This is a genomic window from Streptomyces sp. AM 4-1-1 (assembly GCF_029167625.1).
GTDB lineage: Bacteria > Actinomycetota > Actinomycetes > Streptomycetales > Streptomycetaceae > Streptomyces.
In genome coordinates this window covers 5399565-5457235 of sequence record NZ_CP119145.1, presented here as the reverse complement: position 1 = coordinate 5457235, position 57671 = coordinate 5399565, and the positions used below count along the sequence as shown (strand labels likewise).

Below are 57671 nucleotides of genomic sequence, written 5' to 3'. Positions count from 1 at the left end.
GCCCCGGCCCACCCCGAGGGACGACGGCCGCGCGGTGGCCCGCGCTCCGGACGGGGACCGTGGGTGCGTCGCCAGGGTCCCGCGCGGAGAGGGCCGCCGGGTGGACGGGCCCGTGCCGCGACGAGACCGCCGCGTTCCGCCAGGCGGCACGGCGTCCCGGCTCAGCCGCCGCCGGCGCGGTTCCCGCCGAGCAGCACGGCGATCCGGTCGAGTTGCGTCGGATGCGCCAGGGCCGAGCCCAGGGAGACGACACGTGCGCCGGCTTCGAGAAAGGAGGTGGCGTTCCCCGCGTCGACGCCGCCGGTCGCGACGATGCGCAGCCGCGGGAACGGCGCCCGGACCGCACGTATCCAGGAGGGCCCGAGATGGGACGCGGGAAACACCTTGACCCAGTGGAGGCCCCTCCGTTGTGCCCTCCCCATCTCCGAGGGCGTGGAGACACCCGGAAGGTGGGGGACGCCCAGGGCGAGGCTCTCCTCCAGGACGTCCTCGTCGTACCCGGGGGCGACGGTGAACGCCGCACCGGCCTCCCGGGCGACGCGGACCTGCTCAGGGGTGGTGACGGTGCCGGCCCCCACACGCATGTGCCGGCGTGCGCCGCCGGAGACGGCTGCCTTGAGGGACGGCACGGCGTCAGGGTCCTGGACGGGAACCTCGACCTGGGTGATCCCGAGGTCCCACGCCCGGGTGGCCAACTCGACGGTGCGTTCGGGCGAGTACCCGCGGAGGATCGCCATGAGCGGGACGGCCGCGAACGCGTCGTCGAAGAATCGGGTGAAGTCTTCCGGGGTGTGGGGCACATCGGCCTTCTGATCGGGTCCGGTGGGGTCGGGTCGGCCGGACGGGGCTATCGGGAGACGTCCTCCGCCGCCGAGAAGGAGTCGAGTTCGTGACGGAAGGGCAGGCCCTCGCAGTCCCCCGGGACCGTGACGGCGTAGGCGCCGGTACGTGTCGCGGTGGTGAGGCGTACTCCGGCGTCTCCGCCGGCCAGGCGCTCGACGAGGTAGCCCGCGACGAACGCGTCGCCGGCGCCCACCGGGTCCACCGTCTCCACGGGAACCGCGGCCCGTACGTACTCGCGGTGGTCGATGACGGCGGCGCAGCCGCGTGGGCCGTCCTTGATGATCGCCTCACGCGCACCGAGCGCGGCCAACGAACGGGCGAGCGCCAACGGCTCCCGGGCTCGCGCGGAGGCGTACGCCTCGTCGGTGCCGAGGACGAGCGCGGCCTCCTCGGGTCCGGCGAAGACGATGTCGGCCTGTGTGACGAGCTCCCGAAGCACCGGCGCCGCCTCTTGGCGGCTCCAGAGCTTGCTCCGGTAGTTGACGTCCACGGAGACGGTCACGCCGAGCGCCCGTGCGGTACGCACGGCCCACGACGTTGTCGCCCGCGCTGTCGCGCTCAGGGCCGGCGTGATGCCGGTGACGTGGAGGACGGCCGCCTGACGTACCAGGTCCTCGCCGACATCGTCCTTCGTCAGGCGTGAACCGGCGCTTCCGGCCCGGTGGTAGTCGACCCGGACGCCTGCGTTCGTCCTGCGGGAGCAGACCATGAGCCCGGTGAAGCCGTCGTCGCGCGTGACCCGGCTCCGCACCCCCTCGGTCCGCAGGCGGCGCTCGATGAGGTCTCCCACGCTGTCGCCGCCCAACCGGCCGGCCCACGTCACATGCGCACCGAGACGGGCCGCGGCGACGGCGACGTTGCTCTCGGCTCCTCCGACCGACATCGTGAAGGACCGGGAGACGTCCAGAAGGCCGATCCGGTCGGCGGTGACGCGTCCCATGGCCTCGCCGAAGGTGACGAGCCGCCCTCGCGGCAGCCCCGCCGCCGTCACCGGTCCGCCGGGAAGAAGTCGGGGTGCCGGTGTGCCCACGCGACGTACTCGGCGACCTGGTCCTTGAGATCGGTCGGTTTCCAGGCCAGCTCACGCTGTGCGCGGTCGGATGCGTAGATTCCGTTCTTGCCGAACTCGGTGCCGGGGTCCATGTCGGCGTCGGCCGTCCCGGCCGGCACCTGGAGCATCTCGACGCCGAAGAGATCCGCGAGCTCGGGGACAGCTGTCCGGATGCCGCGGGAGACGTTGTAGGTCCGGGTCCCTTCACCCTCCGTGACGGCGAGCAGGCGCAGGGCCTGGGCGGCCTGGGTCACGCTGAGCCAGTCACCGCCCGCCCGCGGTGTCCGGTCCGTGATCCTGAGGGGCCGGTTCCGCACCGCTGCCGCCGCCAGGTGATAGGGCAGGGACATGACGGCACGACCGGAGCTCGGCCGTTCCATGGGGCCGAACATCTTGGTCAGGCGTGCGACGGGGACGTGGAGGCCGTAGAGCCGGCTGAACCGTCGCGCGATGAGTTCGCCGGCCACCTTGCTGATGCCGTACATCTCGTCGGGCGCGGGCGGGGTCTCCTCGGTGAGCGACTGCTCCGGCGAGCATCCGTAGACGGCGCCGCTGCTGATGAGGAGGACGCGCCGGACCCCGTCGGTGCGCCGCGCGGCGTCGAGGACGTTCGTCGTGCCGCCGACGTTGACGCGGATGAAACGCTCGGGGTCACGACGTTCGGTCGACGCGTCGTGGGTGACCGTGGCACCGTGGATGATCACGTCGGGTGTACGCGCCCTGATCGTGTCCGCCATTGCCCCGGCATCGGTGACGTCGGCCCGGACGAAGCGCACGCGTCCCTCGTCCGCGCCGAGGTAACTCGTGAGGACGTCGTCGGGTGCGTGCAGGTCGACGGCGGTGACAGTGGCGTCGGGCTCGGCGGTGAGCAGTTCCTTGACCAGGACGCTCATGACGAAGCCCCGGGCGCCGGTAACCAGGTAGTGCATGTTCAGTGGACCTTGCTCTCGTCGGGCAGGGGCGCGGGCCGGTCCGCCGGCGCCAGGACTTCGCGCATCTCGCGCACCGCGTCGTTCACAGTCAGGACGCCGGTCAGGCCGATCTCGGCAGCGAGCACCGCGGCCTGCGGGGGCCTGATGTTGGTCTCCTGGAGCACCTCGCGCTGCGAGAAGACCTCTGCCGGTGTGCCGTCGGTCAGGACCCGGCCCTCTCGCATGGCGATGACACGGGTGGCGTACTCGGCGACCAGTGCCATGTCGTGGGAGATGATGACGACCGTCCGGCCGCGGGCGTGGTGGTGCGCGAGCGAGTCGAGGATCTTGCGGGACTCGGCCCGGTCCTGACCGGTCGTGGGTTCGTCGACGACCACGACGTCGCATCCCATGACGAGGGTCGAGGCGATGGCGAGGCGCTGGCGCTCGCCTCGGGAGAGGTGGATGGGGTTGGCTTCCTCCCGTCCCTCCAGCCCGACCAGTTCCAGTGTCTCGGACACGCGCTCGGCGAGCGTCCCGGGCTCGGCCCCGAGGTTGCGCGGGCCGTACTCCAGTTCCTCCCGGCAGGTGTCGTGGAAGATCTGACGGTCCGGATTCTGGAAGACGTACCCGACGGTCGAGGCGAGGTGGTGCAGCCGTGAGCCGCGGGTGTCGATGGTCCGGCCGTCCTTCGTGCGCAGGCGGACCGCGCCGGAGGGGCCGGTCGGCCGGAGCAGACCGTTGAAGTGCTTGGCGAGGGTCGTCTTGCCGGAGCCGTTCTTGCCGATGATCGCGACGAATTCGCCGCGGCCGATCGTCATGCTCACTCCGGCCAGGGCCTTCGTCGCCCCACCGTAGGTGTGCTCGACATCGACGATCTCGATGACTGCGTCCGATCGGCTCATGAGAGGTTCCTGTCGCTGTGCGGGTCGTTCGTCATCGACTGCCAGGTGGCCACCGCCGCCGGGACGGACAGCGGGAGCTGGGCGTCCCAGTACCCCTGCTCCCTCAGCCGCAGAGCCACGTCGAGCACCTGGGGCCGGTCCGGTGCCGCGGGGCCCACGAGCACCTCGCGCGGAGTGCCGACCGCCTCGATACGGCCCTGCCGCATGGCGATGAGACGATCGGCGTGGACGGCGAGCTCCTCGATCTTGTGCTCGACGACGATGACGGTGACGCCCTCGTCCGCGAGTACGCGGATCGCGTCCATGACGCCTTCGGTGCCGGCGGGGTCGAGTTCGGACGTCGGTTCGTCGAGGAGCATGATCCGCGGGCTGAGGCAGAAGATCGAGGCGACGACGACGCGCTGCTTCTCCCCGCCCGAGAGGGCGTGCGTGAACCTGTCGAGAAGGCCGCCGATGTCGAAGAGGGTGGCTGCGCGTCGCAGGCGCCGCTCGATCTCCGGTACCGGGATGCCTCGGTTCTCCATGCCCCAGACGAGCTCTTCCCTCACCACGGTGTTGACGAGCTGGACCTCCGGGTCCTGCATGACGAGGCCAACGGTCTCGGTGATCTCGGAGAGGCTGGTGAAGTCCGACAACGGGCGCCCGAAGATCGCGATGTCGCCCCGCAGGGCGGCGCTGTCCTCGTGCCGGGGGATGACACCGGACAGGCACTGCAGGAGGGTGGATTTTCCGGCACCGGTCGGACCGAGGATGCCCAGGACCTCCCCGGGCGCGACGTCGAAGCCGACTTCGTCGAGCGCGCGCCGGTCGGCGCCCTCGTAACGGACGGTCAGGCCGGACACGGACAGCGCTGGTGCGGTCATGCTCATGCCCCTTCGGTGAATGGTGCGGGCAGATACCACTGCATGCCCAGAAGCGCGGCGGCGAGGAGGATCACGCCGGCGAGGAGGAGGGCGTCGCTCGTCCGGAACGCGACCACCCGGTAGAAGGTTCGCGGGCCCGGCAGGCTGTAGCCGCGCAGCTCCATCGAGAGGGCGATCTCGCTGCTGCGTTTCATCGAGCCGGCGAGCATGGGGAACAGCATCCGGACGATCGCCCGGCCGCGGCGGAGCGGATGGCGCGAACTGCTCTCGGCCGATCCGCGGACCGCCATGGCCGTGAGCAAGGTCTTCGCCTCGTCCTGGAGCAGGGGCAGGAACCGGAACGCGAAGCTCGTCAGATAGGCGAACTTGTAGGGCACCCCGACCTTGTTGAGCGCGAGCGCGATGTCCGACGGGCTGGTGGTCACCGAGAACCCGTAGAAGCAGATCCCCATGGCGAAGAGGCGCATCCCGATGCCCAGCCCGAGCAGGACACCCGCCCTGGAGAAGGAGACCCCGCCGAGCGACGCGATCGCCGGCCCGCCCTGGACCAGGGATTGCAGGAGAGTGAGAAGCAGGACGAGCGGGATGATGAGGAGGAGGGCCTTGGCGTACGAGGCCGGTGTGATCCGTGCGAGTACGGCGAGGCCGAGCACCACGACGGCGGTCAGCGCGACGAGGACGTCGATGCGCGTCGTCGTCAGCGCGACGACGAGGACGACGATGATGGCGGCGATCTTCGCACGCGCGTCGGCTCGATGCAGAAACGTTTTTCCTGGCTGGTAGAGCATCGTTCCACTCATCGCGGAAGCCCCTTGGTTCGCGTGGACCGGTCAGATCGCATCGGCGGCCGCCTTGAGGTCGCGTTCCTTCTGGACGAGTCCGGTGTTGACCAGCCGGCGCATGATCCCGTAGGTGATGAAGGAACCCACCAGGTAGCACGGCTGGACGACGAGGACCTGGCCCGTGATGAAGCCCCAGGGCAGGTGGAGGATGACGCGGTTGCCCACGCCGAACATCAACGCGTCGAACAGGCCGCCGATCTGCCCGATGAGGACGAGCTGCCACAGCCTCAGGCCCTTGTCACGGGACTTCATGAGCCATACCAGCAGCGCCACGGGGACCGTGTGCGCCGCGTTGGTGAGGAACAAGAACGGCGCCATCGGCTGCGAGGCCGTGAGGTTGGAGATGATCGGATTGATCCAGGCGGTGATCAACGCCCCGGTCAGACCGTAGAACGCCGCGGAGGGCACCCAGATCGCGCAGACGACGATCGCCGAGACGATCGGGATGCTGCCGCCGGTGAGGGCCAGGTCGAGGCGCTCGGTGATCTGGAGGATCACCGCCATGGTGAGCCCGAGGAACACGCACGTGATGATCGTGCGGGTGTCCCGGGGAAGTATCCGGAATTTCCAGTTGGGGAGCGTCGTCCACCGCTGTGACGACATCGTCGTTGCCGTTGCCATGGATCTTTCCTCTGCTGGTGCGTGCGGGCGCGGACGCCGAGGTGCGCGTCCTGCGGGGTGGTCGGCGTGATCGCCGTGGACGCCGGTCATCTGGTTGCGGCGGGAGCCGGTCCGGTTCGGACCGGCGTGGTGTCGCCGGTGGGTTCGGGCAGGGCGAGGGCGCGGTTGACGAGGACACGTGTGGCGGAGCCTGCGCTGTCCGCCCGGCCGGTCAGGACGTCGTCCTCGGTGAACCGGGCGAGGTAGATGCCCCGGTCGCCGAAGCGGTCGTGGTCGTAGACGACGAAGATCCGGCCGTCGGGCCCGATGGCGGCGTCGGGGTAGGAGACGTCGTCCCGGTCGTCGAGGAGGAGCCGGTGCGGCCACGTCGCACCGTCGTCGTCGCTGACGAAGGCCGTGAGGTTGGTGCGGCCCTTCCACTCCTTGACGTTGCCCTGCCGCTCGATCTCCTCGCGGGACCGCCGATCACCGAACTCCGCGTGATTGATCATGAGCAGGCGGCCCGACGGCAGTCGCCGGACGTGGAAGCGGGAGCAGGGGCCGTCAATGTGGCTGAGCCGGCCGGGCGACCACGTTCTGCCTCCGTCCCGCGAGAAGCTCTCGCCCACGCCGTCGAAGCGTCGGACGAGCATCCACAGCCCGCCGTCGCGCTTCTCGACGATCATGTGCTCGTCGAAGCTGCGGTTCGGTACATCGGCCCCGCCGAGGTAGGAGATCGTCTCCCCCTCGTCGGTGGAGACGTACACGTTGGAGAACCGTTCCGCCTCCAGCGGGTGGTCCTCGGCAGGCGTGTGGCAGGCCCAGATGGCCGCGGGAAACAGCCACGTGCCGTCGGAGAGCACGGTGGGCTTGTTCATCATGATGCCGTTGGCGATCCGACGCGGCTCGGTCCAGACCGGCTCGTCGTCGTCGGGATTGTCGCTCGTGGCGACCCAGACGCCCGTCCTGCCGTCGAAGAAGTCGCGGCTCTGGTTCCACGTCAGCCAGAGCCTGTCGGTGGGGTCCCGCCAGAGGCAGGGGTCGTACACGCGCACCTCGGGGTCGTCGTGTTCGATGACGAACCTGGGGCCGGTCCAGGTGGTGCCGTCATCGTCGCTGCTCGTGACGACGACGAAGTTCCCCCCGGTCTCCGTCTCCATCCCCGAGTACCAGTTGACGTACAGCCGCCCGCCATGGGTGCGCTCGACCGACGGGATGCCCTGCCACTTGCGGTGTTCGTCCTGGTACCGGGCGTCGGTGGGACGCGAATGGATTCGAGCGGGGGACGTGGCGCCTGTCCGGGGCATGCCTGCTCCTGTCGTTGACGGTGCTGCCGTCGGTGCGTGCGACGGTGCACGACAGTGTTGAGCAGTGATTGGCGTCTGTCAATACTGACGAACGCTGCTCACGAGTTGGCGGCTGTCGGGAATCCAGTCCAGCAGCCGCTGGACGAGCACCTCGTTGCCCCCGACGATCGACGTCTCCGCGGCCTCGATCATCGCCTCGAAGTGGGCCCGCATGGCCTCCTCGGCGCCGACGGGGTCCCGCTGCCGGATCCGGTCGAGGACCGCCTGGTGCTCGGCGACGACCTTCTCCTCGTCCCGGCGGGTGGCGAGGACCGTGTCAAGCACCGCCTCGACACGGTCCAAGTGCGGTGCGAGCATCATCTCGGCAGCCACTTTGAGTATCCTATTTGACGACATATCGACAATACCTCGGTGGAACAGAAGCCCCGGCTGTTCGATCATCGGAGCGCTGCCGACGACCCGGACATGCTGGTCGCACAGGTCCTGCAACCGCAGCAACCGATCCTCCTCGGGCGCTCGGGCGGCATCGCCCGCGACCGCGCTCTCGACGGCGAGACGCGCCCTGAGCAGGTCGAGCAGGTCCTTGGTGTCGCGCACCGCGTGCTGCAACGAGCCCGAGGCGCTCTGGGCCAGGACCGCCTCGGCCGCACGGCGCCGCCCCTCCCCCGCCAGCTTCCGCCCCTTGGTGCCCACGGGCGTGGTCCATCCCCGGGCGTCCATCTCCCGCAGCAGGCGCGACACGGAGGACTCGCTGAGCTCCCTGCCCCGTCTCGCCAGCTCACGCTGGGCGTTGCGGGTCCCCAGCGGTCCGCTCGACACCGACATCAGCTGCAGGAGCGCGAGCATGGCTCCTTCGCGGTCGTTCATGGCCGTCCTCTCGCTCATCCCGCCGGTCGGCCCGTCCGCCGACCGGTTCCGCCTCGCCGATGGCGAGGGACAGGCCGCCGAGGTGACGCACTTGACTCGGCACTCTTCAGCGACCAAGGTTTGTCAAAACTGACCGACGCCTGCCGGTCTCAGGATATCGCGCCTGATCCTGTGCCGGCGTACCGCTTTGTGACCAAGACAAGGACGTCCGATGATTCCCGTCTCCTCACCCAGCGACTACCCCCGCGACCTCGCCGGCTACGGCAGACAGCTTCCCCACGCGCAGTGGCCCGGTGGTGCGAAGGTAGCCGTGCAGTTCGTCCTCAATCTTGAGGAGGGCGGCGAGAACAACATCCTGCACGGCGACGCGGCGTCGGAGGCGTTCCTCACGGAGGAGCCGACCACCGCTCTGCGGGGTCGCCGCAACCTCAACGTCGAGTCCCAGTACGAGTACGGCACCCGCGCCGGCTTCTGGCGGCTCCGCAGGCTGTTCGACGAGCGCGGACTGCCGGTGACGGTCTTCGGTATCTCCGAGTCGCTCCGCCGCAACCCCGATCTGATAGCCGCCGCCCAGGAATCCGATTGGGAGATCGCCTCGCACTCCCTTCGGTGGATCAACTACGCGGAACTGGAGCCGGAGGTCGAGCGCGAGCACATCGAGCGGGCCGTACGGCTCCACACCGAGGTGTGCGGCGAGGCGCCGCTCGGTTGGTACACGGGTCGCAACAGCCCCAACACCCGCCGTCTCGTGGTCGAGCACGGGGGTTTCCTCTACGACTCGGACTCCTTCAGCGACGACCTGCCGTACTGGAGCGACGTCGACGGCGTCGCGCAGCTCGTGATCCCCTACACCCTCGACAACAACGACGGCCGGTACGTCAACACCTACGGCTTCCAGTCCGAGTCGTTCTCCGCCTACCTCACACAAGCTCTTGAACTCCTCCTGGAGGAAGGCGCGGAACGCCCGCGCATGATGAGTGTCGGGCTGCATCTGCGCGTCAGCGGACGACCCGGTCGCGCAGCGGATCTGCGCCGGTTCCTGGATCTCGTGGCCGGTCACCCCGATGTCTGGGTCACCCGGCGCGTGGACATCGCCCGTCACTGGCGCACGGTCCACCCCGCCTCGCGGTGGCTGCCGCGATCGGTCGACCCGCTGGCGGAGGACGGTCCGGTGCCGGATCAGCCTCATGCCGTGGCGACGGGTGCCCGCCGGTCCTGAGGCCGGGTTCCCGGTGACGGGGAAGGCCGACGAATTCCTTGACGCGGGGCCCGGGGGCACCGGATCGCACGGCCGGCCTCCTCCACGCCGTTCGAGAGCGCGAACGGACCGGTGCCGAGTGCCGGGTCGCGGCGGAGCCGCCGACCCCCGACCGTGCCGGGCGCCGGAGTCATCCGCCCCCGACCGTCCGGGCCGCTGAGTGGTCCCGACCGCGGGCCGTTGCCGGGGCTTCGCGTCAGCGCGTACTGATGCAGTGCGGATCAGGTACGACGGTCAGGATCGCCGACACCAGCACGACCGCCACCAGCACCGTCCGCTCCCGACGGGCCGGGCGGTGCGCGGTGGCGGGGTCCCCGTCCCGTGTCAGCCGCAGTCTGGCGGTCAGCGCGAGCGCGTTCACCACGGCCGGCAACGCGAACTTGACCAGCAGGGTCCGCCCGTACGTCGAGGTGAACACCGTGTCGAGGGGCAGCCGCCGCAGGGTGCTGAACGTCCCGGTCACCGCGAGCGCCACGTACAGCCACACGGCGAGCCTGGCGTAGCGGCCGAGCAGCGCGCGGGCGGCCCCCGGGGTGTCCGCGCCACAGCCGCATGGCGCGGAGCACGTGGAACAGCCCGTCGGCCCACAGCGAGGCGGCCGTCAGATGGACGACGGTCAGCACGGCCCCGATCTCCGGGGTGTACGCCTCCGGGTGGGCCCGCAGCGCCTCGGCGCCGACGACCAGGGCGAGCGGCACGGCGGACCAGCCGGGGCGTCCGGCCCACGCAGCCCGCGGCGAACACGAAACCGTTGGCCATGAGGAGGAGCAGCCCGCCCTCCCTGGTGCCGTAGGTGCCGGTGAGGGAGAGATCGCTGACCTCGGCGAGCCGTGCGATCCGTCCTGCCGACGCCACCGCTCCGGTGAGCGAGGTCCCCACCATCCGTTCGCGCGGCAGACGCCGCGGCCGGTCCGGGACGGTGCGGGCGAGCCCGGCCACGGCGAGCCGGCCGATGTGGAGGGCGAGGGTCGCGAACAGCGTCGCGCGCAGTACGGTCGCCGGGCCCGCGCCCGGTATCCGGAGTTCGCCCGTGCCGCGCCCGGCGAGGCCGGCGCCGGACCAGGCGACGAGAAGGGTCAGGACCGTCAGGGCGCAGTCCACGAGGCCGGCGCACGCCTTGAGGACCGGGGCGCGGCGGCCCACCGGGGGCGGCGATGGCGCGGGGCTCCTCCGGTCGCCGCGACGGTGGTGGTCACCGCGTCGCGCGGACGGTCGACGAGCCGGGAAGCCCGGACCCCGTCGCCCAGGGATGAGCGGGCCCGTCGCACGGCCTGCGGGCGGCACGGGAGTCGACCGCCCGCCCACGGCGGCGCGGGGCACGGGTCAGCGGAAGACTCCGGTGTGGCCCAGCGAGTAGCGGCCCGGCTGCGGATAGACGGCGAGTCCGTGCGGGCCCTTGCCGACCGGAATCCTGGCGAGCTGTCTGCCGTCGCTCGTGTCGATCGCGTACACCTCGGAGTCGTAACGCCCCGACAGCCAGAGCACCTTGCCGTCGGCCGAGACGCCGCCCATGTCGGGGCTGCCGCCGTTCGGCAGCTGCCATTTCCTCGTCAGCTCGTTCCGGGCGAAGTCGAAGACGGAGACGCTGCCCTCGCCCCGGTTGGAGATGTACATCTCGCGGGAGTCGCGGCTGACGTACAGCCCGTGGCAGCCCTTGCCGGTGGGCATCAGCTTCGGGGTGGTGAACTTCCCGGCGTCCAGCACCCACATCCCGTTGGCCGCCATGTCCGCGATGTAGAAGGTCCTGCCGTCCGGTGAGAGCTTGACGTCCTGCGGCATCGCGCCGCGCACCGGCAGCTTCTGCGTGCCGACGACCTTCATCCGCTCGGTGTCGACCTTGAGGAGTTCCCCGGAGAACTCGCAGGAGACGATGAAGTACCGCCCGTCCGCCGAGAAGTCTGCGTGGTTGACCCCCGCGCAGGTGACCGGGACCGTCTTGACGCGTTTCATGGTCCGCGGGTCGCGGAAGACGAGTTGGCGGTCCATCGACGCCATGACGACGGCGTACTTCCCGTTGGGTGTGAAGTAGAGGTTGTACGGGTCGGAGACCTTGACCGTGCGGCCGGGTTTCCCGGTGGCGGGGTCGATGGCGGTGAGGCTGTCGCCCAGGTCGTTGTTGACCCAGAGCGTCCTCAGGTCCCACGAGGGGACGACGTGCTGGGGTTGCCGGCCGACCGGGATCGTCTCGATGACCTTGTACGTCCTGGGATCGATCACCGTCACCGTGTCGGAGGCGGTGTTGGGTACGTAGACGCGCGGCGGGAACTTCCGGACGACCGGTGACAGCCGGCCCGCGCGGTCGGCGGCGTAGACGTCACGCGGATCGAGCACCGGCGGCATCCCCGGCAGTCCGGGCGGGGCCGCCGGGCCGACCCGGGACGGGGTCGGTGGCGGGGCGGCGGCCGGACTGCCGTGTCCGTCCGACGAGCCGCAGCCGGCGAGAGCGACGAGGAGTACGGCCCCGAGCAGGGCCGGGGTGCGCGTGGCGCACCGGGTGCGCCCGAGGAGGTGGGGCATCAGGTCAACAACTCCGTCGTGGTCACCGCGCGCAGCCCGCGGCGGTCGATTTCGGTGAGGAGGAGCGGCAGGGCCGCGACCGTGTCCGCGTAGCCGAAGTGCAGGCTGACCACCGATCCGTTGCGGATCTCCCCGGCGACCTTGCGGGTGACGGCCGTGGCACCGGGCGAGGTGAAGTCGAGGGAGTCCACGTCGTACGAGAGGACGTGGGGGTATCCGGCGCGCTGGGCGAGCCGCTGGACGAGGGGGGTGGCGTGCTGGGTCCGTGAGGGCCGGAACCAGGTGCCGATGGAGCCGGTGAGGCGGCGCAACCGGTCGGCGCAGCCGGTGATCTCGGCGTACGCCCGCGCCTCGCCCATCGAGGAGATGTCGAGGTGGTGCTGGGTGTGGTTGCCGAGGTCGTGGCCGCCGTCGAGGACCCGGCGGGCCATCTCGGGGTGTTCGTCGAGCCAGTCACCGACGGCGAGGACGGTGACCCTCGCCCCGGCGCGTTCGGCTTCGGCGAGGACGGATCTGGCGATCGAGGGGTCGCCCTGGCCGTGGAAGGTGAGGGCCACCCGGGCGCGGTCGCGGGGGCCGTGGACGATCTGCGCGGGCCGGCCGGGGAAGCGGTGCGGGGCGGCCGCGTGGGCCGGTGCGGCGGGCCGGGCGGGGGTGGGGGTACGCGCGGGGCCGCCGGCCGAGGGGGTGGGCGGCCGGGCGTGGGGGGTGCCGCCGTGTTCCGTACAGCCCGAGGCGAAGGCTGCCGCGAGGGCCGCCCCCGCGGCTGCCCGCAGCGTGTCGCGGCGGGGTACGGGTGACTCGCGACCGTTCATGGCCGTGCACCTTCCCGGGGTCGGGTCCGAGGGGCCGGGGCGAGGAGCGGGCCCCGGTGAACCACCGTAGGGGCGTTAATGACGATCAAATGACGATTAGGCCGTTTCAGGGCCTTTCGCGGGCCGCGACGGCACCCGTCCGCGGGACCGGCTTGCGGGACCTGCCCACCGGATTGACCTACGGGACCGGCTTACGGGACCGGCCCGCGAGACCGGTCGGAAGGACCGGCTTGCGCGATGAACGCACGGAATGAGTCCGTCCGCTCTTGCGGTGATCGGTAAATCCCGGCGTGAAGCCCGCCGCCATGCGTCAATTACCAGGCGAGTGACCCATCACACCTACGATTCATCCTGCCGATGTCACGGTATTGACACTTTCGCGCAGGTATGGGCCTTTGGCACCACAGCCGCCCATCTGCCATAGTCGGAGCCACGACCACCATTGACCCGGGCCAGGTCGTCACGAGCGGCCGTGGACACACCCCCACGCCACGGCCCCCACCGCAGCCCCCGCAGCGCCCCACCACGGCGGACCGGGGGCTTCGGTGCGTCTTACGCACGTACGGCCGCCTATGGCCCACCCCCGGGGCCGGGGCCAAGGGGCCAAGTCGAGGGCCCGGACCGAGGGCCCGGGTCGGCCAGGCTCCCCGACCACAGCCCTCCGCGGGTCCCTTCAGCGGTCGGAGATCCGCATCTCGAACCAGGTGACCTTGCCGCGCGGCAGCAGATCCACGCCCCACCGGTCGGAGAGCTTGTCGACGAGGAAAAGCCCCCGGCCGCTGACGTCCATCTCCTGCACGGGCATCAGACACGGCAGCCCGCGTGAGGGATCGCGCACCTCGACCCTGATCCAGCCTCGGCGGCGCACCATCCGCAGCCCGAAGACCCGGGCGCCGGTGTGCCGGACCGCGTTGCCGACGAGCTCCGAGACGAGCAGTACGGCGTACTCGGCGGTCTGCGCGGAGAGCGCCCACTGGTGCAGTACCACTCCGGCGGTGAGCCTGCGGGCGGTGGCCGCGGACTCCGGCCGCGAGGGCAACCGGATCTCCTCCTCGGCCGGGCTTCCGAACAACTCCAGCGCCTTGAACGCCTGTTCGTCCTCGGCGGCCGGCATCCAGCGCGCCGCCGCCGCACCACCGCGCTGCCGCGGCTGTTCCACACCCTCCAGGCCCGCCATACGCACCATCATGGCCGCACGGTTCGGCCTCCGGGGCCGTTCCTGAGGAATCCGCGCCCCGGAGCGACACTCCCGGGGGCGGTCGTTCGGCATATGCCATGGGCAGAAAAAATCCGTCAACACAAGCTCTGAGCTGGGCAGTTGTGGTCCTGGGGCGACTTTTCCCCTGGTCGGAGAACGCCGAGCCTGGCATCTTTCCCAAGGCCCGGCGAATCCGCCCACACGGATGAATCCCTGTCCGGCTGTACCCAACTCTCGTTCGGTCAGAGGAATTTGGCCTTGCCCGGTCCCTCCTCCACGAAGCTGCGCATCCCGCGCTCGCGGTCCTCGGTGGCGAACAGACCTGCGAACCACGTGCGTTCGATCGCCAGACCGGTGTCGATGTCGGTCTCCAGGCCCGCGTCGACGGACTCCTTCGCCGCCCGCAGTGCGAGTGCCGGGCCCTTGGCCAGCCGGCCGGCCCAGGAGTGCGCCTGCTCGTACACCTCGGCGGCGGGCACCACCCGGTCCACCAGGCCGATCGCCAGGGCCTCCTCGGCCCGCACATGACGGCCGGTGAAGATCAGGTCCTTGGCCTTGGACGGGCCGATCAGACGGGCCAGCCGCTGGGTGCCGCCCGCGCCCGGGATCAGGCCGAGCAAGATCTCCGGCTGCCCGAGCTTGGCGTTGTCGGCGGCGATCCTGAAGTCGGCGCACAGCGCCAGCTCACAGCCACCGCCCAGGGCGTATCCGGTGATGGCCGCGACGACCGGTTTGGGAATCCGGGCCACGGCGGTGAACGATTCCTGGAGCGCCTTGGAGCGCACGATCATCGCTGGATGGTCCATCGCCTCCATCTCCTTGATGTCGGCGCCGGCCGCGAACACCTTCTCGCCGCCGTGGATCACCACGGCACGGATGTCGTCGCGGCGGGACGCCTCTTCGGCGAGTTCGCGCAGCCGGTCCTGGGTCGCGATGTCCAGCGCGTTCATCGGCGGTCGGTCCAGCCGGATCGTGCCGACGCCGCCGCTTGCTTCGAGGGTTACGGTCATGGCAGGCAGGTTAACCGGCGCTAACCCGGGCGGGCCCGGTGCCGTTGGTCACAGCACCGGGCCCGCCCGGGTACGTACCGCGTCCGACCGTCCGCCGTACCGCTGGAGAGGTACGGGCGGGCCGGTGGGGAAGGGACTACCTGGTCCACTCCGACCAGGGCATGTTCCAGCCGTTGAGACCGTTGTCCGGCTGGATCACCTTGTCCTTGGAGTTCTTCACGACCACCACGTCACCGATCAGCGAGTTGTCGAAGAACCAGGCCGCCGGGGTGCTGCCGTCCCCGGCGCCGCGCACGTCCCGCAGCCCCACACAGCCGTGGCTGGTGTTGGCGGAACCGAAGACCCCGGAGCCGCCCCAGTAGTTGCCGTGGATGAAGGTGCCCGACGTGGACAGCCGCATGGCGTGCGGCACGTCCTTGATGTCGTACTCGCCGCCGAAGCCCACGGTGTCACCGTTCATCCGGGTCACCTTCAGCTTCTCGCTGATGACCATCTGACCGTTGTAGGTGGTGGTCGCCGGGGCGCCCGCGGAGATCGCGATGTCCTTGATCTCCTTGCCGTCCCTGACCACCTTCATCCGGTGCGACGCCGCGTCGACCGTGCTCACCTGACTGCGGCCGACGGTGAAGTTCACCGTCCTCGTCTGCTTGCCGTACACACCGGGGCGCCCCTCGACCCCGTCGAGACCGATCCGGACGGTGACCTTGGTGCCCGCGGCCCAGTAGTTCTGCGGGCGGAAGTCGAGGCGGTCGTTGCCGAACCAGTGACCCTCGATCGGCACGGCCGGCACGGCCGTCACCTTGATGGCCTTCTCGACGGCGTCCGGGTCGGTGATGCCCCGGGTGAAGTGGATCGAGACCGGCATGCCGACGCCGACCGTCGAGCCGTCCTCGGGGGTGTACTGCCCGACGAAGGTGTTCTTCGGGACCAGCGTCGTGAAGGTGGTGTCCTTGGCCGACTGACGGCCGTCGGTGTCCTTCGCGATCACGTGGACGGTGTACTTGGTCGCTGCCGCCAGGTGCCGCTCCGGGGCCCAGCTCGCGCCGTCCGCCGCGATGGCGCCCTCGACCTCCTGCCCCTTGGGGTCGGCGACCTTGACCGTGGTCAGCTTGCCCTGCTCCGCCGAGATCTTCAGCGCCCCGCTGGTGGCGACGGAGTCGGCGCCGTCCTTGGGCGTGATGGTGACGACCGCGCGCGACGCGGCGGTGTCCTCGACCTTCGTACCGCCGCCCTTGCCGTCGCCGCCGCTCCCGGAGGCGCCGCCCCCGCACCCCGTCGCCAGCAGCAGTGCGCTCAGCACCAGGGCCGACAGTCCGGCGGCCCTGCGGCCTCGCCGTCCGCCGTGCGCCCCGACCGATGCCCCCGAAATCGGCTGCCCGTTCACTGTGGTGTCTCCCCTCACCCGGCCTGGCATCGCCATGGCCCGGGAGCCCGAAGGCTCCTACCCCCGCGCGCCGCAATGCACGCTCGGCGCAAGATAATCACACCGGGAACGGGGATAAGTTCCTGCGAATGTCACCGTTCTGTCCCAACGTGTCCAGGGACTTCTTCCGGTGGCGCGGGACGCCGGGCCCGCTCCTCCCAGCGGATCGCCGAGCCCGCCCGGCACGCCTGCCGGCTCGGGTTCCGGCCGCCGGGTCCGTTGTCCGGAGCGAGGCGGGAGGTACGCCGCCGGGCGGTAGGGGCGGAGCAGGGGCCCGGGATCAGCCGAGGATGCCCCGGTCGTACCCGGTGGCGACGGCGGACGCGCGGTCCTTGACGCCCAGCTTGGCGAAGATGTGGGTGAGGTGGGTCTTCACCGTGGCCTCGCTGATGAAGAGTTCGGCGGCGATCGCGCGGTTCGAGGTGCCCCTGGCCACCAGCGCCAGCACCTCGCGCTCACGGGCCGACAGCGGTTCGTTGCGGGTGGCACCCGGGGCACGCACCCGGGAGACGAGCCGGGTGGCGACGGCGGGCGAGAGCACCGTGCGGCCGTCGGCGGCGGCGCGGACGGCCGTGAACAGTTCCTCGCGCGGGGCGTCCTTGAGCAGATAGCCGGTCGCGCCCGCCTCGATGGCGGGCAGGGTGTCGGAGTCGGTGTCGTACGTGGTGAGGACGAGGACCTGGGCGCGGGCGCCCCGGCGGGTCAGTTCGGCGATCGCCGCGACCCCGCCGCCGCCCGGCATCCGCAGGTCCATGAGGACGACGTCGGGGTCGAGCCCGCCGACGAGGTCGACCGCGTCGAGGCCGTTGTCCGCCTCGCCCAGTACCTCGAAGCCGGCCGCCGACTCGAACATGCCGCGCAGTCCGTCCCGTACCACGGGATGGTCGTCGACGACGATGAGCGTGATGGTGCGGGGTGTCCGGTCAGCCATGGTGGACCAACGGTACGCGAGCGCAGACGGCCGTGCCGTGGCCGGGTTCGGACTCCACCGTGACGGTCCCCGCGATGCGTTCGGCGCGGGACCGCATCCCGCCGAGGCCGAAGCCGTCGGTGCCCCGGTAGGGCGGCAGGGCGAGCGGGTCGAAGCCGCGGCCGTCGTCCCGTACGTCCAGGGTGACCTCGTCGCCCATGTACGAGAGCGTCACCCCGATCCGGGAAGCTCCGGAGTGGCGGCCCGCGTTGGCCAGTGCCTCCTCCGCGATGCGGAGCAGGGTGGCGCCGACCTCGTCGTGCAGCGGTTCGGCGGTGCCGGTCACGGTGAACCGGACGCGCGTCCCGAACCGTTCGGTCCAGCGGGCGACGGTCTTCTCCAGCGCCTCGGGCAGATCGTCCTCGGCCAGCGCGGCGGGCACCAGGTTGTGGACCGAACGACGCGCCTCGCCGAGACTGTGCCGGGCCAGGGCCAGGGCGCTGGCGAGATGGTCCCGGGCGGTCTCCGGCCGGGATTCGGAGGTGGAGGTGACCACCTGGAGCTGGGCGATGATCCCGGTCAGTCCCTGCGCGATGGTGTCGTGGATCTCGGCGGCGAGCCTGCGCCGTTCGTCCGCGACGCCCGCCTCCCGCGCCTGCACGAGGAGTTGGGCGTGCAGTCCGGCGTTCTCGGCCAGGGCCTGTTCGAGCCGGGCGTTGGTCCGCTCCAGCTCACCGATGGTCTCGACCTGGGTCCGGGCCTTCTCGGCCTCGCGGCGCTCCAGGCGGGCGAAGAGGACGGCGAGCGAGGCGTGCAGCAGATAGAGCGCGCCGAACGCGACCCAGTTCATGGCGGTGGTCGGCGGCAGGCCGCTGCCGCACTGCGCGCCCGCCATGGTGACGGCGGTGCAGAGCATCCCGACGCGGGCGAGGCGGTACGGGAGCAGACGGCCGGCGCCGAAGTAGCCGAGGATCGCGTAGACGGAGAAGAACGGGTTGCACCAGGTGAGCACGAAGGCGAGCGCGTACTGCGCGGCGTAGTAGACCCCGCTGAGGGGCCACGGAGGGGACAGGCCCGACTGGGCCCTTCCCCACCACAGTTGCAGGGCGAGTGCCGCCAGGACCAGCACCCCGACGACGTACACGTCGGTACGGGACATCAGGGCGTCGGCGGTCAGCGCGGCGAGGACGACGGAGACGGCGAGCAGGCCGTAGGGGCCGTAGCGGTGGAACCGGTCCCAGGCCTGTTCGACGGTGGGGCGCTCCGCCACGGCGGGCACGGTCACGGGCGGTCCCGTCCCGCGTGCCCCGGCCGCTGCGCGGTCGCCGGCCGTCCTCGGGGTCTCCCCGGTGGGCACCGTCCGTCCCTCCGGTGCCGTACGCGCTGTTCCCATGGGGCCCAGTGTCTCCTTCCGGCACGCCCCCTCGTCCGTCCCTCCGGTCCTGCCCCCTCCCGGCCCGCTCTCGCCCCCGGCCTCACTCACTCCCAGCGGAACGTGCGGGCCGCAAGCACCGTCAGCAGCGCCGTCCACAGGGCCATCACCCCCAGACACGCCCATCCCGGCCAGTCACCCGACGCCGCCCGGGACAACGCCTGGGAAGCGGCGCCGAACGGGGTGAGCTGGACGATCTGCCGCAGCGGGTCCGGCATCGTCTGGACCGGTGCCCAGACGCCCGCCGTGAACATCGTCACGAGGTAGGCCACGGTGCCGACGGCGGTGGCCCCCTTGGTGGTGCGGGAGAGCGCGCACAGCGTGGCGCCCAGCGCGAGCACGCTCCCGGTCGCGAGCAGCAGGGCCAGCGCGTATCCGAACGGCTGCCCGGGAAGGCGTACGCCGAAGGCCAGACGGCCGACGGCCGTCACCAGCGCCGTCGAGCAGAGGGCCGCCGCGCCGTGGAGGACGATCTGCGCGGTGAGCAGGGCGGCGGGCCGTACCGGAGTGGTCGACATCCGGCGCAGGATGCCGCGCTCGCGGTAGCCGGTGAGGACCGGCGGCATGGCCTGGAGACCGGCCATGATCATGGCGAGGAGCACGGCGACCGGGACGTACAGGTCGATGACGCGGCGTCCGCCGAGTCCGTCGTCGGCGTGCCGGAAGGACGGGACGAGGCCGAGGATCGTCATCAGGACCGTCGGGAAGACCAGAATCCAGAACTGACTGCCGCCCTCGCGGAGGAAGAGCCGGGCCTCGCACCTGAGGACCGCGACGGCCGGGCTCCCGGCGGACGTGGACGTGGACGTGGCGGTGGGGGCGGGGGTGGGGGTCGGGACCGTCGTGCTCGATGCGGGCATCTCAGGCCGCCTGTTCTGTGAGGTCGAGGAAGGCGTCGTCCAGGGAGGCTTCGGACACCCGTAGCTGGTGGGCCGTGACGCGGTGCCGGGCCAGCAGGGAGATCACCGCGTTGACCGTCTCGTCGGTGCCGTTGATGGTGATCCGGCCCTGTTTCCGTTCGGTGGAGACGGCGCCCGGCAGCTCCGCCAGCTCGGTGTCCTCCAGCGGGTGCGAGGGCGTGAAGGAGATGACGGTGGAACTGCCCGCCTTCCCGATCAGGCCGGACGGGGTGTCCATGGCGACGACCCGCCCCTGGTCGATCACGGCGACCCGGTCGCAGAGCCGCCGGGCCTCCTCCATGAAGTGGGTGACCAGGAGGACGGTCACCCCGCCGCGCCTGATCTCCTCGATGAGCTGCCAGGTGTCGCGCCGGGCCCGGGGGTCGAGGCCGGTGGTCAGTTCGTCGAGGACCACGACCCGTGGATTCCCGATCAGTGCGAGGGCGATGGACAGACGCTGTTTCTGTCCACCGGACAGCCGGCCGAACCGGGTCCCGAGGGCGGCCCCCAGCCCCAGCCGTTCGGCCAGCCGCCGCCAGTCGGCGGGGCGCGGATGGAACGCGCTGTACAGCCGGAGCGCCTCGGCCACGGTGAGCTTGGCCTGGAGTTCGCTCGTCTGGAGCTGGGCGCCCAGCAGCCGGGTCACCCGGTCGTGGTCGGCGACGGGGTCCAGACCGGCGACCCGGACGGTGCCGGTGTCGGGGACCCGCAGCCCCATGACGCATTCGACGGTGGTGGTCTTGCCCGCGCCGTTGGGGCCGAGGACGCCGAAGATCTCCCCCTCGTCGACGGCGAAGGAGACCCCGTCGACCGCCGGTCGCCCGGCGTACGCCTTCCGCAGGCCGTTCACTTCGATGATTGGCATGAGCCAAGGATTCCGGCGGGCGGTCCGGCGCGGTATCGGCCGTCACGCTCGCAACGGCATCGGCCGATCGGCTGATGCCGGGGTACGACCCGGACGGGCGGGCGACGGCGTGGCGGGGCGGGGCGGCGGGCACGGCGGTGACGGGCGGGCCGGGGCGGGGCGCGCCGCGAAAACAACATGAGCGATGTCAGTGACGAACCGTAGGCTCACTGCTGATGTCCCAAGAACATGCAGAGCACACGGACCGGTCCGCCGTGCGCTCCTTGCTGCGTCTGTGGCCCTACGTACGGCCGGTGCGCGGCCGGCTCGCCGGTGCGGCACTCGTCGCCGTCGTCGCGTCCTGCGTCGGCCTGGTCATTCCGCTCGTGCTGAAGTGGATCGTGGACGGTCCGGTCGCGGACCGGGACCCCGGCGGTGTCTGGCTCGGCGCGTTGTACCTGCTGCTCCTGGGCATCCTGGAGGCGGTGCTGTTCGGATACCGCCGATGGCTGGTGGCCCGGCCGCTGGCGGGGGTCGAGGCGTCGATGCGGGCCGATCTCTTCCGTCATCTGCAACGGCTGCCGATCGCCTTCCACGACCGCTGGCCCTCGGGGCAGTTGCTCTCGCGCGGGACGACGGATCTGATGCTGCTGCGTCTGTTCCTGGCGTTTCCGCTGACCTTCCTGCTGGTCAACGGGGTGACGATCCTGGTGGGGTTCGTCATTCTGCTGTCCCAGGAGTGGACGTTGGGGCTGGTGCTCCTCGTCCCGATCATTCCGCTGATGATCCTCTGCTCGGTGTTCGAGACGAAGTACGCCCTGGTGGCGCGGCGGGCCCAGGACCAGGTCGGCGATCTGACGACGGTGGTCGAGGAGAGCGTGCTCGGCATCCGTGTGATCAAGGGCTTCGGCCGGCACCGCAGCCAGGCGCTCGCCTTCCGGGAGCTCTCGCGGCGGCTGCGGGGCACGGAGCTGGTCAAGGCCAGGCTGCTCGCCGGCATCTGGGGCTTCATCACGACGATCCCGGAGCTGGCCATCGGCGCGGCCCTGGTGCTCGGCACGGTCCAGGTCGCGGACGGCGGACTCTCGGCGGGCACGCTGGTCGCGTTCCTCTCGACCGCGCTGGCGTTGCGCTGGCCGGTCGAGTCGATCGGCTTCCTGCTGGCGGTCAGTCAGGAGTCGGCGACGGCGACCGAGCGGTTCTTCGAGGTGATGGACGCGCCGGAGGAGCCGGAGACGGCCGTCGCGCGGACCGCTCCGCCGGACCCGGCGGAGCGCGGTGCGATGGTGTTCGAAGGGGTGGTGTTCCGCTATCCCGACGCGGAGCCGGACTCCGTGCCCCTGCTGGCCGGGATCGACCTGCGGATCGAACCGGGCGAGACGCTGGCGCTGGTCGGAGCCACCGGGTCGGGGAAGACGACGCTCACCACGCTGGTGCCCCGACTGCACGAGATCACCGCCGGACGGATCACGCTGGACGGCGAGGACATATCCCGGATGGAGCGGGAGCGGCTGCGCGAGCTGGTGTCGGTGGCGTTCGAGGAACCGACGCTCTTCTCCGCGAGTGTCGGCGAGAACGTGCTGATGGGGGCCCGGTCCGCCGGGGCGGACGAGCTGCGACGGGCACTCGCGGTCGCCCAGGCAGACTTCGTGTACGGCCTGCCGCAGGGCGTCGACACCCAGGTCGGCGAACAGGGCCTCAGCCTTTCGGGCGGTCAGCGCCAGCGTCTCGCGCTCGCCCGCGCGGTCGTCGGACGTCCCCGCTTCCTGGTGCTCGACGATCCGCTCTCCGCCCTCGACGTGCACACCGAGGCCCTGGTGGAGGCCGCGCTGCGGCGGGTGCTGGAGGAGACGACGGCCGTCGTGGTGGCCCACCGCCCGTCCACGGTGATGCTCGCGGACCGGGTCGCGCTGCTGTCGGACGGCCGGATCAGCGCGGTCGGCACCCATCAGGAACTGCTGCGCGCGAACGCCGAGTACGCGTGGCTGATGTCGGGCGCGGAAAGCACCCCCGACGGAGCGTTCCCCCCGGCGGCCCCGGCTCCCCCGGCAGCCCCGGCTCCGCCCGCTCCCCCGGCCCCGTCCGGGTCCGGGACACCCGTCGACGGCGGCGTCCCCGCCGAGGCCGAGGAGGGCCGCACCCGATGACCAGTGCCACGACCGGGACGGGTCACACCTCGGAACCGGAGGACGACGCCCCCGTCGATCCCCGTACCGGCACCGGCTCCGGTACAGCCACCACCGACACCGCCACCGACACCGCCGTCGGACCCTTCGCCGTGGCCCCGGGCACCCGTGCGGACGGGCCCGCCGGGTCGCCGGACCCCGGTGACCGGGGCGACCCGTTCGACCGGGACGCCCTCCCCTCCCCGCCCGGCGCGACCCGCGCACTCCTCGCGTCGCTGCTCGCCCCGCTCCGGGCCAGGGTCGTGCTCGCCGTGCTCTGCCTGCTGCTCCAGCAGGCCGCGATCCAGGCGGGCCCGCTGCTCGTCGCGTACGCCATCGACCGGGGCGTACCGGCGTTCCGGGAGCGGGACTACGGTCCGCTGGTCGCCGTCGGCGTCGGGTACGGGCTGTGTTCGCTCGTCGGAGGCGCCCTCCAGTACGCCTTCGTCAGGGCCTCCGCCCGGATCAACCAGGACGTGCTGCTCGATCTGCGCGGCCGGATCTTCCGCCACTCCCAGGCGCTGAGTGTGGACTTCCACGAGCGCTACACCTCGGGCCGGCTGATCTCGCGTTCGACGACGGACGTGGAGTCGCTGCGGGAACTGCTCAGCGAGGGGCTCCAGGAGCTGATCGTGGTGGTGCTCTCCTTCGTCTCCATCTCGCTGATGCTGCTCTGGCTCGACCCGGGGCTCGGCGGGGTCGCGGTGTTCTCCTTCGTACCGCTGTACCTGCTGGTACGGCTCTACCAGCGCCGCGCCGGAGTGGCCTTCGCGGCCAGGTCCACGGCCATCGCCCGGGTCATCGTGAAGTTCGCGGAGACGATGAACGGCATCCGGCCGGTGCGTGCCTTCCGCCGCGAGAGCGTCAACGACAGGGACTTCCACACGTTCAACGCCCGTCATGAGCGGACGAACGGCGACGCGTCGCTGGAGATGGCGCGGTACGTCGTCGGCTCCCGTTTCGTCGCCAACACCGCTGTCGCCGCGATCGTGCTGTGGGGGGCGTACCGGGTGGCGTCCGGGACCCTGGCGCTCGGGGTGCTCGCCGCGGCCGTGCTCTATCTGCGGCGGCTGTACGACCCGATCGACCGCCTCGGGATGTTCCTCAACTCGTACCAGTCCGCGGCGGCGTCCCTGGAGAAGATCGCGGGCCTGCTGGCCCAGGTCCCCACGGTCCCGGAGACGTCCGCGCCGCGCGAACTGCCCGCCGTCAGGGGCGGACGGCCGGGCCGCGAGGTGGTCTTCGAGGGGGTGCGGTTCGCCTACCGTACGGGCGGTGAGGTGCTGCCCCGCTTCGATCTGACGCTGCCGGCGGGGCAGACGGTGGCCGTCGTCGGCTCGACGGGCGCCGGGAAGTCGACGCTCGCCAAGCTCCTCGCCCGCTTCTACGACCCGACGGACGGACGGGTGCTGCTGGACGGCACCGATCTGCGCGAGCTGGCCCTGACGGAGCTCCGGCGGGGGGTCGTGATGGTGACGCAGGAGGCGTTCCTGTTCTCCGGGACGGTCGCCGAGAACATCGCGATCGGCCGACCGGACGCCACCCGCGAGGAGATCGTGCGGGCCGCCGAGGCGATCGGCGCGCACGACTTCATCAGCGGGCTGCCGGACGGCTACGACACGGACGTACGCAAGCGGGGCGGCCGTATCTCGGCCGGTCAGCGCCAGTTGGTGGCCTTCGCCCGCGCGCTGCTCGCCGACCCGGCGGTGCTGATCCTCGACGAGGCCACCAGCTCCCTCGACATCCCGGGCGAACGGGCGGTGCAGCGGGCCATGGACACGGTGCTGCACGGCCGCACCGCCGTCGTGATCGCACACCGCCTGTCGACGGTCGAGATCGCGGACCGGGTGCTGGTGATGGAGCACGGCCGGATCGTGGAGGACGGCGCGCCGTCCCAACTCATCGGCGGTACGGGGCGGTTCGCCGGGCTCCACCGTGCCTGGCGGGAGAGTCTGGCCTGAGGGACGGGACAGCGGGGTCCGCGTTCCGATCGGCAACGGCCCCGTGAAGTGGGCACCGGATGAGCGCTTCCGGGTTCCTCGAACACGGACCGCGCTCGGTGACGTCTTCTCAGCGAGGTGATCTGCGCGAAGCCGCGTGACCCCTCGTGCCTGGGCAAGCCGTACAGGTCGTCCTCGGTCGCGGGTAGGCCGTGGTGGGACAGGTCTCACCACGGGGTCATGTCCGTAACCATCGGAGGCTTCACGTCGGTCACCCACGTCGCCGCGCCCAGCGAACGTGCCACCGCCGAACTCAGGCAACGCCGGCGCGCCGTGCGGCACGTCACCCTCCGCCCCGACCGGATCGGCGGCGTCGCCCGTGCCGCCCTTGTCCTCAACGCGATCCGGAAATGATCACAGCTGAGAAAATGGCCGGGCACGCCGGTCCGTGATGACGCGGTTGCCCGTCTTGACTACCGGACCTCCGTCGAGACCGGGCGGAGGAAGAAGAGGCACTGGTCCGCGTTGAATTCGCCCACCTCGGCGACGAAGCGGAACTTGTCGCCCTCGCCGACTGCGGCGGGGATCTTCCTCCCGGTCAGGTGCAGGTTCCCGGTGTTGACGTCCTCGTACTTGAAGGCCGGGCCGACCGTCGTGTTCGGTCCCTTGTCGCCCGGGCCCAGGAGGAAGTCGTAGCGGGTCTCGTAGTCACCGTGGGGCGCCATGTCCACGATCGAGCCGTCGAACGCGATCGTCCGGCCCTTGTGCCTGGTCGCGAAGTCCAGGTTGGCGTCGTCGCAGTTGTCCGCCTTCAGCAGCGCCGCGAACTCCGGGTTGTTCCGAAGCGTGATCACCTCGGTGGCAGTCGACTCGGCCGCGGTCGCAGTCGCAGTCGCAGTCGCAGTCGCAGTCGCAGTCGCAGTCGGCGCAGCGGAAGGCGTTCCGCTCGCGGCGGCCGTCGACTTGCCCGGCTCGTCCTCCTTCTCGCCTCCGTCGCCGAGTGCGGAGGCGACGCCGATGACGACGGCCAGGATCACGAGGACGGCCACCGCCGAGCCGATCAGGAGCCACGGCTGCGGCTTCTTCGGCCGACGGAAGTCGAGGGTGGAGCGAAGCATGCCCTGGGCCTGTTCGACGAGCTCCCAGCCGTCCTTCTCCATCTTCGAGATCACCAGGCCGTCGGTGCCGCGAACTGTCTGCACGGTCTTGTACTCGTACTTGATCTCGTCGGCCATGCGGCTCCGCGCCCCCCAAATGGACTGTTCATACCAACTGCCTCGCGAGCATAAGGGGACTGCGCTCGCCGGTCACAGCCGTAGACGTGATCCAACCCCCGGCCCGGCGGCCCCGCGCCTCGCCGGGTCGCCGAACCCGGCTTCGGCGTCCGCGTGGACTCGCCGCTCGATCGGTGTCCCAAAGGGGTATGCACAACACGGTGTTGACGGCCGCACGGCGATTCCGCGTCCGCCGGGCGAGGAGGTCCCGCGGTTCACGAGCATCGCCCGCGGCGCTCGTCCCACCGGCCACGGGCAGCCCGCCGCGTGGTCGTGACCCGTTCAGGAGGAGGACATGTGGTCGGCACGGCACATCGTGACACCGGTATCGGAGAGGGCGTGGCACGGACAGCGCTGATGATCGCCGCGGCGCGTGCGATCGAGACCCACCGCCCCGACGCCCTGGCCCGGGACGGCTACGCGGAGCACTTCGTCCTCGCGGCCCGGGACGCCGCGGGCTGGCCGGTGCGGCCCGAGCAGGTACCGGACGGGGACGCCAACCCGCTGTGGGGACGGCTGGCGCGGTACTTCGGTCTCCGGACGAGGGTCCTGGACGACCATCTGCTGCGGTCCGCGCGCACGGGCATCCGTCAGGTCGTGCTGCTCGGGGCGGGGTTGGACTCGCGGGCGTTCCGGCTCGACTGGCCGCCGGGCTGTGTGGTGTACGAGATCGACACACTGGGGGTCCTGAGGTTCAAACAGAGGGTGCTCGACGGGCTGTGCGCCGTCCCCAAGGCGGTACGCGTACCGATCGGGGCCGATCTGGGCACCGACTGGGCCGGGGCCCTGACCGGAGCCGGTTTCGACCCGGGCGTGCCGACCGCCTGGCTGGCCGAGGGGCTGCTGCTGTACCTCCCCGCCGCGGCCGAACGGCGTCTCGTCGACACGGTGGACGGGCTGAGCGCGGACGGCAGCACGCTGATGTACGAGATCAAGCTCGGTCTGGAGTCGCCGGAATCCCGCGACAGTCCGCTGTACGCCTCGGCGAAGGAGCAGATCGGCGTGGATCTGCTCACCCTGTTCGACGAGGAACCACGGCCCGACTCCGCCGCTGATCTGGTGGGCAGGGGCTGGTCCGCGTCGGTCCGCTCGCCGTTCGACTTCACCCGCCGGCTCGGACGCGGCCCCCTGCCCGAGCCGAGGGACGCGCTGGCGGGCAACCACTGGGTGTTCGCGGACAGGCCCGGACGCTGACGGACGTCATCGGCGGCGCCCCGGGTCCCTCCATGAGGGCCGGGGCGCCGTCTCTGTCGTGCCCGAAGGACCCCGGCGCGGTCTCTGTCGTGACCCGCCGACGGCGTGCGGAGGGGTATGGAACGCGCCACACTCCGACGAGGCCCCACGGCACGTCGGCCGCCGGGCGCCCGGCCCGTCCCCGGACGGGGAGTCGTCCGGCCGGATCACGCCAAGCTCTGCTGTTCCGGGCCGGGGCGAACTCACGCCGGTGCGGACGTGTCGTTCCGTGAAACGTCCGCTTAACGAACACGGCACTTCAGGCAACGGACGAATTCTGGCCAACTTGTTGACGCGGTCCTGACAGACACGTGTCCCGGCTGACACTCTTCACCCCGTTCTGCGCACCGATTGCTCTGCCCGGCCGGTCACCCAGCCGCCGGTACCCCCCTTGCAGAAGGAGTCCGCGTGAGATCCACGCCCAGCCGTCGCGCCACAGCGACCGGCGCTCTGATAGCCACCGCAGCCCTCCTCGCCGTAGGAGTCCAGTCCGGCAGCGCCACCGCCACGCCGGGCGGCGCGACCAGCGCCGTACAGGCCGCCACCGCCACCAACCCCGGCGCCCTGCCCGCCTCACTCAGCCCGGCCCAGCGGGCCGAGCTGATCAAGGAGGCCAACGCCACCAAGGCGACGACCGCCCGGGAGCTCGGCCTCGGCTCCCAGGAGCAGTTGGTCGTCCGCGATGTCGTACAGGACCGCGACGGCACCACCCACACCCGCTACGAGCGCACCTTCGCCGGACTTCCCGTCCTCGGCGGCGACCTGGTCGTCGCCGAGACCAAGGCGGGCAGGACCGAGAGCGTGACCAAGGCGTCCCCGGCGACCACCGCCCAGCTGAAGGCCGTCGACACGACGGCCGACGTGGCACCGGCCACCGCCGAGAAGCAGGCACTGGGCGCGGCCAAGGCCGACGGTTCGAAGAGCACCAAGGCCGACCGGGCACCGCGCAAGGTCGTCTGGATGGCCCAGGGCAAGCCGCAGCTCGCGTACGAGACCGTCGTCGGCGGCCTCCAGGACGACGGCACCCCGAACCAGCTGCACGTCGTCACCGACGCCACCACCGGGGCGAAGCTCTACGAGTGGCAGGCCGTCCAGACCGGTACGGGCAACACCCAGTACAGCGGCCAGGTCACGCTGGGCACCTCGCCCTCGTACACCCTGACCGACGCCGGCCGCGGCGGTCACAAGACGTACAACCTGAACCGCGCCACGTCCGGCAAGGGAACCCTGTTCTCCGGTTCCGACGACGTCTGGGGCGACGGCACCGCGACGAACGCCGAGACCGCGGGCGCCGACGCGCACTACGGCGCCGCGCTCACGTGGGACTACTACAAGAACGTGCACGGCCGCAGCGGCATCCGCGGTGACGGTGTCGGCGCCTACTCGCGGGTCCACTACAGCAGCGGCTACGTCAACGCCTTCTGGGACGACAGCTGCTTCTGCATGACCTACGGCGACGGCAGCGGCAACACCCACCCGCTGACCTCGATCGACGTGGCCGCGCACGAGATGACGCACGGCGTCACCTCCGCCACCGCCGGTCTGGTCTACAGCGGTGAGTCCGGTGGCCTCAACGAGGCGACCTCCGACATCCTCGCCACCGCGGTCGAGTTCTACGCGAACAACGCGCAGGACCCGGGTGACTACCTCATCGGCGAGAAGATCAACATCAACGGCAACGGAACCCCGCTGCGTTACATGGACAAGCCGAGCAAGGACGGCGCGTCCAAGGACTCGTGGTACTCGGGCATCGGCAACGTGGACGTCCACTACTCCTCCGGCCCGGCCAACCACTGGTTCTACCTGCTCTCCGAGGGCAGCGGCTCCAAGGTCGTGGGCGGCGTCTCGTACAACTCGCCGACCTCCGACGGCCTCCCGGTCACCGGCATCGGCCGGGACAAGGCCGCGCTGATCTGGTACAAGGCGCTCACCACGAAGTTCAACTCCACCACCAACTACGCGGCGGCCCGCACCGGGACGCTCGCCGTGGCCGGTGAGCTGTACGGCACGAACAGCGCCGAGTACAAGTCCGTCGCGGACGCCTGGGCCGGAATCGCCGTGGGTGCGCGGCCCGGCGGCGGCGACCCCAACCCGCCCACCGGCACGGTCTTCGAGAACACCACCCCGGTCACCGTTCCGGACCGCGGCGCGGCCGTCACCAGCTCGGTCAGCGTCACCGGCCGCACCGGCAACGCCCCCAGCAACCTCCAGGTCGGCGTGGACATCACCCACTCCTACCGCGGTGACCTGGTCGTCGACCTGGTCGCCCCGAACGGGACGACGTACCGGCTGAAGAACGCGTCGCTGAGCGACTCGGCGGCCAACGTCAAGGCGACCTACACCGTCAACGCCTCCACGGTGGCCGCGAACGGGACGTGGAAGCTGAAGGTGCAGGACCTGTACGCGGGTGACAGCGGCAGGATCAACAGCTTCAAGCTCACCTTCTGACCCCGGCGCCACCGTCGGCACAGCTGATCCGGTGAACCGGTGAACCCGCCCGGGAGGAGCTTCAGCCCTCCCGGGCGGTTGTGCGTCCCGACACCGCCCACGCTCCGCGCACAGATCCGGGCCCTTCGTGTCCCCGGTCCCGTTCGGACCGCACCACGCTCCGCCCGCCCGGGTGCCGGGTGTCAGGTACCAGGTGTTGGGTCAGCGCGTCAGGAACCCCGCCCCGTCCGCCGCCGCCCCGGCCGGCAGCGCGACCAGGCCGAGTTCGGCGGACGACGCCAGCAGCCGGTGGGCGGGCAGCACCCGCACGGTGTAGCCGTACGGCCCCGTGCGGTCGAGGGCGAGCGGCCCCTCGTACAGCCAGCGGCCCTCCAGATCGACCCCGCCGACCGGCTTCAGCGGGAACGTCCGCGCGTCCGTGATCACATCCGCGGAGTCGACCCGCCCGGCGACCGCCTGCACCTCGACCTCCGACGGTTCCAGCTCGCCGAGCGTGACCCTGACCCGCAGCGACAGGGCCGATCCCAGCTCCGCGGAACCGTCCGTCCCGGTCGCCACCACCGCCTCCACATGGTCGAGGGCCACCCCCGGCCACGCGGTGCGGACGCGGGACTTCCAGTCGGCCAGCTCCCGGGCCGCGGCGGGCACCAGCGAGCGGTGGGCGCGCGCCGCGGGGGCGTACAGCCGCTCCACGTACTCACGCACCATGCGTCCGGCGAGCACCTTCGGGCCGAGTGTGACCAGGGTGCGCCGGACCATCTCGATCCAGCGCTCGGGCAGCCCCGTTCCGCCCCGGTCGTAGAAGCCCGGCGCGACCCGGTCCTCGAACAGCTCGTACAGCGCGTCGGCCTCCAGTCCGTCCCGCCGGTCCTCGTCGGTGGCGGAGCCGTCGGCGGTCGGGATCGCCCAGCCGAAGTCCGGGTCGAACCACTCGTCCCACCAGCCGTCGAGCACGGAGAGGTTGAGGCAGCCGTTGAGGGCCGCCTTCATCCCGCTCGTGCCGCACGCCTCCAGCGGACGCAGCGGGTTGTTGAGCCAGACGTCGCACCCCGGGTAGAGCTTCTTCGCCATCGCCATCCCGTAGTCCGGGAGGAAGACGATGCGATGGCGCACGCGTGGATCGTCCGCGAACCGCACCAGCTCCTGGACCAGCCGCTTCCCGCTGTCGTCGGCGGGATGGGCCTTGCCGGCGACGACGATCTGGATCGGCCGCGTCGGATGGAGCAGCAGCTCGGTGAGCCGGTCCCGGTCGCGCAGCATCAGCGTCAGCCGTTTGTACGAGGGGACCCGGCGGGCGAAGCCGACCGTGAGCACATCCGGGTCCAACACCCCGTCGATCCAGCCGAGTTCGGCCGTGCCGGCGCCTCTTCCGCGCCATGACGCGTACAGCCGCTCACGCACCTCGGTCACCAGCTGCCCGCGCAGCTCCCGGCGCAGGTCCCAGATCTCGCGGTCCGGGACGCCGGCGAAGGCGTGCCCGCTCCCGGGCTCCCCGTCCCACCGCCGCCCGTCGCCGGAGCCGCCCTCGGGCACGCCTCCCGGACCGTCCTCGCCGAAGTCCCGTCCGCCGCCTCCCGAACCGTCCCCGTCGTGTTGCGCGCCGCTCCCGCGCGCGCCCAGCCGGAACACCTCCGGGGCGACCCAGGTCGGCGCGTGCACCCCGTTGGTCACGGAGGTGATCGGCACGTCCTCCGGGTCGAAGCCCGGCCACAGTCCGGCGAACATCCTTCGGCTGACCGCGCCGTGCAGCAGCGAGACGCCGTTCGCGCGCTGGGCGAGCCGCAGACCCATCACCGCCATGTTGAAGACGTCGGGGTCGCCGCCCGGGTACGTCTCCGTGCCCAGGTCGAGCACGCGGTCCGCGTCGACGCCCGGCAGTTCGCCGTCGTCGCCGAAGTGTCGGGCGACGAGTCCGCGGTCGAACCGGTCGATGCCCGCGGGCACCGGGGTGTGGGTGGTGAAGACCGTCCCGGCCCGTACCGTCTCCAGCGCGGGGCCGAAGTCGAGTCCGGCGCCGCCGAGTTCGCGGACGCGCTCCAGGCCGAGGAATCCGGCGTGGCCCTCGTTGGTGTGGAACACCTCCGGCGCCGAGTGCCCGGTGAGACGGCAGTAGGTCCGCACCGCGCGCACCCCGCCGATGCCGAGCAGCATCTCCTGGAGCAGCCGGTGCTCGCTGCCGCCGCCGTAGAGCCGGTCGGTGACGTCGCGCTCGCGCGGTTCGTTCTCCTCCACGTCGGAGTCGAGCATCAGCAGCGGTACGCGGCCCACCTGGGCCTGCCACACACAGGCGTGCAGCGTGCGGCCGCCGGGCAGGGTCAGCACGATCCGGGAGGGGGTGCCGTCCGCCTCGCGCAGCGGGGTGAGCGGCAGTTCGTGCGGGTCGAGGACGGGATAGTGCTCCTGCTGCCAGCCGTCCCGCGACAGGCTCTGGCGGAAGTAGCCGTGCCGGTAGAGCAGCCCGACCCCGATGAGCGGTACGCCCAGGTCGCTGGCGGCCTTGAGGTGGTCCCCGGCCAGGATGCCTAGTCCGCCGGAGTACTGGGGCAGGGCCGCCGCCACCCCGAACTCGGGTGAGAAGTAGGCGACGGCCGCGGGGGGTCCGTCGTCCTGGGCGGTCTGCCGCTGGTACCACCGGGGGCCGTCCAGATAGTCCCGGAGGTCCGCGGCCGCCTCCGCCTGCCGGTGCGCGAACGTCCGGTCCTCGGCCAGCTCGGCGAGGCGCGCGGCGGACGCGGTGGCGAGCAGCTGTACGGGGTCGATGTCCGCCGCGCGTGTCCCGTCGGGGCCGAGTGCCCGGAAGAGCTCGCGGGTCGGGGTGTGCCAGGACCAGCGCAGATTGCGCGCGAGGTCGTCGAGGGGTCGGAGGGCTTCGGGCAGGACGGGGTGCACGGTGAATCGACGAATGGCCTTCACGCTTCCACCTTTACAGGGGTCGTACCGATCCGGAGGGACCGCACCGCTGACTGCGCCGTCGCGTCACCCCTGAACGGCATGGGCGCCGCGCGCCCCCCGGTGGCGTTCCGGGCCGCGCCCTTCCCGGGCGCGTCTTCGGCGTCCCGCCGAGCGGCCGTCCCCGGGTGGGACCGGGGCCCCTCGCCCGCACGCGGCTCAGGCGATCCCCGCTCCCCGGCGTTCCCGACCTCCCGTGGGACCGCACCCGGCTCGCGAAGGGCTCGTATCGGACCCGTACGCGCCCCATCGCACTCCGGTGCGCATCCGGTTCACACCCCGGCGGGACTCCCTCGTAGCGCCATTCGAGTGCCATTCGAGTGAACGCGCCCAGGGGCGGCCCCGCCCACGCCCCGTCAGTCACCCGTGGAGCGGCTACAAAGGACAGACCCTCACGGCCGTGGCGGTCGCGTCCGGCCGGTACCGCCCGTGTCTCGTCCTGTGCCGTCCGCGCCCCAGCCCCCAGGTGATTCCATGATCGGTCGCATTCCCGTCCTCGACGTCCGGCCCCTGGTCGACTGCGGCAGAAGACCGGCGAAGGCCGTCGCGGGTGAGACCTTCCAGGTGACCGCCACCGTGTTCCGCGAGGGTCATGACGCGGTCGCCGCCAACGCGGTGCTACGGGATTCCAGTGGGCGCCGGGGCCCCTGGACCCCGATGCGGGAGCTGGCCCCCGGCTCGGACCGCTGGGGCGCGGACGTCACCCCCGGCTCCGAGGGGCGCTGGACGTACACGGTCGAGGCGTGGAGCGATCCGGTGACGACCTGGCGGCGGTGCGCCGGGGTGAAGATCCCGGCGGGCATCGACACCGCCCTGGTGCTGGCCGAGGGCGCCGAGCTGTACGAACGGGCCGCGGCGGGCGTACCCAAGCGGGACGGGCGCGAGGCGGTGCTGGCCGCCGCCGACGCGTTGCGCGACGACTCCCGCCCGGCCACCGCCCGTCTCGCGGCGGCGCTCGCCGCCGGGGTGGACGAGGCGCTGGCCCGCCATCCGCTGCGCGAACTGGTCACCCGGTCCCGGCCGCTGCCCCTCGTCGTCGAGCGGCCACGGGCGCTGTTCGGTTCCTGGTACGAGCTGTTCCCGCGCTCCGAGGGCGCCAGGACGGAACCCGCCGCGGACACGGGGACGGCCTCGGCGGCCGACGCCTCCGCGCGCCCCGCCCGCCTGGTCAGCGGCACCTTCCGGACCGCGGCCGAACGGCTGCCCGCCGTCGCCGCCATGGGGTTCGACGTCGTCTATCTGCCGCCGATCCACCCCATCGGCACCACCCACCGCAAGGGCCCCAACAACTCGCTCTCGGCCGGCGCCCATGACGTCGGGGTGCCGTGGGCGATCGGTTCGGCCGACGGCGGCCACGACGCCGTCCACCCGGACCTCGGCACCCTCGACGACTTCGATCACTTCGTGGCCACCGCCCGCACCCTGCGGATGGAGGTGGCACTGGACTTCGCGCTCCAGTGCTCCCCCGACCACCCGTGGGTGACGGAGCACCCGGAGTGGTTCCACCACCGCCCCGACGGTTCGGTCGCGTACGCCGAGAACCCGCCGAAGAAGTACGAGGACATCTACCCGATCGCCTTCGACAAGGACCTGCGCGGTCTGGTCGCCGAGACCGTCCGCGTGCTGCGGTTCTGGATGGGGCGCGGCGTCCGGATCTTCCGCGTCGACAATCCGCACACCAAGCCGGTCGTCTTCTGGGAGAAGGTGATCGCGGAGATCAACGGCGCCGATCCGGACGTGATCTTCCTGGCCGAGGCGTTCACCCGGCCGGCGATGATGCACACGCTGGCGAAGATCGGCTTCCAGCAGTCGTACACGTACTTCACCTGGCGCAACACCAAGCCGGAACTGACCGGGTACATCACCGAGCTGACCGGCGACAGCGCCTCGTACATGCGGCCCAACTTCTTCGTGAACACCCCTGACATCCTGCCGGGCTACCTCCAGGACGGCGGCCGGCCCGCGTTCGAGGCGCGGGCGGTGCTCGCCGCGACGCTCTCCCCCACCTGGGGCGTGTACGCGGGATACGAACTCTGCGAGAACACCCCGGCACAGGCCGGGAGCGAGGAGTACATCGACTCGGAGAAGTACCAACTGCGGCCCAGGGACTGGGAGTCGGCGGAACGCGAGGGCCGCTCCCTGGTCCCTCTGATCACCTCGCTCAACCGGATCAGACGCCGCCATCCGGCGCTGCGGCAGTTGCGCGGCACGCACTTCCACACCGTCGACAACGACGCCCTGATCGCCTACAGCAGGCATTGCGGTTCGAACACCGTTCTGGTGGTCGTCAACCTCGACCCGCACCACACCCAGGAGGCCACGGTCTCGTTGGACATGCCGCGGCTCGGCCTCGAAAGGCATGAGACCGCCCCGGTGCGCGACGAGCTCACCGGCGAGACCTATCACTGGGGCAGGACCTTCTATGTGCGCCTGGAACCGGGCGTCACGCCCGCGCACATCGTCGTCCTGCGACCGTCCCCGCCGACCGGAGGGTCACCCACACCATGATCGTCAATGAGCCCGTCCCCGACATGTTCGAGGACACTCCCGCCAAGGACCGCGATCCCGACTGGTTCAAGCGCGCCGTCTTCTACGAGGTCCTCGTCAGGTCCTTCCAGGACTCCAACGGCGACGGCATCGGTGACCTCAAGGGCCTCACCGCCAAGCTGGACTACCTCCAGTGGCTCGGCGTCGACTGCCTCTGGCTGCCGCCGTTCTTCAAGTCACCGCTGCGGGACGGTGGTTACGACGTGTCCGACTACACGGCGGTGCTCCCGGAGTTCGGTGACCTCGCGGACTTCGTGGAGTTCGTCGACGCCGCTCACCAGCGGGGCATGCGCGTGATCATCGACTTCGTCATGAACCACACGAGCGATCAGCACGACTGGTTCCAGCAGTCCCGCAGCGACCCGGACGGGCCGTACGGCGACTACTACGTCTGGGCCGACGACGACAAGCAGTACGAGGACGCCCGGATCATCTTCGTCGACACCGAGACGTCGAACTGGACCTTCGACCCGGTGCGCAAGCAGTACTACTGGCACCGGTTCTTCTCTCACCAGCCGGACCTCAACTACGAGAACCCGGCGGTCCAGGAGGAGATCGTCTCCGCGCTGCGGTTCTGGCTCGACCTGGGCATCGACGGCTTCCGGCTGGACGCCGTGCCGTACCTCTACCAGCGCGAGAAGACCAACTGCGAGAACCTGCCGGAGACGCACTCCTTCCTCAAGCGGGTCCGCAAGGAGATCGACGCGCACTACCCGGACACGGTGCTGCTCGCCGAGGCCAACCAGTGGCCCGAGGACGTCGTCGACTACTTCGGTGACTTCCCCGCCGGGGGCGACGAGTGCCACATGGCGTTCCACTTCCCCGTGATGCCGCGGATCTTCATGGCCGTGCGCCGGGAGAGCCGTTACCCGGTCTCAGAGATCCTGGCGAAGACCCCGGCGATCCCGTCCGGCTGCCAGTGGGGTGTCTTCCTGCGCAACCACGACGAGCTGACGCTCGAAATGGTCACGGACGAAGAGCGCGACTACATGTACGCGGAGTACGCCAAGGACCCCCGGATGCGCGCCAACATCGGCATCCGCCGACGCCTCGCGCCGCTGCTGGACAACGACCGCAACCAGATCGAGCTGTTCACCGCGCTGCTGCTGTCCCTGCCCGGCTCCCCGATCCTCTACTACGGGGACGAGATCGGGATGGGTGACAACATCTGGCTGGGCGACCGGGACTCCGTGCGGACCCCGATGCAGTGGACGCCCGACCGGAACGCCGGATTCTCCTCCAGCGACCCCGGGCGGCTCTACCTCCCCACGATCATGGACCCGGTCTACGGCTACCAGGTCACCAACGTCGAGGCGTCGATGGCGTCGCCGTCCTCGCTGCTGCACTGGACGCGGCGGATGATCGAGATCCGCAAGCAGAACCACGCCTTCGGCATCGGCTCGTACAACGAGCTGCCGTCGTCCAACCCGGCCGTGCTCGCCTTCACCCGTGAGGCCCCCGCGACCGGCGACGCCGGCGAGGACGTGGTGCTCTGCGTGCACAACTTCTCCCGGTTCGCGCAGCCCACCGAGCTGGATCTGCGCGCGTTCGAGGGGCGGCACCCGGTGGAGCTGATCGGCGGGGTGCGCTTCCCGGCCATCGGCAGGCTGCCGTATCTGCTGACGCTCGCGGGCCACGGCTTCTACTGGTTCAGGCTCCGCAAGGACGCGCCACCGAGTTGACGGACGGGCCCGGCGCGGGGCGGTGTCCGCCGCCGCGTGCGGGGGTCCGGCGCCACTCCGTCGGTCTCCGGCCGGGCCCCCGGGCCCGGCGGGGTTTCTCCGGGCCCGGGGCCGAGCGCGTACGGACCACAGGTCACCCGGCTGTCCCGCACGGCCGGACAGCCGGACAGCCGGACAGCCGGACAGCCGGACAGCCCGTCAGAGTCACAGCCGGACAGTCACAGCCGGTCGGAGTCACAGCCGGACCTCATAGCCGGACAGTCGTAGCCGGACAGTCATTGCCGCAAATCCGGGACACTCCTCGCATCCTGTGGTGCGCCCGGGGAAAGGACGCGATGCCATGCCGGAGGCTGCATCCGCTCGGGCCCCTGAAGCCCTGCTCCCCTCACTGGCCCCCCTGCTGTACGCGTGGCTGCCCCGGCAACGGTGGTTCGCGGGCAAGGGACAGCCGGTGACCGGGTTCTCGCTGGTCTCGGCGACCGAATTACTGCCGACGGACACCGCCGGCCCGGGACTTCTCCATCTGCTCGTCCGGGTCCATCAGCCCGGACCGTCCGGCCGGCCCCCGGGCGACTGCTACCAACTGCTGCTCGGGGTGCGCGCCGTGCTGCCGCCCCGGCTGGCCCCCGCACTGATCGGCCGGGTGGTCGGCGGACCACTGGCGGGCCGCACGGTGTACGAGGGGCTGCACGACCCCCGCCTGGCGGAACTCCTGCTGGAACGATTTCGCACCCCCGGCACCCTGGGCCCGCTCCGCTTCGACCGGGCCGCGCCGATCCCCGCCGGACTGCCCCCGCGCCCGCTCGGCACCGAGCAGTCCAACTCCTCGCTGATCTTCGGGGACGCGTACATCCTCAAGATCTTCCGCCGGATCTTCCCGGGCACCAACCCCGATCTGGAGCTGCCGCTCGCGCTGACCGGCCAGGGGTGCGGGCGGGTGCCCGCGCCGGTCGCGTGGTTCCAGGCCGCCGCCCCGGAGACGTTCGGCCGGGAACCCCTCACGCTGGGCGTCCTCCAGCCCTTCCTGCACGGCGCGGAGGACGGCTGGCAGCTCGCGCTGCGCTCCCTCGCCTCGGACGGCGACTTCGCGCCCGAGGCCCGTGCGCTGGGGCGGGCCACCGCGGAGGTGCACACCGCGCTGGCGGTGGCCCTGCCGACGCCCGTGCTGCGCCGGTCGCAGACCGAGGACCTGGCGGCGGGGATGACACGACGGCTGGAGGCGGCGGCGCGGGCGGTTCCCGCGCTGGTGCCGTACGTCCCCGGTCTGCGGGCGGCGTTCGACGCGGTCGCCGAGGCCGGGTCGAGCGGCCGGGGCTGGGCCACCCAGCGGGTCCACGGAGACCTCCACCTCGGGCAGGCGCTGCGCGCGGCGGACGGCTTCTGGTCGCTGATCGACTTCGAGGGCGAGCCCGCCATACCGCTTCCGGAGCGCCGCCGCCCCCGGCCGCCGGTCCGTGACATCGCGGGCATGCTGCGGTCGTTCGACTACGCGGCCCGCTCGCACCTGCCGTGGAACGCCGAGTGGGCGGCCCGCTGCCGGGACGCGTACTGCGAGGGGTACGCGGCGGCCACCGGCTCCGACCCGCGCGGCGAACCGGAGCTGCTGCGCGCCCACGAGACCGACAAGGCGGTGTACGAGGTGCTGTACGAGGCCCGGCACCGGCCGGACTGGCTGCCGGTCCCGATGGCGGCCATCCACCGGCTGGCCGCCGCGCCCGCCACGGCGACGGCCACCGCCGACTGACACCTGCGTCCCGCTCGCCGACCCACCACCCGCTCCGCTCACCCCCCACCGGAGGAGGCCGTCCCCTTGACCGCCCGCAAGCCGTCCCGCAAGTCCCCCACGCGCACCGAAGCCCGGCCGTCCACGACACCCGGCACACCGACGACAGCCACCACGGCCACGACACCCACCGCACTCACGACACCCGTCGCGCTCACCACATCCACCGCGCTCACGGCATCCGCGCCGAAGCCGGTCCCGTCCGGGGCCGCCCGCACCACCACCGCCCCGGGCCGTCCCGGGGCCCCCACCGCCAGGACCCGCACCACCGCCCCCTCCGGGAGCGGCGCCAAAGGCAGGAGCACGGGAGAAGACACCGAAGACCCCCGGGTCGGCCCGGGGCGGCTACTCGACGGCCCGGTGCCCGACGGCCCCGCACTCGACGCTCCGGCGCTCGACGCCCCGGACCGGGGCCGGCTGCTCGCCGGGGAGCATCACGCCCCGCACGGTCTGCTCGGCGCGCATCCGGTCGAGGGCGGGGTGCTGCTGCGGGCACTGCGCCCGTGCGCCGAGTCCGTCACCGTGCTCGCCGACGGGGTGCGGGCCCGGCTGCGCGAGGACGGTGACGGCCTCTTCTCCGGGGTGCTGCCGCTGCCCTCCGTACCGGAGTACACGCTGCTGGTGGGTTACGGGTCCGGGGACGTCGAGGTCCACGACCCGTACCGCTTCCTGCCCGCGCTCGGCGAGTTCGACCTGCATCTGATCGGTGAGGGGCGGCACGAGGAGCTGTGGACCGCGCTCGGCGCGTGGCCGATGGTCCACCAGGGGATCACGGGCACCCGGTTCACCGTCTGGGCGCCGAACGCGCGCGGGGTGCGGGTCGTCGGGGACTTCAACTTCTGGGACGGCACCGGCTTCCCGATGCGGTCGCTGGGCTCGACCGGGGTGTGGGAGCTGTTCCTGCCCGCGGTCGGGGAGGGTGCGCTGTACAAGTTCGACATCTGCCGCCCCGATGGTTCGCACACCGTGCGCGCCGATCCGATGGCCCGGCACGCCGAGGTGCCGCCGGCCACCGCGTCGATCGTGACGGCGTCGCACCACCGGTGGCGGGACGAGGAGTGGATGGCGCACCGGGGCGACCGGCCGGTGCACGAGGCACCGCTCTCGGTGTACGAGGTGCATCTGCCGTCCTGGCGCCCCGGCCTCGGCTACCGCGAGCTGGCCGCCCAGCTCCCGGCGTACGTGTCCGAACTAGGCTTCACACACCTGGAGTTGATGCCGGTCGCGGAGCATCCGTTCGGCGGCTCCTGGGGCTATCAGGTCACCGGCTTCTACGCCCCGACGTCACGGATGGGCACTCCGGACGACTTCCGGTATCTCGTGGACGCGCTGCACCGGGCCGGGATCGGGATCATCGTCGACTGGGTGCCCGCGCACTTCCCGCGCGACGACTGGGCGCTCGCCGAGTTCGACGGCCGGCCGCTGTACGAGCACTCCGACCCGAGCCGGGCCGCGCACCCGGACTGGGGCACCCTGGAGTTCGACTACGGCCGCACCGAGGTACGCAACTTCCTGGTGGCCAACGCGACTTACTGGTGCGAGGAGTTCCACGTCGACGGGCTGCGGGTCGACGCCGTGGCCTCGATGCTCTACCTGGACTACTCGCGCGAGGACGGCCAGTGGTCGCCGAACGAGCACGGCGGCCGGGAGAACCTCGACGCGGTGGCCTTCCTCCAGGAGATGAACGCCACGGTGTACCGGCGCAATCCGGGCGTCGTCACGATCGCCGAGGAGTCCACCGCCTGGAACGGTGTCACGCGGGCCACCCACCACGTCGGCCCGGACGGCTTCGGCGGGCTCGGCTTCGGGCTGAAGTGGAACATGGGCTGGATGCACGACTCGCTGACGTACATGTCGAAGGAGCCGGTGCACCGGAAGTACCACCACAACGAGATGACGTTCTCGATGGTGTACGCGTACAGCGAGAACTACGTGCTGCCGATCTCGCACGACGAGGTGGTGCACGGAAAGCAGGCGCTGGTCACGAAGATGCCGGGCGACTGGTGGCAGCGGCGCGCCGACCACCGGGCGTACCTCGGCTTCATGTGGGCCCATCCGGGCAAGCAACTCCTGTTCATGGGGCAGGAGTTCGCCCAGGGTTCGGAGTGGTCGGAGGGGCACGGCCCGGACTGGTGGCTGCTCGACCCGTCGTACGGCGCCGAGGCCGACCACCGGGGGGTACGGACCCTGGTCGGCGACCTGAACGCGGTGTACGCGGCGACGCCCGCGCTCTGGCAGCGGGACACCGTCCCGGAGGGCTTCGACTGGGTGGACGGCGGGGCGGCGGAGGACAACGTGCTCGCGTTCCTGCGGTACGACGCGGAGGGTTCGCCGCTGCTGGCCCTCTCGCACTTCTCGCCCGTGGTGCGGCACGAGTACCGCGTCGGTGTCCCGGAGGTGGCGGGCCGGACGGTCTCCTGGGTGGAGGCGCTGAACACGGACGCGGTCCGCTACGGCGGCAGCGGCGTCCACAACCCGGGCCCGCTGAAGCCCGAAGCGGTGACGGCGCACGGCAGACCGGACAGCCTGCTGCTGACGCTGCCGCCGCTGGCGACGGTGTGGCTGCGGCCGGTGTGACGGGGTGACCGGCTGACGGGGTGACGGACACGCGGGTGCCCAGATCCATGGGCACCCGCGTGTCCGCGCTCGGGGAGCCCCTGGGAAGAGGGGCCCCGGTCAGTCCGTGCGGCGGCCGAAACGCTTCTTCATGGCAGCACTGTGCCTGAGGAACTGCTCCTCGCCGAGCTCCCTCATGAGGGAACCGCGGAACAGGTTCTCCATGAAGTCGTTCATCAAAAGATCCGGGTACTCACGCGTGATCTCGTCCAGGACACTCCGCGTGAACCGAAGGATCGCCGCCAGGATCTCCACGAATGGCACGGAGACCGTCGCCTGCGTCTCGGTGGACGTCGCGACGACCTCGTAATCCCTCAACGCGAGGCGGGTGACATGGTATTTGTCGATGATGCCCACGTCCGACACACCCGTCAGTGCCACTTCATCCAGGGAGAACTTCCACGAGATGATGAAATCGAGGACCGGTGTGCGGGGAAACGGGAAGTCCATGCCGCCCATGCTCAGCATGATGTCGCCGAAGAAGCTTCTCTCCCTGATCACGTAACCTTCGAGACCGATTATGTCGTCGTCCGATCCACTGGCGAGCGTTTCGGCCACCGCTCCGATCTTCCCCGGCTCCCAGCTGATCGAAATGGCCTGTTCCATCATCCCTCTTCCACATGGTCGTACGGGCGGATGCCTCGAACAGTCACACGCACCGGGGCTCCGGCACAACCTTCCGGAACGCCGATACGGACGGTCCGGGGTGGGGGGCCCGCACCGGCCGTATCGGCTGCCCGGTCCGGCGTCAGAGCTTCGCCGGAGTGGGCTCCCGGTCGTCGGCGTGCGGCTCCGGGGTGTCGGTGGCCAGGGCGTGGCCCGGGTCGAGGGCGGCCTCGTCGAAGGGGAGGGCTCCGGAGAGCACCCGGTCGGCGCGTTCGCGGTCGATCTCCTTCGTCCAGGTGCCGACCAGGACCGTGGCGACCGCGTTGCCCGCGAAGTTCGTCATGGCGCGTGCCTCGCTCATGAAACGGTCGATGCCGACGATCAGGCCGACACCGTCGACCAGGTCGGGGCGGTGGGACTGGAGGCCGCCCGCGAGGGTGGCGAGGCCCGCGCCGGTCACGCCCGCCGCGCCCTTCGAGGCGATGATCATGAAGACCAGGAGGGAGATCTGCTCGCTCGCGCTCAGCGGGTCGCCCATCGCGTTGGCGATGAAGAGCGAGGACATCGTCAGATAGATCGCGGTGCCGTCGAGGTTGAAGGAGTAGCCGGTCGGCACGGTGATACCGGCGACGGACCTGCTGACCCCGAGGTGTTCCATCTTCGCGATCAGCCTCGGCAGCGCGGACTCCGACGAGGACGTGGAGAGAATCAGCAGGAACTCCCGGCCCAGGTACTTCAGCAGGAGCAGCAGGTTCACCCCGGCGACGAGTCGCAGCACCGTCCCGAGCACCACGAAGACGAAGAGCCCGCAGGTCAGGTAGAAGCCGACCATGATGATCGCGAGGGATTTCAGCGCGTCCGACCCGGTCTCACCGACCACCGCCGCCATCGCGCCGAACGCGCCGACCGGGGCCGCCCACATGATCATCGCGAGGATGCGGAAGACCAGGCGCTGGATGTGGCCGATACCGCGCACGACCGGCTCACCCGCCGGGCCGAGGGCCTGGAGCGCGAAGCCCGCGAGCAGGGCGATCAGCAGGGTCTGGAGCACTTCACCCGTGGTGAAGGCGGAGACCATGGTGGTCGGGATGATGCCGAGCAGGAAGTCCGTGGTCGACTCACCGGCCCCGGCCGCCTGCTTCTCCCCCGCCGCGCGGGCCGCCTCGGTGAGATGGAGGCTCTGACCCGGTTCCAGGAAGTTGCCGACGAGCAGTCCGATCGCCAGCGCCACGGTCGACATCAGCAGGAAGTAGCCGAGTGCGAGGCCGCCGACCGCTCCGACCTTCGCGGCCTTGCGCACCGAACCGACGCCCAGCACGATCGTGCAGAAGATGATCGGCGAGATCATCATCTTGATGAGGTTCACGAAGCCGGTACCGACCGACTTGAGCTCGACCGCGACGCCCGGGGCGGCGAAGCCCACGACGATGCCCAGCACCACGGCGCCGATCACGGCCAGATACAGATAGTGCGTGCGGTCCCGCCTGGCGGCCACGGGTCCTCCTCGGTCTCTCCGGGGGCGCGCCCCGGTCACTTCCCCCGTCCCTGGGGCCCCGGCGACTATCTCCCTGGTTGTGACGCCGGTCACCGTTGTGTGCATTGAGTTCGCGGACACGTTCCGGCCGGTGGGGCCACCGCGACCGGTACGACCGGGCGGGCAGACTGGGGGCATGCGTCTCCTCCGCCCCCGCAGCCTGGCCGGTCAGCTCTTCGCGATGCAGGTCGTGCTGATCGCCGCGGTGGTGGCGGGGTGCGCGGTGTTCACGTACGTGTCCGGGCGCGAACAGGCCGAGACCACGGCGGCCCGGCAGGTCACGGCGGCGGCGCTGGCGGTGGCCGCGGCGCCTTCGGTACGGGAGGCGGTCCGCTCCCCCGATCCGTCGGCGCGGCTCCAGCCGTACGCGGAGAGGGTACGGGCGGACACCGGGATCGCGTTCGTCACGATCATGAGCCCGGCGCGGGTCCGGTGGACGCACCCGGACGCCGACCGGATAGGGGAGCCCTTCCTCGGACACACCGCGCGGGCGCTGCACGGTGGGACGTTCACGGAGACGTACACCGGCACGCTCGGGCCGTCGATCCGGGTGGTCACGCCGATCAGGGACGGTGGCCGGATCATCGGTCTGGTCAGCGCGGGCATCACCGTCGAGCGGGTGTCCACCCAGGTGCGCCGGCAGCTCGGGGCGCTCGCACTCGTCGCGGGCGGGGCGCTGATGCTCGGCGGACTCGGTACGTACGTCGTCAACGCCCGGCTGCGACGGCACACGCACGGCATGAACGCGACCGAACTGAGCCGGATGCACGACTACCACGAGGCCACGTTGCACGCGGTGCGTGAGGGACTGCTGATGCTGGACGGGCAGCGGCGGATCGCGCTGATCAACGACGCCGGGCGGGAACTGCTGGGCCTCGGGCCGGACGCGGTCGGGCGTGCGGTGGCCGGAATCGGCCTGCCCGCACCGCTGACCGGAGCGCTGCTGGCCTGCGAACCCCGGGTGGACGAGGTACATCTGACGGCGGACCGGGTGGTCGTGGTCAACACCCGTCCGGTGGTGGGCGGCGAGCGGCACGGCACTGTCGTCACCCTGCGCGATCACACCGAACTCCAGGCGCTTTCGGGCGAGTTGGACTCCGAGCGCGGCTTCACGCGGGCGCTGCGCTCGCAGGCGCACGAGGCGGCGAACCGGTTGCACACCGTCGTCTCGCTGATCGAACTGGGCCGGGCGGAGGAGGCGGTCGGGTTCGCGACGGCCGAGCTGGAACTGGCCCAGGCCCTCACCGACCGGGTGGTCGGCGCCGTCGCCGAGCCGGTGCTCGCCGCGCTGCTGCTGGGCAAGGCGGCCCAGGCCAACGAGCGCGGCGTGGAGCTGGTCCTGGCGGACGACAGTCTCATCGACGACGGGGCGCTGCCGGCGACACTGCCGCAGCGCGACCTGGTCACGATCCTCGGCAACCTCATCGACAACGCGGTGGAGGCGGCGTCCGGGGCGGCGGACGGGCACCTGCCGGACGAGGGCCGGGAGGGCCCGGCGGAGGGTGGGACGGCGGAAGAGGAGTTTCCGGAGGAGGGGTTCCTGGAGAGTCCGTTCCCGGAGGAGGAGTACCCGGACGCGGCCGTGACGGAAGGGACCGAGGTGGACGGGGCTGGGGCGGTCAGGTCCGGGATGGTCAGGGCTGGGGCGGTCAGGTCCGAGGTGGTCAGGGCTGGGGCGGACGGGGCTGGGGCGGACGGGGCGGACGGACTCCCGCCCGAGGGGACCACGGGCGCCGCCGGACACGCGTGGCGCGGGCCGGGTGGGCGGACCGGGCGGGCCAGGGTCACGGTCACCGCGCTCGCCGGGCCCGACGAGCTGCTGCTGCGGGTCGAGGACACCGGGGCCGGGATCGCCCCGGGCGACGCCGCCGAGGTGTTCGACCGCGGCTGGTCGACGCGCGGCGCCGGGCGTGGACTGGGGCTGGCCCTGGTCCGGCAGGCCGCGCACCGCAACGGCGGCACGGTCTCGCTCGGTCAGGGACCGGACGGCGGTGCGCGGTTCACGGTCCGGCTGCCGCTGTCGTCCCGTACGACGGCCGCCCGCACCCCGTCGTCCCCTACCCCGCCATCGTGTGCCGCGAAGGAGGTGAGAGCGTGATCCAGGTACTGATCGTCGAGGACGATCCGGTCGTGGCGGACGCCCATCAGCTGTACGTGGGACGCGTCCCCGGGTTCGAGGTCGCCGCCGTGGCGCACTCACGGGCGGAAGCGGCGCGTGCGCTGGAGCGTACGCCGGTCGATCTGCTGCTCCTGGACCTCTATCTGCCCGACGGCCACGGGTTGCGGCTGCTGCGCTCGCTGCGTGCGGCGGGGCACTCGGCCGATGTCATCGCCGTCACGTCGGCGCGTGATCTGGCGGTGGTGCGCGAAGGGGTGTCGCTGGGGGTCGTGCAGTACGTCCTCAAGCCGTTCACCTTCGCCACCCTGCGCGACCGGCTGGTGCGCTACGCGGAGTTCCGGGCGGCGGCGGGCGAGGCAAGCGGGCAGGACGAGGTCGACCGGGCGCTCGGGGCCCTGCGGACGCCCCGGCCCGCCACCCTGCCGAAGGGTTTGAGCGGTCCGACCCTTGAGGCGGTGACCCGGGCCCTGCGGTCGGCCCCGGACGGAGCGACGGCCACCACGGCCGGCGAGACCCTCGGTATCTCCCGGATCACCGCGCGCCGCTATCTGGAACATCTGGTGACGTCCGGCCGCGCGGTGCGCAGTCCCCGGTACGGACAGGTCGGGCGCCCGGAACTGCGCTACCGATGGGTCGCCGAGAGCCGTTGACACCGGGCTCGCGGGGCGCGCGGCGACCGGGCCGGCCGAGTATCGCGACATACGTTCGAGATCCATGCGGTACACACCCATAAGGCGGCGCCGGAACAAAATCTTCCGCCAATGAGGCGAACAGCACCCCATAGGACATTAGGACGTTCCTACGAACCGTTATATCGATGGAACAGACCGTAGTATTCCCCGGTCAGGCCGCTTACGGTGAGCGCGTGCACCCGATCCCACCCTTCAACGCCCCCGCCGCGCGCAGACTGCGCCAGGCCCTGGGGATGGCGCCGGGCCATGTCGCTTACGGCCTCGCCGCCCAGTACGGACTCCAGATCACCACCGACACGGTGATGGCCTGGGAGCGTGGTACCGCTCAGCCCACCGAACGCGAACTCACCGCACTCGCCGGAGTGCTGTGGTGCGCGCCGAGCGAGCTGCTGACCGCCGCCCGTACGCTGCGCGACCATCGGCTGGCCCGCGAGATGCCCGTCGACGACCTGTCCCGGTTGCTGGGGATGAGCGTGTCGAACTACGCGCGGATGGAGGAGTCGGGGCGCTGGCGGGGCAACGAACGCCAGTCGGCGACGCTCTGCGAGGCGCTGGGTCTGTCGCCCGCCGAGTTCGTCACGGTGACGGGCCGGGACGAGGAGCTGGCGGAGCTGCTGCGCAGCGCGGTGGAGACCCGGTGGCAGGCGCAGGTCAAACCGGTAGCGAAGCTCGTGCCGCTGGACCGGCGGCGGGTCCAGGAGGTCCTGGAGCAGTTGCACGCCGACTACCAGGCGCTGATGGTGACGACGCTCAATTGGGGCGGCGCGGGAGCGCAGCGGACCGGGGGCACGGGAGAGGCGGGCCGGGACTTCCTGGCGCGGGTCGTGGACCGGTTCTGGGAGACGGCGGACGGCTGACGCGGGCGCGTGGTGCGGTCCGGAGTGCGGCAAGGCTGACTCCGCTCGCGGCGGCTCCCCGCACGACCGACCGACGGGTCCGGCCACGGGGCGGCGACCGTAACGGGCCAGGACCCGGCGACCCCGCATGGGAACGGCCGACCGGGGGCGCCGGGTCCTCGCCCGCGAGACAGATGATCGGCATGCCGAATGATTCCTACGGCGGATGATCTCTACAGCGGACCGTCCGAACAGCGGACGATCTGCACAGGGGAAGATCTGTACGGCGGATGCCGGAGCGGTTTCACGCGCGGGGTTGCGCGCTCACGTCCTGAGCGGCCACGTGCCGGACCCGTGACCGGCAGCGGACCGGACGCGGCGCCGGCACCGGCCGGCCACCGCGTCCGCGTGGGCCTCAGAAGACCGACTCGGCCTCGCGCATCCGGTCCGACGGCACCCGCTTCAGCTGGGTGACGGCGTCCGCCAGCGGCACCATCTCGATGTCGTTGCCGCGCAGAGCGGTCATCCGCCCGAAGTGCCCGTCGTGCACGGCCTCGACGGCGTGCCAGCCGAAGCGGGTCGCGAGCACCCGGTCGTACGCGGTCGGAGTGCCGCCGCGCTGGACGTGCCCGAGGATGACCGGCCTGGCCTCCTTGCCGAGCCGCGTCTCCAGCTCGACGGCGAGACGGTTGCCGATGCCCTGGAAGCGCTCGTGACCGTACTGGTCGATCTCGCCCTTGGCGTACGGCATGGAGCCCTCGGCCGGGTGGGCGCCCTCGGCGACGCAGATGACGGCGAACTTCTTGCCGCGTGCGAAGCGCTCCTCGACCATCTTCACCAGGTCGGCGACCTCGAAGGGCCGCTCGGGCAGGCAGATGCCGTGCGCGCCGCCCGCCATCCCGGACTCCAGGGCGATCCAGCCCGCGTGCCGTCCCATCACCTCGACGACCATGACCCGCTGGTGCGATTCCGCCGTGGTCTTCAGCCGGTCTATGGCCTCGGTCGCGACGCCCACCGCGGTGTCGAACCCGAAGGTGCGGTCGGTGGCGGAGATGTCGTTGTCGATGGTCTTCGGGACGCCGACGACGGGCATTCCGGCGTCCGAGAGCATCCGGGCGGCGGTCAGGGTGCCCTCGCCACCGATCGGGATCAGCGCGTCGATGTCGTAACGCCGGGACAGTTCCTCGCAGTTCTCGGCGGCCTCGCGCAGCCGGTCGCGCTCCAGCCGGGCCGAGCCGAGGATGGTGCCGCCCCGGGCGAGGATGCCGCTGACCGCGTTGAGGTCCAGGGGGCGGAAGTGTCCGTCGAGGAGGCCCTTGAAGCCGTCCTCGAAGCCGATGACCTCGTCGCCGTGACCCACCACGGCACGGTGCACGACCGACCGGATCACTGCGTTCAGGCCGGGGCAGTCGCCGCCTGCGGTGAGAACTCCGATGCGCATCGTGCTGTGTCTCCTGCTCGTTAGTGACATGCGTTCCGAGGGGCTGTTCGAGAAACCCCCGTACCGTGAGCCATGACGATTGTCCCACGCCGGGCCGGACGCCCGCGTTCCCGTCCACCGCACGGACGGATCGCCGGTGGTCCGGCCGGCTCGGGCCGGGCCACGGCGGGCGTCCGCCGCGCGCCTCGCCCGGCCTCGGCGCGGGCCCCGTTCCGGGCCCTCGTCCGGTGGGCGCCACGGCGGAGCCCGCGGGTATCGTCAAGAGGGCATTACCACCTCAACCGCCCAAAAATCGACGGGAGAGCATGCGTGACGCGCAGCGTGTACGTGACCGGGACCGACCGGGGGGACGGCCGTCAGGTCGTCGATCTGGGAGTCATGGAACTTCTGACGCGTCAGGTGGACCGGGTCGGGGTGTTCCGCCCCCTGGTCCACGACGGTCCTGATCGTCTGTTCGAACTGCTCAGAGCGCGCTACCGGCTCTCGCAGGACGCCTCCACGGTCTACGGCCTCGACTACCACGAGGCGTCCGCGATCCAGGCCGAACAGGGCACCGACGAGCTGGTCTCCCGCCTCGTCGAGCGCTTCCACCAGGTGGCCGGGGAGTACGAGGTGGTGCTGGTCCTCGGTACCGACTTCGCCGCCACCCAGCTGCCCGACGAACTGGCGCTCAACGCCCGGCTGGCCAACGAGTTCGGCGCCTCGGTGATCGTCGTGGTCGGTGGCAAGGGCCAGCCCGCGGAGTCCGTACGGGCCGAGGCGCGCAACGCCTACCGGGCCTACGCCGGTCTCGGCTGCGACGTTCTCTCGCTGGTGGTGAACCGGGTGGCGTCCGAGGACCGCGACCTCATCGCCGAGCGGCTGACCGCGCGGCTGCCCGTCCTGTGTTCGGTCCTCCCGGACGATCCGGCGCTCTCCGCGCCCACCGTCGCCCAGGTCACCGCGGCGCTCGACGGCACCGTGCTGCTCGGCGACGACGCCGGGCTCGCCCGGGACGCGCTGGACTTCGTGTTCGGCGGCGCGCTGCTGCCGAACCTGCTGAACGCGCTGACCCCTGGCTGTCTGGTGGTCACCCCCGGCGACCGGGCGGACCTGGTGGTCGGCTCGCTGGCCGCGCACACCGCGGGCACCCCGCCGATCGCGGGTCTGCTGCTGACCCTGAACGAGCGGCCGGGTGAGGAGATACTGACGCTGGCCGCCCGGCTGGCGCCCGGCACCCCGGTCGTGGCGGTGGCCGAGGGCTCCTTCCCGACCGCCGCGAAGCTCTTCGCGCTGGAGGGCAAACTGAACGCGGCGACGCCCCGCAAGGCGGAGACCGCGCTCGGTGTATTCGAACGCCATGTGGACACCGGCGCCCTGCTGGACCGGATCTCGCTGGCCCGCAGCGGCCGGGTCACCCCGATGATGTTCGAGCACGATCTGCTGGAGCAGGCCCGCGCGGACCGGCGCCGGGTGGTCCTGCCCGAGGGCACCGAGGAGCGGGTGCTGCGCGCCGCCGACGTACTGCTGCGGCGTGACGTCTGCGAACTGACGCTGCTCGGCGACCCGGACCTGATCCGCAAGAAGGCCGCCGACCTCGGCATCGATCTGGCCGGCACACTGCTGACCGACCCGCGGACCTCCGAACTGCGCCAGTCCTTCGCCGAGCGGTACGCGCAGCTGCGCGCCCACCGCGGTGTGACGGAGGAGCTGGCGTACGACGTGGTGTCGGACGTGAACTACTTCGGCACCCTGATGGTGCACGAGGGGCTGGCCGACGGCATGGTCTCCGGCACGGCGCACTCCACGGCGGCGACCATCCGCCCCGCCTTCGAGATCATCGGGACCAAGGAGGACGCGTCGATCGTGTCCTCGGTGTTCTTCATGTGCCTCGCCGACAAGGTGCTGGTGTACGGGGACTGCGCGGTGAACCCGGACCCGGACGCGGAGCAGCTGGCGGACATCGCCGTCCAGTCGGCCGCGACCGCAGCCCGGTTCGGCGTGGAGCCCCGGATCGCGATGCTCTCGTACTCGACGGGCACGTCCGGTTCGGGCGCGGACGTCGACAAGGTGCGGGAGGCGACGGAGCGGGTCCGCGCGGACCGTCCGGACCTGCGGATCGAGGGCCCGATCCAGTACGACGCGGCGGTCGAGCCGTCGGTGGCGGCGACCAAGCTGCCCGGTTCCGCGGTGGCCGGCCAGGCGACCGTGCTGATCTTCCCGGACCTGAACACCGGCAACAACACCTACAAGGCCGTACAGCGGTCGGCGGGCGCGGTGGCGGTGGGTCCCGTGCTCCAGGGGCTGCGCAAGCCGGTCAACGACCTGTCGCGCGGGGCGCTCGTCCAGGACATCGTCAACACCGTGGCCATCACGGCGATCCAGGCGCAGGGTGAGAGGCGGACCCGATGACCTCGGAGCGTACGCACAACACGGACACGCGCACCGGCCCGGGTACGGGCGCGCACACCGGCACCGGACGGGACGGTGCGGCGGCCGGAGGACCGGCGGGCGCGCGCGCCACCCGGGTGCTGGTGCTCAACTCCGGTTCCTCGTCGGTGAAGTACCAGCTCCTCGACATGAGCGACCGCTCGCGCCTCGCGGTCGGTCTGGTCGAGCGGATCGGCGAGGAGACCTCCCGGCTGAAGCACACCCCGCCGGCCGGCGGGGGCGGTGAGCCGCGTGAGCGGTCCGGCCGGATCGCCGACCACTCGGAGGCGCTGAAGGCCGCGGCGGAGGAACTGGCCGCCGACGGGCTCGGTCTCGACTCCCCCGAGCTGGCCGCGATCGGCCACCGGGTGGTGCACGGCGGGCTGAGGTTCACGGAGCCGACGCTGATCACCGACGACGTGGTGAAGGAGATCGAGCGGCTGGTGCCGGTGGCGCCGCTGCACAATCCGGCGAACCTCATGGGCATCCGTACCGCCCGCGCGATGCGCCCCGATCTGCCGCAGGTCGCGGTCTTCGACACGGCGTTCCACACGACGATGCCGGAGTCCGCGGCGCGGTACGCGATCGACGTGGAGACCGCGGACGCCCACCGGATTCGCCGGTACGGCTTCCACGGCACCTCGCACGCGTACGTCTCACGCAGGACGGCCGAGCTGCTGGGGCGGGCGCCCGAGGACGTCAACGTCATCGTGCTGCACCTGGGCAACGGCGCCTCGGCCTCCGCGGTGGCGGGCGGCCGGTGCGTGGAGACGTCGATGGGGCTGACCCCCTTGGAGGGGCTGGTGATGGGTACCCGTTCCGGGGACATCGATCCGGCGGTCACCTTCCATCTGAAGCGGGTGGCGGGCATGTCGGCGGACGACGTCGACGTCCTGCTCAACAAGAGAAGCGGTCTCGTCGGCCTCTGCGGCGACAACGACATGCGGGAGATCCGGCGCCGGGTGGACGAGGGCGACGAGCGGGCGGCGCTCGCCTTCGACATCTACATCCACCGGCTGAAGAAGTACATCGGCGCCTATTCGGCGGTCCTCGGGCGGGTGGACGCCGTGGTGTTCACGGCGGGGGTCGGGGAGAACTCGGCCCCGGTCCGGGAGGCTGCGATCGCCGGTCTCGGGGAATTCGGCCTGGTGGTGGACGCCGGACTGAACGCCGAACGGTCCGGCGAACCGCGGCTGATCTCACCGGACCACGCCCGGGTGGCGGTCGCCGTGGTGCCGACGGACGAGGAGCTGGAGATCGCCGGCCAGACCTTCGCCCTGGTCGACAACTGAGCGCACCCGCGCCCCTTTGTATCTTCCACCAGCCGGAATATTCCGCAGCGAAACAAACGGATAGGATCAGCCATATGCGCCGTTCCAAAATCGTCTGCACACTGGGCCCCGCCGTCGACTCCTACGAGCAGCTGAAAGCGCTGATCGAGGCCGGTATGAGCGTGGCCCGTCTCAACATGAGCCACGGGTCCCACGCGGAGCACGAGGAGCGGTATCACCGCGTCCGCAAGGCTTCCGTCGACACCGGACAGGCGGTCGGCGTCCTCGCCGACCTCCAGGGCCCCAAGATCCGCCTGGAGACCTTCGCCGAGGGCCCCGTCGAGCTGGTGCGCGGTGACGAGTTCACCATCACCACCGAGGACGTCCCCGGTGACAAGACCATCTGCGGAACCACCTACAAGGGTCTGCCCGGAGACGTCTCCAAGGGCGACCAGATCCTGATCAACGACGGCAATGTCGAGCTGCGGGTGACCGAGGTCGTCGGTCCGCGGGTCAAGAGCATCGTCATCGAGGGCGGGGTGATCTCCGACCACAAGGGCATCAACCTGCCGGGTGCGGCGGTCAACGTACCGGCCCTGTCCGAGAAGGACATCGACGACCTGCGTTTCGCCCTGCGGATGGGCTGCGACCTGGTCGCGCTGTCCTTCGTACGGGACGCCGGTGACGTCAAGGACGTCCACAAGATCATGGACGAGGAGGGCCGCCGGGTCCCCGTCATCGCCAAGGTCGAGAAGCCGCAGGCCGTCGCCAACATGGAGGGCGTCGTCGCGGCGTTCGACGGTGTGATGGTGGCCCGTGGCGACCTGGCCGTCGAGTACCCGCTCGAAAAGGTCCCGATGGTGCAGAAGCGCCTGGTGGAGCTGTGCCGGCGCAACGCCAAGCCGGTGATCGTGGCGACCCAGATGATGGAGTCGATGATCACCAACTCGCGGCCGACGCGCGCCGAGGCGTCCGACGTCGCCAACGCGATCCTGGACGGGGCGGACGCGGTCATGCTGTCCGCCGAGTCCAGCGTGGGCGCGTACCCGATCGAGACGGTCAAGACGATGGCCAAGATCGTCGTCGCCGCCGAGGAGGAGCTGCTGTCCAAGGGCCTCCAGCCGCTGGTACCGGGCAAGAAGCCCCGTACCCAGGGCGGTTCGGTGGCCCGCGCGGCCGCCGAGATCGCCGACTTCCTGGACGGCAGGGCACTGGTCGCCTTCACCAAGTCCGGTGACACGGCCCGGCGGCTGTCGCGCTACCGCGCCGTGCAGCCGATCCTCGCCTTCACCACCGACGAGTCGACCCGCAGCCAGCTGTCGCTGAGCTGGGGCGTCGAGGCGCACATCGTGCCGCACGTCGACAACACGGACGCCATGGTGGACCTGGTCGACGCGGAGCTGCTGAAGCTGGGCCGCTACAACGAGGGCGACACGATGATCATCACGGCCGGCTCGCCCCCCGGCATCCCCGGCACCACGAACATGGTCCGGGTGCACCACCTGGGCGGCGAGTCGCAGGGCTGACCCCGGCGCGCGGACACGGCTGTGGCCCGCACCCCTTGAAGGCGCCGGAAGGCGCCCGGGGGTGGCGGGCCACAGCCGCGCGTGGCTCCGGACCGCAGGCCGTGGGCCCGGCGGTCCCAGCCGTCAGCGCCTGGTACGGGCCCTAACCGGCCGCCCCGGTGAAGTAGTTGTGCAGTCCGGGGATCTTCAGGGTGCCGCCGAGCTGACCGGCCTGGACCACCGTGACGTCGGTGAAGAACGCGAACGGTACGTTCAGCGGCGGCGGGGTCCGGGGACTGAACGTGATCGGGATGAGCCCGAAGAGGTTCCCCTTCAGCTCCTGCGTGTACATCGTCACCGTGCCGTTGCGAATGGTGGAGGTGGACCCCTTCCGCGCCTCGACATGGCCGGTGGTGCCGCCCGGCCCGACCGTCGTCTGGTGCAGGTCCTTGATGTCGACCGAGGACGCGGTGAACTTCAGCACCTTCTTCACGGCGCCGTCGCCCGTCCGCACCTCGACGATGCCCTTGTAGTCGAGCCCGCTCAGCGTGAGCAGCGAACTGCGCAGGACCCACGGGTCGGTCGGGAGCAGCGGGACGCCCTGCTCCAGGTCGGCCGCGGCCAGCGCCTCGGGGTCGGGGGTCGGACAGGGGAACGGCTGCTTGGCACCGTCCGGGATGTCCTCGTCCGGCTTGGCGTCGAGGCCCTTGACGTCGTCGTCCAGCTCCGCCACTTCCAGGCCCGCCCGGTCCGCGGCGTCGCGCATGGCTCCGGCGGTCCTGTCCTGGGCCTCCTTCGCCGGGCCGTCGGCCCGGTCGGACGGCTCGGCGGTCGTCCCGCCCGGAGCGCCGCCGGAAGCCGGAGTGCCGGGGGTCGGGCCGGCGGTGGCGGACTCCGAGGGGGCGGGGGTCTCGGCGGTGGCGGACTCCGAGAGGGAGGGGGCCGGGGCGGTGGCGCTCGGTGCCGGGGAGGGGGTCTCCTTCCCCGGCCCGTCGAAGAGGTCCTTGAGCGCGTCACCGAGACCCAGCGGGCCGAAGGGGTTCTCCGGCTTCGCGGGCCCGGCCGCCGCGTTCCGCGCCGCGCCGTTCGGCGACGGGCTCGTCGAGGGGGCCGGCCCCGTGTCCTGGCGCTGCCCGGCGGGTCCCGTACTCCCGTTGTCCTGACCGGCGTCCGGGGTCTTGCCGTCCGTGCCGGGAGCCGTGCCCTGGTCCGGCTCCGCACCGGTGTGGGCGTCGGAGGCGGTTCCGGACGGGGACGGGGACGGCGACGACTCCGGCGGCGACGACTCCGGCGACGGTGACTCCGACGGCCGGGGCGACTGCGACGGCTGCGGCGAGGCGCCGGGCTCGTCGGAGCGGGTGACGCAGGGGCCGGGTGCGAACGGGATGTCCGGGCGGTCGTCCGCGAGGGCGAGCCTGGGGGTGAGCCCCATCCCGACGAGGACCGCCGTCGGCATCGCGGCCAGCGCGAACGCCTTGCCGGCGGGTATGTGAAGCTTCGTCAGCAGCGATTTCCTGGGGGCCGCGTGCCGCGGTCCTTCCCCGGTCCGGCGGTCCCCGCCCGTGACCGGGTCCGGTCGTGTCTCGTCACCCCGCACTGTTCCTCCCGCCGTTGGCGTCGGCCGTCGGGCTCGTACCGTCGTCGTCGCTCCACGCGGCGGGTCTTCCGGCGGTGTACGAGGGGTCGTCGGCGCCGGGCGGAACACCGGCCCCGTCGGTCCGCCCCGGCCCTGCCGGGTACTCGTCCGGCCGCTCGGCGACCGGGGTGCCCGGCGCCCACGCGAGGCCGAGGCAGCCGCCGATCAGGGCGAGCAGGAATCCGATGCCGAATCCCCCGAAGTTGGCCACCGGGATGGAGACGAGCGCCAGCAGGATCGTGGCGACACCCGCGAACACCCGGACGATCTGGTGGTACCACATGGTCAGGCCGAGGGTGGCCAGCAGTACCCCGATGATCAGTGACCCGGCGCCCGCGGTGGTCGCCATGGTCAGCGTCAGATGGCCGATCTTGAGATCCGCGTACGGGAAGTAGGCGATGGGTACGCCGCCCAGCGTGGTGAAGAGTCCGGCCCAGAACGGCCGGGTCTGCCGCCAGGCACGGAACCGCAGCCGCCAGTAGGCGAATCCGCGGGAACCTGTGGTCTCGGCGCTCATGGAAAACAGCTCCCTGGAACCGGTCTTGCGCTGAAAGAAGAGGGAGTCGGACGGGCGGGGCAGTGTGACCACTCCCCCACCCACCCGGGCGGAGCGCTCAGGGCCTCCGGCTCGGAACACACCGGGATCGCGTGCCCGGCACACGGACCGCGCCGGCCCGGTCCGGACGGCGGACCCCGGTGCCGGTCACACCACTGGTGCCGGGACCGGCACTAGTAGCACTCCCTGGCGTCGCTGTAGAGCCGCATGCTCAGGCCGCTGAGCTTGAACGTGCCGGCGGTGGTCGCCCACGCCTTCTGCTCGACGTTGTCGAGAACCGCGTGGTCCGCCTGCTGGGCGAAACCGTTCTCCTTGATGTTCTCGCCCGCCTTGACGGGCGGCCCCTTCTTGGCGTCCCTGGTGGCCACGCCGATCTCGATGTTCTCGAAGGTGGCGTCGGCGTCCAGCTCGGAGATGTCGAGGTAGAGGTTGGTGGCCTCCACCTTCTCCTTGCCGAAACCGGCCTTCAGCTGAAGGCTGACCGAACCGAAGACGGGGATCTTCGGCGTGACCACGGACTGGCACATCTCCGTGATCGTCGCGTTCTTGAACGACGAGATCGCGACCGGGTGCGCGGTCTTCGCGTCGCCCTCGACATCCGCGTAACCGGTGTCGATACCGCCGTACTGCGAGAATCCGTACCCGTCGACCTGCTTCGCCTTGACCTTGAACGACTGGCCGGAGACGCTGAACGACGCGGCGAGCGCGCCCTGCGCGAGGGCGAGCCCGATCGCGGCCGTGGCGGCCACGCTCGGCACCATCACGAGAGCGAACCGCTTCCATCTGGTCCCGCCACGAACATGGGACTCCATGACTTTCCTCCTTCTCGGACGTACATCTCCGGTACGGGCGACGGCCCGTCCTTGGATGGGAGAAGTGCGACGTCCTCGGGAAGGAGAGCGCCCGTTCCGGAGGCGTACCGCGCCCGGAGAACCGGCGATCACCCCCGAGCGACAACCACGGGTCACGCGGGTGCGCGACCGCGTCGGACAGGCCCCGCCCGGCAGGCGGGAACCCCCCTGTCCACGGTCGGCGCGACTGCGGCCCGACCGGCCCGGTGGGGACCCGACAGGCCCGTCGCGCCGGCTGGCTGCCGGGCTGGCGGTGTCGGACCGAGCGTGGCCGATCGTGGTGCATTCCGGGCCGTGGCACAAGGGGTTCGTTACTGGCTGGTAACGGGCCGTCGGCGGGGGCGTGGCCGAGCGGCGCCACCCGGGCACCGAGGGTGGTTCCGGACGGGAGGACGGAAGCGGAGATTGAGCACCGTATGCGGACATATCCCCAGGCACGATTTACTGCGAGTAACAGCACGCGCGGATTATCAAGATTTGGTAAAGCGGAGACGTCCGCATGGGGTGTGATACGAAAAAGGCCGTGGCACCCGAGGGTGCCACGGCCTTGTTGTCACATCAGAACAAGACCCGTGCCAGCGCCGTCCGGGCGGCGGTGACGCGGGGGTCGTCCGGGCCGATCACCTCGAAGAGCTCCAGCAGCCGCACCCGGGCCGCCTCCCGGTCGTCGCCCACGTTGCGACGGACGGTCTCGACCAGTCGGCCGAACGCGTCCTCGACATGGCCGCCGACCAGGTCCAGATCGGCGGCGGCGGTCTGCGCCCGCACGTCGGCCGGTTCCGCGGCCGCGTCGGCGCGCACCTGCTGCGGGTCCAACTTCTGCACTCGGGCGAGGAGTTCGGCCTGAGCGAGGCCGAGCTTGGCCTCGGTGTTGGCCGGGTCGTCGACGAGGACGTTCTTGTACGCCTGGACGGCGCCGGCGAAGTCGTTGGCGTCCAGCGCGCGCACGGCCGCTTCGAGCAGGGCGTCGTACGGACCCGCGGGCACCTCGGCCGGCTCCCGCACCGCCGGGCCCCCCTCGGCGGACGCGTCGACCGCGATCCCGGTGAGGCCGAAGCGCTCCTCGCCGACCTGGATCAGCTG

The 57671-nt window shown here is 71.3% G+C and carries 44 protein-coding genes (1 of these 44 only partly in view); 16 read left to right on the top strand and 28 right to left on the bottom strand.

All coding sequences use genetic code 11. From position 1 onward, the window contains the following. Positions 1 to 161 precede the first annotated feature (161 nt). The 9 genes from PZB75_RS23215 to PZB75_RS23175 form a co-directional block, all read right to left on the bottom strand. Positions 162 to 800 (bottom strand): bifunctional 4-hydroxy-2-oxoglutarate aldolase/2-dehydro-3-deoxy-phosphogluconate aldolase, encoded by a 639-nt coding sequence (locus PZB75_RS23215; RefSeq protein WP_275537227.1) that lies wholly within the window; start codon positions 798 to 800, stop codon positions 162 to 164. Positions 801 to 847: 47 nt separating this feature from the next. Continuing rightward, positions 848 to 1873: a sugar kinase gene (locus PZB75_RS23210; RefSeq protein ID WP_275537226.1), complete on the bottom strand. Its 1026-nt coding sequence runs from the start codon at positions 1871 to 1873 to the stop codon at positions 848 to 850. After that, complete coding sequence (locus PZB75_RS23205) at positions 1831 to 2823, bottom strand: NAD(P)-dependent oxidoreductase (RefSeq protein WP_275537225.1); 993 nt, start codon at positions 2821 to 2823, stop codon at positions 1831 to 1833. Before PZB75_RS23205 ends, PZB75_RS23210 begins: the two co-directional genes overlap by 43 nt. Before the next feature lie 2 nt (positions 2824 to 2825). Then, positions 2826 to 3710, bottom strand: coding sequence for an energy-coupling factor ABC transporter ATP-binding protein (locus tag PZB75_RS23200; protein WP_275537224.1), 885 nt, complete (start codon positions 3708 to 3710; stop codon positions 2826 to 2828). Next, positions 3707 to 4573: an ABC transporter ATP-binding protein gene (locus PZB75_RS23195; RefSeq protein ID WP_275537223.1), complete on the bottom strand. Its 867-nt coding sequence runs from the start codon at positions 4571 to 4573 to the stop codon at positions 3707 to 3709. Before PZB75_RS23195 ends, PZB75_RS23200 begins: the two co-directional genes overlap by 4 nt. Before the next feature lie 2 nt (positions 4574 to 4575). Then, a complete protein-coding gene (locus tag PZB75_RS23190; RefSeq protein WP_275537222.1) occupies positions 4576 to 5373 on the bottom strand; it encodes an energy-coupling factor transporter transmembrane component T in 798 nt (265 codons plus the stop codon). Between the two features lie 30 nt (positions 5374 to 5403). Next, a complete protein-coding gene (locus tag PZB75_RS23185) occupies positions 5404 to 6036 on the bottom strand; it encodes a hypothetical protein (protein WP_275537221.1) in 633 nt (210 codons plus the stop codon). A gap of 86 nt (positions 6037 to 6122) precedes the next feature. Further along, positions 6123 to 7322: a sialidase family protein gene (locus PZB75_RS23180; protein ID WP_275537220.1), complete on the bottom strand. Its 1200-nt coding sequence runs from the start codon at positions 7320 to 7322 to the stop codon at positions 6123 to 6125. 78 nt (positions 7323 to 7400) lie between these two features. Continuing rightward, complete coding sequence (locus PZB75_RS23175) at positions 7401 to 8189, bottom strand: FCD domain-containing protein (protein WP_275537219.1); 789 nt, start codon at positions 8187 to 8189, stop codon at positions 7401 to 7403. A 211-nt stretch (positions 8190 to 8400) separates the two neighbouring features. Here PZB75_RS23175 and puuE point away from each other — a divergent pair, with 211 nt between their 5' ends. Beyond that, positions 8401 to 9408, top strand: coding sequence for an allantoinase PuuE (puuE, locus tag PZB75_RS23170; protein WP_275537218.1), 1008 nt, complete (start codon positions 8401 to 8403; stop codon positions 9406 to 9408). Positions 9409 to 9643: 235 nt separating this feature from the next. Here puuE and PZB75_RS32080 read toward each other — a convergent pair whose 3' ends face one another. From PZB75_RS32080 to PZB75_RS23120, 10 genes are all read right to left on the bottom strand, one after another. After that, positions 9644 to 9934 carry a CopD family protein gene (locus PZB75_RS32080; protein WP_343286258.1) on the bottom strand — a complete coding sequence of 97 codons (291 nt, stop codon included), beginning with the start codon at positions 9932 to 9934 and terminating at the stop codon, positions 9644 to 9646. A gap of 836 nt (positions 9935 to 10770) precedes the next feature. After that, entirely contained in the window at positions 10771 to 11964 is a 1194-nt protein-coding gene (locus PZB75_RS23160; protein WP_275537217.1) for a YncE family protein, read from the bottom strand. Beyond that, positions 11964 to 12779 carry a polysaccharide deacetylase family protein gene (locus PZB75_RS23155; RefSeq protein WP_275537216.1) on the bottom strand — a complete coding sequence of 272 codons (816 nt, stop codon included), beginning with the start codon at positions 12777 to 12779 and terminating at the stop codon, positions 11964 to 11966. Before PZB75_RS23155 ends, PZB75_RS23160 begins: the two co-directional genes overlap by 1 nt. Before the next feature lie 673 nt (positions 12780 to 13452). Further along, positions 13453 to 13968, bottom strand: coding sequence for an ATP-binding protein (locus PZB75_RS23150; protein WP_275537215.1), 516 nt, complete (start codon positions 13966 to 13968; stop codon positions 13453 to 13455). 251 nt (positions 13969 to 14219) lie between these two features. Continuing rightward, positions 14220 to 14987: an enoyl-CoA hydratase-related protein gene (locus tag PZB75_RS23145; RefSeq protein WP_275537214.1), complete on the bottom strand. Its 768-nt coding sequence runs from the start codon at positions 14985 to 14987 to the stop codon at positions 14220 to 14222. A gap of 136 nt (positions 14988 to 15123) precedes the next feature. Next, a complete protein-coding gene (locus PZB75_RS23140; RefSeq protein WP_275537213.1) occupies positions 15124 to 16371 on the bottom strand; it encodes an Ig-like domain-containing protein in 1248 nt (415 codons plus the stop codon). 319 nt (positions 16372 to 16690) lie between these two features. Continuing rightward, positions 16691 to 17341, bottom strand: a complete 651-nt coding sequence (locus tag PZB75_RS23135; RefSeq protein ID WP_275537212.1) for a response regulator transcription factor — start codon at positions 17339 to 17341, stop codon at positions 16691 to 16693. Further along, positions 17334 to 18590 carry a sensor histidine kinase gene (locus PZB75_RS23130; protein ID WP_275538833.1) on the bottom strand — a complete coding sequence of 419 codons (1257 nt, stop codon included), beginning with the start codon at positions 18588 to 18590 and terminating at the stop codon, positions 17334 to 17336. The genes PZB75_RS23135 and PZB75_RS23130 overlap by 8 nt, the downstream gene beginning before the upstream one ends. A 209-nt stretch (positions 18591 to 18799) precedes the next feature. After that, positions 18800 to 19612, bottom strand: coding sequence for an ABC transporter permease (locus PZB75_RS23125; RefSeq protein ID WP_275537211.1), 813 nt, complete (start codon positions 19610 to 19612; stop codon positions 18800 to 18802). A 1-nt stretch (position 19613) separates the two neighbouring features. After that, positions 19614 to 20516, bottom strand: a complete 903-nt coding sequence (locus PZB75_RS23120; protein ID WP_275537210.1) for an ABC transporter ATP-binding protein — start codon at positions 20514 to 20516, stop codon at positions 19614 to 19616. A gap of 215 nt (positions 20517 to 20731) precedes the next feature. Between PZB75_RS23120 and PZB75_RS23115 the strand changes: the two genes are divergently transcribed. From PZB75_RS23115 to PZB75_RS23105, 3 genes are all read left to right on the top strand, one after another. Further along, the gene (locus PZB75_RS23115) at positions 20732 to 22642 is read left to right on the top strand and encodes an ABC transporter ATP-binding protein (protein WP_275537209.1); all 1911 of its coding nucleotides are present in this window, start codon (positions 20732 to 20734) and stop codon (positions 22640 to 22642) included. Then, positions 22639 to 24621, top strand: a complete 1983-nt coding sequence (locus PZB75_RS23110) for an ABC transporter ATP-binding protein (protein ID WP_275537208.1) — start codon at positions 22639 to 22641, stop codon at positions 24619 to 24621. Before PZB75_RS23115 ends, PZB75_RS23110 begins: the two co-directional genes overlap by 4 nt. 219 nt (positions 24622 to 24840) lie before the next feature. After that, positions 24841 to 25014 (top strand): hypothetical protein, encoded by a 174-nt coding sequence (locus PZB75_RS23105; protein WP_275537207.1) that lies wholly within the window; start codon positions 24841 to 24843, stop codon positions 25012 to 25014. 59 nt (positions 25015 to 25073) lie between these two features. On the opposite strand, the gene PZB75_RS23100 is transcribed toward PZB75_RS23105, so the two are convergent. Beyond that, positions 25074 to 25835, bottom strand: coding sequence for a DUF4839 domain-containing protein (locus PZB75_RS23100; protein ID WP_275537206.1), 762 nt, complete (start codon positions 25833 to 25835; stop codon positions 25074 to 25076). A 336-nt stretch (positions 25836 to 26171) separates the two neighbouring features. Between PZB75_RS23100 and PZB75_RS23095 the strand changes: the two genes are divergently transcribed. After that, the gene (locus PZB75_RS23095; protein WP_275537205.1) at positions 26172 to 27068 is read left to right on the top strand and encodes a class I SAM-dependent methyltransferase; all 897 of its coding nucleotides are present in this window, start codon (positions 26172 to 26174) and stop codon (positions 27066 to 27068) included. Between the two features lie 447 nt (positions 27069 to 27515). Further along, positions 27516 to 29555, top strand: coding sequence for a M4 family metallopeptidase (locus PZB75_RS23090; RefSeq protein ID WP_275537204.1), 2040 nt, complete (start codon positions 27516 to 27518; stop codon positions 29553 to 29555). 201 nt (positions 29556 to 29756) lie between these two features. Here PZB75_RS23090 and glgP read toward each other — a convergent pair whose 3' ends face one another. Beyond that, entirely contained in the window at positions 29757 to 32468 is a 2712-nt protein-coding gene (gene glgP, locus PZB75_RS23085) for an alpha-glucan family phosphorylase (protein ID WP_275537203.1), read from the bottom strand. Between the two features lie 510 nt (positions 32469 to 32978). Between glgP and PZB75_RS23080 the strand changes: the two genes are divergently transcribed. The 4 genes from PZB75_RS23080 to glgB all read left to right on the top strand — a co-directional run bounded on the left by PZB75_RS23080 (position 32979) and on the right by glgB (position 41093). Continuing rightward, a complete protein-coding gene (locus tag PZB75_RS23080) occupies positions 32979 to 35012 on the top strand; it encodes an alpha-1,4-glucan--maltose-1-phosphate maltosyltransferase (RefSeq protein ID WP_275537202.1) in 2034 nt (677 codons plus the stop codon). Beyond that, positions 35009 to 36733: a maltose alpha-D-glucosyltransferase gene (gene treS / locus PZB75_RS23075; protein ID WP_275537201.1), complete on the top strand. Its 1725-nt coding sequence runs from the start codon at positions 35009 to 35011 to the stop codon at positions 36731 to 36733. The genes PZB75_RS23080 and treS overlap by 4 nt, the downstream gene beginning before the upstream one ends. A gap of 340 nt (positions 36734 to 37073) precedes the next feature. Further along, positions 37074 to 38477 (top strand): maltokinase, encoded by a 1404-nt coding sequence (locus PZB75_RS23070; RefSeq protein ID WP_275537200.1) that lies wholly within the window; start codon positions 37074 to 37076, stop codon positions 38475 to 38477. Positions 38478 to 38543: 66 nt separating this feature from the next. Beyond that, entirely contained in the window at positions 38544 to 41093 is a 2550-nt protein-coding gene (gene glgB, locus PZB75_RS23065; RefSeq protein ID WP_275537199.1) for a 1,4-alpha-glucan branching enzyme, read from the top strand. 99 nt (positions 41094 to 41192) lie between these two features. Here the strand turns inward: glgB and PZB75_RS23060 are convergent, their stop codons facing one another. Then, positions 41193 to 41738: a hypothetical protein gene (locus tag PZB75_RS23060; RefSeq protein ID WP_275537198.1), complete on the bottom strand. Its 546-nt coding sequence runs from the start codon at positions 41736 to 41738 to the stop codon at positions 41193 to 41195. A 142-nt stretch (positions 41739 to 41880) separates the two neighbouring features. Continuing rightward, positions 41881 to 43233 carry a cation:dicarboxylase symporter family transporter gene (locus PZB75_RS23055; RefSeq protein WP_275537197.1) on the bottom strand — a complete coding sequence of 451 codons (1353 nt, stop codon included), beginning with the start codon at positions 43231 to 43233 and terminating at the stop codon, positions 41881 to 41883. A gap of 175 nt (positions 43234 to 43408) precedes the next feature. Between PZB75_RS23055 and PZB75_RS23050 the strand changes: the two genes are divergently transcribed. The 3 genes from PZB75_RS23050 (at position 43409) to PZB75_RS23040 (ending at position 46940) form a co-directional block, all read left to right on the top strand. Next, positions 43409 to 45370 carry an ATP-binding protein gene (locus PZB75_RS23050; RefSeq protein ID WP_275537196.1) on the top strand — a complete coding sequence of 654 codons (1962 nt, stop codon included), beginning with the start codon at positions 43409 to 43411 and terminating at the stop codon, positions 45368 to 45370. Next, positions 45367 to 46041 carry a response regulator gene (locus PZB75_RS23045; protein ID WP_275537195.1) on the top strand — a complete coding sequence of 225 codons (675 nt, stop codon included), beginning with the start codon at positions 45367 to 45369 and terminating at the stop codon, positions 46039 to 46041. Before PZB75_RS23050 ends, PZB75_RS23045 begins: the two co-directional genes overlap by 4 nt. Before the next feature lie 275 nt (positions 46042 to 46316). Further along, positions 46317 to 46940, top strand: a complete 624-nt coding sequence (locus PZB75_RS23040) for a helix-turn-helix domain-containing protein (protein ID WP_275538832.1) — start codon at positions 46317 to 46319, stop codon at positions 46938 to 46940. A gap of 394 nt (positions 46941 to 47334) precedes the next feature. Here PZB75_RS23040 and PZB75_RS23035 read toward each other — a convergent pair whose 3' ends face one another. Further along, positions 47335 to 48360, bottom strand: coding sequence for an ATP-dependent 6-phosphofructokinase (locus PZB75_RS23035; protein ID WP_275537194.1), 1026 nt, complete (start codon positions 48358 to 48360; stop codon positions 47335 to 47337). A gap of 309 nt (positions 48361 to 48669) precedes the next feature. Here PZB75_RS23035 and pta point away from each other — a divergent pair, with 309 nt between their 5' ends. The 3 genes from pta to pyk all read left to right on the top strand — a co-directional run bounded on the left by pta (position 48670) and on the right by pyk (position 53566). Further along, positions 48670 to 50751: a phosphate acetyltransferase gene (gene pta, locus PZB75_RS23030; RefSeq protein WP_275537193.1), complete on the top strand. Its 2082-nt coding sequence runs from the start codon at positions 48670 to 48672 to the stop codon at positions 50749 to 50751. Next, positions 50748 to 52061, top strand: coding sequence for an acetate kinase (locus PZB75_RS23025; protein ID WP_275537192.1), 1314 nt, complete (start codon positions 50748 to 50750; stop codon positions 52059 to 52061). The genes pta and PZB75_RS23025 overlap by 4 nt, the downstream gene beginning before the upstream one ends. A gap of 74 nt (positions 52062 to 52135) precedes the next feature. Further along, positions 52136 to 53566 (top strand): pyruvate kinase, encoded by a 1431-nt coding sequence (gene pyk, locus PZB75_RS23020; protein ID WP_275537191.1) that lies wholly within the window; start codon positions 52136 to 52138, stop codon positions 53564 to 53566. 142 nt (positions 53567 to 53708) lie between these two features. Here pyk and PZB75_RS23015 read toward each other — a convergent pair whose 3' ends face one another. From PZB75_RS23015 to PZB75_RS23000, 4 genes are all read right to left on the bottom strand, one after another. After that, a complete protein-coding gene (locus PZB75_RS23015; protein ID WP_275537190.1) occupies positions 53709 to 55142 on the bottom strand; it encodes a hypothetical protein in 1434 nt (477 codons plus the stop codon). Continuing rightward, a complete protein-coding gene (locus PZB75_RS23010; RefSeq protein WP_275537189.1) occupies positions 55132 to 55698 on the bottom strand; it encodes a DUF6114 domain-containing protein in 567 nt (188 codons plus the stop codon). The genes PZB75_RS23015 and PZB75_RS23010 overlap by 11 nt, the downstream gene beginning before the upstream one ends. Before the next feature lie 212 nt (positions 55699 to 55910). Beyond that, positions 55911 to 56549 carry a DUF6230 family protein gene (locus tag PZB75_RS23005; protein WP_275537188.1) on the bottom strand — a complete coding sequence of 213 codons (639 nt, stop codon included), beginning with the start codon at positions 56547 to 56549 and terminating at the stop codon, positions 55911 to 55913. Positions 56550 to 57146: 597 nt separating this feature from the next. Further along, positions 57147 to 57671: the 3' portion of a tetratricopeptide repeat protein gene (locus PZB75_RS23000; RefSeq protein ID WP_275537187.1), read on the bottom strand. Its footprint extends 453 nt past the window's final position; the window shows 525 of its 978 coding nt (coding positions 454–978); its start codon lies beyond the right edge, outside the window; the stop codon is at positions 57147 to 57149.

Coding starts and splice junctions, on each gene's coding strand:
- PZB75_RS23205 (WP_275537225.1), bottom strand. CDS start 2,823: ATGCACTACCTGGTTACCGGCGCCCGGGGCTTCGTCATGAGCGTCCTG.
- PZB75_RS23200 (WP_275537224.1), bottom strand. CDS start 3,710: ATGAGCCGATCGGACGCAGTCATCGAGATCGTCGATGTCGAGCACACC.
- PZB75_RS23195 (WP_275537223.1), bottom strand. CDS start 4,573: ATGACCGCACCAGCGCTGTCCGTGTCCGGCCTGACCGTCCGTTACGAG.
- PZB75_RS23190 (WP_275537222.1), bottom strand. CDS start 5,373: ATGAGTGGAACGATGCTCTACCAGCCAGGAAAAACGTTTCTGCATCGA.
- PZB75_RS23185 (WP_275537221.1), bottom strand. CDS start 6,036: ATGGCAACGGCAACGACGATGTCGTCACAGCGGTGGACGACGCTCCCC.
- PZB75_RS23180 (WP_275537220.1), bottom strand. CDS start 7,322: ATGCCCCGGACAGGCGCCACGTCCCCCGCTCGAATCCATTCGCGTCCC.
- PZB75_RS23175 (WP_275537219.1), bottom strand. CDS start 8,189: ATGAACGACCGCGAAGGAGCCATGCTCGCGCTCCTGCAGCTGATGTCG.
- puuE (WP_275537218.1), top strand. CDS start 8,401: ATGATTCCCGTCTCCTCACCCAGCGACTACCCCCGCGACCTCGCCGGC.
- PZB75_RS23160 (WP_275537217.1), bottom strand. CDS start 11,964: ATGCCCCACCTCCTCGGGCGCACCCGGTGCGCCACGCGCACCCCGGCC.
- PZB75_RS23155 (WP_275537216.1), bottom strand. CDS start 12,779: ATGAACGGTCGCGAGTCACCCGTACCCCGCCGCGACACGCTGCGGGCA.
- PZB75_RS23150 (WP_275537215.1), bottom strand. CDS start 13,968: ATGATGGTGCGTATGGCGGGCCTGGAGGGTGTGGAACAGCCGCGGCAG.
- PZB75_RS23145 (WP_275537214.1), bottom strand. CDS start 14,987: ATGACCGTAACCCTCGAAGCAAGCGGCGGCGTCGGCACGATCCGGCTG.
- PZB75_RS23135 (WP_275537212.1), bottom strand. CDS start 17,341: ATGGCTGACCGGACACCCCGCACCATCACGCTCATCGTCGTCGACGAC.
- PZB75_RS23125 (WP_275537211.1), bottom strand. CDS start 19,612: ATGCCCGCATCGAGCACGACGGTCCCGACCCCCACCCCCGCCCCCACC.
- PZB75_RS23120 (WP_275537210.1), bottom strand. CDS start 20,516: ATGCCAATCATCGAAGTGAACGGCCTGCGGAAGGCGTACGCCGGGCGA.
- PZB75_RS23115 (WP_275537209.1), top strand. CDS start 20,732: ATGTCCCAAGAACATGCAGAGCACACGGACCGGTCCGCCGTGCGCTCC.
- PZB75_RS23110 (WP_275537208.1), top strand. CDS start 22,639: ATGACCAGTGCCACGACCGGGACGGGTCACACCTCGGAACCGGAGGAC.
- PZB75_RS23105 (WP_275537207.1), top strand. CDS start 24,841: ATGTCCGTAACCATCGGAGGCTTCACGTCGGTCACCCACGTCGCCGCG.
- PZB75_RS23100 (WP_275537206.1), bottom strand. CDS start 25,835: ATGGCCGACGAGATCAAGTACGAGTACAAGACCGTGCAGACAGTTCGC.
- PZB75_RS23080 (WP_275537202.1), top strand. CDS start 32,979: ATGATCGGTCGCATTCCCGTCCTCGACGTCCGGCCCCTGGTCGACTGC.
- treS (WP_275537201.1), top strand. CDS start 35,009: ATGATCGTCAATGAGCCCGTCCCCGACATGTTCGAGGACACTCCCGCC.
- PZB75_RS23070 (WP_275537200.1), top strand. CDS start 37,074: ATGCCGGAGGCTGCATCCGCTCGGGCCCCTGAAGCCCTGCTCCCCTCA.
- PZB75_RS23060 (WP_275537198.1), bottom strand. CDS start 41,738: ATGGAACAGGCCATTTCGATCAGCTGGGAGCCGGGGAAGATCGGAGCG.
- PZB75_RS23050 (WP_275537196.1), top strand. CDS start 43,409: ATGCGTCTCCTCCGCCCCCGCAGCCTGGCCGGTCAGCTCTTCGCGATG.
- PZB75_RS23040 (WP_275538832.1), top strand. CDS start 46,317: ATGGCGCCGGGCCATGTCGCTTACGGCCTCGCCGCCCAGTACGGACTC.
- PZB75_RS23035 (WP_275537194.1), bottom strand. CDS start 48,360: ATGCGCATCGGAGTTCTCACCGCAGGCGGCGACTGCCCCGGCCTGAAC.
- PZB75_RS23025 (WP_275537192.1), top strand. CDS start 50,748: ATGACCTCGGAGCGTACGCACAACACGGACACGCGCACCGGCCCGGGT.
- pyk (WP_275537191.1), top strand. CDS start 52,136: ATGCGCCGTTCCAAAATCGTCTGCACACTGGGCCCCGCCGTCGACTCC.
- PZB75_RS23010 (WP_275537189.1), bottom strand. CDS start 55,698: ATGAGCGCCGAGACCACAGGTTCCCGCGGATTCGCCTACTGGCGGCTG.
- PZB75_RS23005 (WP_275537188.1), bottom strand. CDS start 56,549: ATGGAGTCCCATGTTCGTGGCGGGACCAGATGGAAGCGGTTCGCTCTC.